Origin of the sequence: Anthropogastromicrobium aceti (assembly GCF_020687335.1) — a bacterium.
GTDB lineage: Bacteria > Bacillota > Clostridia > Lachnospirales > Lachnospiraceae > Anthropogastromicrobium > Anthropogastromicrobium aceti.
Genome location: NZ_JAJEQN010000010.1, coordinates 1 through 57671 on the forward strand (window position 1 = coordinate 1; position 57671 = coordinate 57671).

The following is a 57671-nucleotide window of genomic DNA, read 5'->3' on the forward strand; positions in this document are numbered from 1 at the left end:
CTTTCAAATCACTCATCATTATTTTTCCAGTTTATTTTTCATCCGCAGCTTTGCTGTTTCCAAACTCCAGATTGGAAGTTCCTTGGAGAACCTGGAACATTCAACTTTTTTGTTCCTTTTGTTCTCTCTGTACCCCTCTCTTTTGTTCTAGCTGTACTATAGCACGTATTGTTAGCAATGTCAAGAGTTGAGTGCTAATTTTTTGTGAAGATTTTGTGAACTAAGCCACAGGGACAGTAAAAAAGCCATTTTACCTGTCCCCAATGGTTCATTCAATTCCTTTTACAGTATAATCCTGATCCTCAACGGCCTTTTTGAGTACATCGTCTGCTACATCACTGCTTAATGTCACAACTGCTGTGCCTGCCTCGTAGCTGACTTCTGCGCTTTCTACACCATCAATTGCCTCAAGTACTTTCTTTACACGCTTCTCGCAGTGTCCACACATCATTCCTTCGATTTTCATTGTCTTTGTCATAGTTTTTTCTTCCTTTCCCTGCCCATCTATTGCACCTGAAAATTCATCTGGTGTTTCTTTCTTTTCGATCAGGCAGCCTTCAATTATATGTTTTTTTCTTTTTCTGTCATGACTTGCGTCATGCAGACGGCAGAAATTAAGCCGCAGTGCATTTGATACAACGCAAAAGCTTGAAAGACTCATTGCTGCTGCACCAAACATCGGATTTAATAGCAGTCCCCAGTGCGCATACACACCTGCTGCAAGCGGGATTCCGATGATATTGTATATAAATGCCCAGAAGAGGTTCTCGTGAATATTGCGAAGTGATGCACGGCTTAAGCGAACTGCTGCTGCCACATCAGTTAAGTTACTCTTCATCAGCACAACATCGGCTGCATCAATTGCGACATCTGCACCTGCTCCTATTGCAATTCCTATATCGGCGCGTGTCAGTGCCGGTGCATCGTTGATGCCATCACCTACCATTGCTGTCTTTCCCTTTTCTTTAAGAGCACGAATCACCTGCTCTTTTCCTTCTGGGAGAACTCCTGCGATTACCTCGTCTACACCAGCCTGTGCACCAATCGCACGGGCTGTGCGCTCATTATCGCCAGTCAGCATAACAACGCGGATACCCATATTTTGAAGCTCACGGATGGCTTTCGGGCTATCCTCCTTGATCGTATCAGCTACAGCAATGATTCCCAAAAACTTCTTATCCCTCGCGAATAAAAGAGGTGTCTTTCCACTCTCAGCAAGCAAAGCAGCCCTTTGTCTGTCAGCCTTTGATATGGTTACTCTACCAGAGATAAACGATACACTTCCGCCAAGCAGATGAGAACCTTCTATCGTTCCCTCGAGTCCATTTCCCACAAGAGCAGTAAAATTATCTGCCTGCAATGAAGCAGTATCAAGACCCTTACTTTTTCCTTCCTCAACAATTGCCTTTGCAAGCGGATGCTCACTCTTTGCCTCTAATGCAAACGCAAGGCGAAGCAGCTCATCTTGTGAAATGCCATCTGCCGGAACAATATCAGTTACCTTCGGTGTTCCATTTGTAATGGTTCCTGTCTTATCAAGCGCAACAATCTGGATCTTCCCGGTTTCCTCAAGTGATACTGCTGTCTTGAACAAGATTCCGTTTTTCGCACCGAGTCCGTTTCCAACCATGATCGCAACAGGAGTCGCAAGGCCAAGCGCACATGGACAGCTAATTACTAATACAGAAATGCCTCTTGCCAGCGCATATGCAAAGTCCTTTCCAAGAAGCAGCCAGACAAGAAGAGTCACAAGTGAAATGCTGATAACAACTGGTACAAATACACCTGAAACCTTGTCTGCCACTTTTGCGATTGGTGCCTTTGTTGCTGCCGCATCGCTGACCATCTTGATGATCTGAGAGAGCGTCGTATCATCACCTACACGTGATGCCTCACAGCGAAGATAACCAGACTGGTTAATTGTCGCTGCTGATACAAGATCGCCAGGTGCTTTATCTACAGGAATACTTTCTCCTGTCAATGCAGCCTCATTGACAGCACTATTTCCCTCAGTGACAATGCCATCCACTGGAATGCTTTCTCCCGGACGAACTGCAAAAATATCACCTTTTTTTACCTGTTCAATCGGCACAACGTTTTCTTTTCCATCTATGATCAGTGTAGCCTGCTTTGGTGCAAGCTTCATCAGACTCTTTAGGGCATCTGTTGTCTTTCCCTTTGAGCGCGCTTCAAGCATCTTTCCGACTGTGATCAGTGTAAGAATCATGGCAGCTGATTCAAAATAGAACTCGTCCATGTAGCGCATTACACCTTCCATATCTCCATGAAGCTGCGCATCTGTCATCAAAAACAGTGCAATGACACTCCATACAAATGATGCCATTGAACCAAGTGCAACAAGTGTATCCATGTTTGGTGCACGATGCCATAAGCTCTTAAAGCCGCTGATAAAAAACTTCTGATTAATGACCATAACGATTGCTGCTAAAATCATCTGCAAAAGTCCCATCGCAACATGATTTCCTTCAAACCATGATGGAAGCGGCCATCCCCACATCATATGCCCCATTGAAAAATACATCAAAACTGCCAGAAAACCAATTGACGCGATCAGACGTTTCTTTAATACTGGTGTTTCCTTATCCTTTAATGCATCCTCCTCTGCCGCATGATTTACCGATGCATTTCTTGTGTCAGAAGCACCCTTTAACGATGCTCCATATCCAGCCGCCTCAACCGCCGCAATAATGCTGTCTGGACTGGCGCTGCCCTCAACTCCCATTGAGTTTGTCAATAGACTGACGGAACAAGTGCTTACGCCTGGTACCTTTGAGACGGCTTTTTCAACTCTGCTGCTGCAGGCAGCACAGCTCATGCCTGTCACATTGTATTGTTCCATAAACATGCCCCTTTCTTTTGTAGTACTAGTTCTTAAATTCCCAACTAGCACTACTTCATTAATTTTTTGAGTGTCCCCATCAGCTCATCGATGACCTCATCCTTACCCTCACGGATGTCTCTTGCCACACAATGGCGGATGTGATTTTCCAAAAGCTCACGGTTAAAAGCGCTAAGCGCAGCGCTGACTGCAGCTGACTGAATCAAAATGTCGTTGCAATAAGCGTCCTGCTCTAACATCGACTGCAAACCGCGTACCTGACCTTCAATTCTGCGCAAGCGATTTTGGAGAAGCTTTTTTTGATCCTCATCTCGCTGTGTGTGCTTACAGTGGGGACAGACAGACTGTTCATTATATTCCATACACATAAAACCCTCCCTATATTTTTATATACCCCCATGGGGTACTTTGTTGGAGTAACTTTACTATATACCCCTACAGGGTATTTGTCAAGTGGTTTTTGTGATGCCATGGGGATTAACATTTTTGGCGCCACCATTTTATCTTAGTAACAAAAAAAGTTATCCCCACTTGTATGGGGACAACTTCAAAAATGATGGTAAAATAAATTTTAATTAGGATTACCCCCCCCTTGCGTGGGGAGTACCTAAAAAAAGCTTCACGCCTTCGGCAGATTTATGGTATGATAAAAGCAAGCGGCGCTTTCATCTCGGTCATTGAATGGCCGAGGATTCCCGCGCCAGATTCCTAAAAGAAAAAGCCTGACTCTACAACTAGAATCAGACTGCCAAATTTATATGAAAGGACTTCTACAATATTTATGGAAAAATTAATTTGCTTTCAAATTGAAAATACAAGAGAAATTGAACGTCTCGCTTCTAATATGAAGATACGAGTGATTAAGGCAGATGCTTCTATCTACAATGAAACGTTAGATAATATCGTTAATGGAAAAATTAGCTCTGTTAATAGCACTTCCTCTGCCTCTATTTCTCCTTTAATTGCCGATAACCAACTGCCCTCTGACAGCATCCTTATTTTCTGTGACCTAAGCGAAAAACACTTAAATCGTATGCTTTTCGAATTAAAAAGCCGCAAAGTCCAAATCGATTTAAAGGCAATTCTTACGCCTACTAATCGAAAGTGGACTTTGCGTCAGCTGCATGATGAGCTTAAACGTGAGCGCGCATCATTTACTTAATCACAGCATTCCCCCCTTACTCAATCACAAGTTCCATGACTACATTTTCGCTGCCTTCTGGCAGATCACGCTCTGGTGTCATCTCAAGATATGGCAGTCCATTCTTTGCCCAGTGCACACGCCTAATTCCTGGCTGACGAAATAGTGTTTTGTCGTTTTCATCATGTGGAATAGCATGATAAATCATCAAATCATCTCCTGTGTCTGGATCTTTAACAAAATTGTTGTGGCCTGGTCCATATTCACCCGGCACACTTTCTTTTGTCAAAAGCGGGTAGCTAAGCCATGTCCAGTTTTCTTCCTGCAGCAAATCTGTGCCGCTCTTTGCATGAAGCAAACCAACATCATACAGATCACCCATGCTAGTAGAAGATCCAGAAATTGTTACAAAAAGATCATCGCCGCGGCGAAGCAAATATGGACCTTCGTCTACTGGCGTCTCATAGCGATCCCAGCCATACATTGGGCGCACAACACAATGCGGCTCGCTTGTCAGCTGCCATGGCTTTTTCGGATCAACTGTTGCGATATAAACGTCAGCTGTTCCTGCCTCAAAATGTTCATCGTCTGCACCGTAGTGAATCTTACGATCAGACCACATCACATAATCTCTTCCATTATCACGAAACCATGTCATATCAAGTGAAATGCCACCCTCGGTCAGATCGGAGCCATCTATCTTAACACACTTTCTAGGTGCTTCCCATGAATTAGGATCTGCTGGATCACCATTACAGCGAAGAATAACTGATTTTACATGAATCCACTGTGCATTCTCACAGAGAGAAGTAAATAGATATAACACACCATCAATCTCATGAAGCTCTGCTGCCCATGTTCCAACAAAGTTAAGACCATTTTTCAATGGAATACGATAGATGACGGTCGGTTCAGCATCAAAGGTTCCTTCTATTGTATCTGCAATGCGAAGCTGAATGTGATGTGTGCCTGAGGACGAAAGGTAATATTTTCCATGATATTCAGTCACGCACGGATCAGACATTCCATTAAATTCAACAAGCTCATCTGGGAGAAATCTAAGCGGTATCGGAAATTTCCAACGTTTCTGCTTGATTTTTCCTGGAATTTTCCAGCTTCCTGGCTTATTCACATCTACCCTGCAAAGTGCTTCCTCGTCCCACTCAACCATCTTTTCATGTGTTGAACCATCACTGTAGACACATACTGCCTTTGGGCTGCTGCCTAATAAAGAATTGATAGATTTTCCAACAGGCCAGCTTACCTGAATGGGTTTTGTCTTTACATAGCAAATCTCGTCAAAATATTCTCTTAAAACTTGTTCCTGCTCCTTCGTAATTGCGATCACATTTCCAAGCACACAGTCTTCTGTGCCAAAACCGTCTATATGCTGTGGCAATTCCTGCTGTAAGTTAAATTGCGTTTGTGTACAACTTTCAGTTTTTTCTATTTTTTTCAAATCTTTTGTGCATGCACAAAATCTTCCTGACGCTGTCTCCCATTCCACATAATAGGATGCACGCTCTTTATCGTATCGGCAGCGTGGTCTGCGAATTTCTTCTTCGGACAGCTTCACAAAAACAGGCTCACTGTAATGAACAAGATCTGTTGATGTAAAGACCATCATGCGGCCAATATGTTTTGAATCTGGTGCATTTTGATTGCGTCTAACAGCCAGCACATAAAATATACCATCTTCTCCGCAGCAGATCCAAGGATCCACTAACGTCTTTGTAACTCCGACAAACTCATCTTCCTCAAAAGATGCCTTTGCAAATAAGATGCCTGTATTATTTCGAAGTGGTGTAAAATTCTTTCCATCCTCGCTGAGTGCCAGATGCATCGCCTGCTCCCAGTCACAATTATATCCAACATGTCCAGGGTAATTAAAATCCGGGTAGCACCCTTCTCCTTTTTTCGTATATGCAAGTAAATATGCCATCTTGTCTCCCTCTCTCAAATGTTGTTTTTGTCATTATCCCTTAATTCCGGAAGAAACCTGTCCGGCAACGAAATATTTTTGTCCAAAGATGTAAAGAACAAGCATTGGAAGCATTGATACAGCTGCCGCAGTGAATGCCAAACTATACTCAGAAGTACGATCTCCTATAAAAATAGCCAGACCATTTGACAATGTACGCATCGTGGATGCATTTGCCACAATCAATGGCCAAAGCAGGTCATTCCAGCAGTTATTAATTCCAAGAAGAAGCATTGTGATCATTGTTGGCTTTACAAGAGGCAGCATAATCTTCCAGAAAATGCCAAACTCTCCAAGTCCGTCAATACGTGCCGCATCCTCAAGCTCCTTAGGAAGCTCCTGAAATGCTGCTCTGCACAGGAATATCCAATATGCTGATGCAACCTTTGGAATAATCAGACCCCAGTAGGTATTGAGCCACTTTAAATAATAAACTTCCAAATACAACGGAACCATGATTACCTGAAATGGAATCATCATCGTTGCCAAAAACAGAAGAAATAATAAATTTTTCCCCTTAAAATTAAAACGTGCAAATGCATATCCAGCTAATGCATTGATAAACATAGAAGGGATTGTACAGCCCACTGCATAGATGACTGTATTTTTTGTCAATGTCAGAAAATCAATTCTTGTCATGACTGTTTTCCAGTTTTCAAGCAAATGGTTTGCCTGTGGAAAAAACTTCGGCGGATATTGCATAACCTCTGCATCACTCTTGAATGAGCCAAGACACATCCAAACAAGCGGTGCCAACAGCAAAAATGCAAATACACACAGGACAACAAAGACTGGAAAATATTTAATGCCGTTTTTTATCTGTAAATCAAGCGGCTTTTTATTTGTAATTAATTCCTGATTTTTCATCTTTTCTACCATGCCTTTCCAAGTTTTATTATCTTAGTCATCTGATGTCTTGTTCATAATGGTATACATGATAACAGTAATAATCATGATAAAACCAAACAAAACCTCACTCATCGCTGTTGCATATCCAGTCTTATCCAATGACTTGAACGCTGTATCATAGATATAAACAACAAGTGTGGTGGTAGAACGGCTTGGACCTCCGCCCGTCAATGTGTACACGATATCGAACATCTGCAAAGAGCCAATAATACGTGTCATAAGCAAAAACCAGAAGGATGGCATAATGCCTGGCAGAGTAACATGGAAAAACTGGCTTAGTTTTCCTGCTCCGTCAATTGCGGATGCTTCATATAGGGACTCTGGGATATTCTGAATTGCTGCCACAAGAATAATCGTTGAAATACCAAAAGTCTTCCAGATCGCAACAAATACTACTACAAAAATAGCAGAACTCGCATTATTAAGCAAATTGATATCAGAAAATCCAAGAAGCTTTAACCAATATGTGAAAATACCAATATTTGAATGAAGAACAAGCTGCCATGTAACACCTACTGTTACTGCCGATGCAATAACTGGAAGAAAATAGATACTTCTAAAAATCTTATTCTTACGTGTATTCTTTGCCAAAAGCGCAGACAGCACAACACCTATTATCATCTGCAGCGGAATCTCTGCTACGGTATATTTTAATGTAATGCCAACGCTCTGCCAGAAACGTCTGTCACCGACAATCTTTTTATAATTATCGAATCCAATAAACTCGGCAGCTGATAAATCAACACCCATCTTCTGAGTACTGATATAAAATGATGCAATCAATGGAATAATGCAAAATGCAATTATTAAAATCGCTGCCGGTGCTATAAACAGATATGCTGTTCTCTCACGCCTTTTCTCAATAGATATGTTTTTCTTTTTTCCAGTTGCGGTCATGATACTGCTCTCCCTTCTAACTCTGATGCAACGCTCCCCGATTTTGATAAAAAGTGGGGATACCGGATCATTCCGGCATCCCCACGCCTCCTGTCACCCAATCGTACCGTTTATATCGGATCAATCATAATAGTCAGCAATATAATCCTCTAAATCTGCCTGATAATCAGCAAAGAAATCCTGAACATCATCATAAGTCGGATCAGTTGGTCCATTAAATACCCAATCTTCTACATAGTCGCCCTGGCAGCTTGCTGCATCGCTATAGAACAGCGTTCCAGGTGCTGTGAACATCTGAACTTGAGCAGTCTCACTTGGTGTCAAATCAACAAGAACATCAACTGCCTGATACTCCTTGCTGTTAACAGTTGGCAGATATGCATTTAAGTAGCACATTGAAATAGACCACTCGGCATTTGGTGTTACATTGCTGTAATCAACATCCTGTGTTGTCTCACATGCTTCAAGACCGGTTCCTGTCATCCACCAGTTAATAAACTCCTCTGCTGCCTTTGCTGTCTCATCAGTAGCAGATGTAGTGATCATAAAGCTTGACATATCGCCAAGTGCATATTCCTTCTGATCTTCTCCAGTAACAGTCGGTAAGCTTGCGATACCATAATTTACACCTGATGCATCAAGTGTGCCCTTAAGCCATCCACCGTTTGTCATAAGACCAATCTGACCTGCTGCCATCATAGAGTCGATATCGGTCTCCTGTGGGTTATATCCATTGTCGTACAGATTCTTCATCCAGATCATGGCATCTGCAAATGCCTGATTGTCAAGAAGATTTGCCTCGAAACCGTCCTCTTCATTTCCAGTAATCATGTAATCTGTTCCAAAACGCTGTATTACAGACTGATTCTGACCATTGTAGCAATAGAATAAACCAGAGCCATAAATCGGGTTGTCGGCGGTAGAAAGTGCACTGATCTTCTCTGCTGCCTCTGTCCACTGATCAAATGTTGTTGGAACTTCTTCAATTCCTGCCTGCTCAAACAGATCCTTGTTGTAGTACATCATATATGTGCTGATCTGGAATGGTATTGCATAAAGTGTATCGTCATTGTAGCACATGCTCAGATATGCCGGTGAGAAATCTTCTTCTTTTAATCCTGTATTCTCCCAGATATCATCCATGGAACGAAGGTAACTCTTGTAACGTGTAATTTCGTTTGTACTCAGTAAAACGAGATCTGCTGCCTCTCCAGTTGGAAGGCTGGTCTGAAGCATATCACCGAAGGATGTTGTACGTGTCATCTCTACGTGTACAGTATCGCTCTCTTCATTAAACTTGTTTACAAGTGCTTCCAGTGTATCACCATCGCCGCCTGTCCAGCTGTTCCAAAATACCACGTTCGTTTTTCCATCATCAGCTGCTGCATTGGCAACGGTTGCCATTCCAGATGTCATAACCATACTCAGTGCAAGAGCAAAAGAAACCTGCTTTCTCATAAATAAAATCCTCCTTAATAATACTCTGACCTTAAAAGGGCAGACTTGTAGTGTTTTGTGCGTTTTGCACATCTTTTTTAAAATGTTCACGTGATCATTTGTCTATGGTTCCAATTATAATCATTTTTTACAATTTGTCAACTGGTTTTCTAGGATTTTTACGTTTTTTTTAATAATATTCCCCTGTGTCTCGAAGAAAATTCTATGCAATAAAAAGAAGGGCCATTAAGACCCCTCTAATCTCTTAAAGTGATGTGCCCTCTTCAAGATCATACGGCACCTCTATATTCATAGGAATTTCTTTTTCTTCAATTAAATCAATAACAGCATTTGCCACACTCGTTCCTATCTGATCAACATGATTATCTACTGCAGCAATGGCCTCTTCATTCCAAAAGCGATACATCAATCGGTCATATGTCATAAGACCATAATCTTTTGGCGCACGGTATCCATTCTTTTTTAAAAATTTCTGCATTGGTATGGCAAACATTTCTCCTGTACACAAAAATACTGGCTTTTCCCCTGTATTCTTTTTTAAAAACTCAAGTGCCTGCTCATTCGTATCATTTCCATACAAAATATGATAGTCACAGCCTTGCTTTTTTGCCTCTTCCTGAAAGCCAGAGGCTCTCTGGTAATGAGGAATATTAATTCGACCATCTTCTCCATACAAAGGAGGAACAACAAATACCTGCTTATTATATCCATGCGCCTTTAAAAAACGCACAACATCCTTTACAGACTTATTTTCATTTACACCTACTGTATAACTTTCAGGAAGGAGCTGATAGCCAAGGATCACATACTTCATATTCAGCTTATCAAGCCAGTCTTTAAACTCACCGCCTCTGTTAACACAGTTTAAAATCATACCGTCAACGCAATAGCCTTTCATCATCTCTATAAGACGCTTTTCTTCCTGACAATCACTATCATGTGTACAGGTGCAGACCATATAGCCGCGTGCTCTCGCCTGGCGTGTTATAGCATCGACAATCTCCGAAAAGTACAGATTTTTTATATCAGAAATCACAATACCAATCATTTTACTTTTTCCATTTACAAGACTTCGTGCGATAAGATTTGGAACGTATCCCATTTCCTGTGCCTTTTTTAAGATTTTCTCTCGCGTCTCTGGCTTCACATTCTCATTTCCGCTCAGTGCACGATTTACTGTAATTCGGGATACGCCGCATGCTTCTGCAACGTCCTTTGCTGTTACTGCCATTTTTCTAGTCCTTTTCTTTCCCTTAGAATTTTTAGCTTAGGCTTTTCCAGTAAGCAGCCTCTCTAACTCTTCCGGCGTATCTACAACACATTTTGCGCCATGCTCAAGCAAAAATTCTCTGCCTCGAAATCCCCAGTTTACAAAAATTCCATCCATACCTGCTTCTTTTGCCGTATCTACATCTACATCGGAATCGCCAATATAAACTGCCTCTGCCGCCGTCTTTTTCAATGTCTTTAGAACTTCAAAAACGCTGTCCGGGCAAGGTTTTCTTCTGATACCGTCTCGCTCACCAACGACAAAATCAAATACTTTCGGAAAGTACTGACTGCAAAGCTCCTGCACGGCAAAGTCTGCCTTATTTGAAACAACTGCCGTCTGGATGCCGCATTTACGTAGATCCTCTAACAGCTTTATAATTCCATCATAAGGCTTTGTGTGGTCTGCGCAATGTATGCCATAGTGAACCTTAAAACTCTCCAGCGTCTTTTTGGTCGCTTCCTTTGATGTTCCCTTAGGCACAGCTCGCTCAATGAGTTTTCCAATGCCGTTTCCAACAAAACAACGCACCTCTTCAAGTGTCCGCTCCGGATACCCATTTGCAGCAAGCGCTGCATTTGTGCTCTCCTTTAAATCCTCCAATGTATCAAGAATTGTTCCATCTAAATCAAATATGGCAAGTCTATAGCTCATCCTATGATTCTTCCTTTCCGTAAGATTAATGTAATTACACGCGCTTTTTCTTCCAAAGCCCCGTGCGGTATACCACATACAAAATCACAGATGACAGTGCATTGCTGACAACGACGCTATACCAGATGCTTCGAACTCCCATATGAAGCCAATGCTCGCATACATAAAGTGTTGCGAATCGAAATACCCACAGCCTCGTTGCATCAACTGCCATCGTAACTTCCGTATGACCGCTTCCCTGAAAGAGACCGCTTGTGGAATTATAAACACCATTTGTAAAGCACCATAACGCCATGATGCTAAGAAAATCTGCAGCCATAGCTATTACTTCTTCATCTGTTGAAAACAACCCTACTATCGCCTCTGATAAAAATGGACGCGATAGAATCAGTCCTCCAACAAACAAAAAAATAACACTCACACGTCTTGCGATCTTATAGCCTTTTTCAGCGCGGTCAATCTGATTAGCTCCAATGTTTTGACCAACAATTGTCGCAACTGCTGAGCCAATACCATTTGATGGCAGCGTGATAAGACCATTTACCTTGTTGCCAATTCCGTATGCTGCCATTGCTCCAGTACCATACACATAGACATTTCTGCTCATTAAAAGAAAGCCAAGCTGCATTGTACTTCCGCCGATTGCAGTCGGAAGACCAACTGTGAGAATACTCTTCATTTTGCTTTTTTCAAAGCGAAAGCCCTTTAAACGAATCCTTACACCTGTTGTATCTCTCTTTAAGATGACAAGTGAAATCATTGCTGGAACTGCCTTAGCAATAACTGTCGCAAGCGCTGCTCCTGCTGCTCCCCAGTGTATCACAATCATTAAAAGTGGGTCAAGTACAACATTAAGTAAAATTCCTGTCAGATTTAAAAACATAGGTGATACTGTATCACCTTGCGCCTGCCTAATCGCTGCAAAAATATTGACCATGTATAAAAACGGCATATCTAAAATAACAAGCCTAAGATACACATTTGCAACTTTTGCTGTCGGCTCATCTGCTCCAAGCCAGTTTACCACAGTAGGGGTAAAAATTGCAATAACTCCGGCGCAGATGATGGAAAATATCATTGCGCAGACAAAGATCTGACTTGCCATGGAGGCTGCCTCTTCTTTTTTTGATGCTCCGATAAGCTGTGCAATCAAAACAGCACCTGCCACCGTAAGTCCCGATCCAAAGTTTACCACAATTTGCTGTAGCGGCGAAACAAGATTAATTGCTGCTAATTCATTTGTTCCAAGCTGTCCGAGCCAATAAGTATCGGTCAGATTATACATAGTCTGTAAAAAACTATTGATCACAACAGGTACTGCCAGTGCGAGAATTGCCTTTCCAATACTGCCATGCAGGATCAGCTTAATATTTTTTTCGGTTACTTTTGCCTTTGCCATAACAGCCAGCCCTTCCTAAGTTCTATTCTTCAAACCCTCTTTTAATCAAAAACGGCGCTGTTATCCGAAGACAACAGCGCACCTTTTATTTGTTTTTAACCCTTTACAGCACCTACGTTAACACCCTTTACGAAGTATTTCTGCAGGAACGGATACAGAATCATGAATGGTAAAATTGCAATGATAATTGCCGCACTCTTTACGGTATTCTCAGTTGCACCGCCGTTTGCCTGCGGAAGATCACTACCCATCATGATACTTCTTAACTTCATCTGGAAGTTATAGAGAGTAGAATCAGTAATGTACAGCTTGTAGTTGGTGTAATCATTCCAGTAAGCAACTGCAAACATCAGACCGATGGAAGCAAGTGCTGCCTTGGAAAGCGGAAGTACAACCTTGATAAATGTTGCCATTGGCGTACATCCATCAAGTGTTGCTGCCTCAAACAAGCTCTGCGGAATACCCTCGAAGAAGTTTCTCATCAAAACAAGGTTATAAATATTGATTGCTGGAAGAAGTACAACGCCGAGCAGGTTATTTGTTAAACCCAAGTTTTTCATAACCAAGTAAGTCGGGATCATACCACCGTTGAAGATCATGGTAAACAGCAGGAAGTTTGCAAAGAATGTTCTTCCCGGCATATCCCACTGAATTAAAACATATGCACCAAGTGTAGAAAGTGCCAGACCAAGGAAGGTACCTGCCAGTGTTGTTCCAACGGAGATCAGAAGTGGACGATACAGAGTCGGATTTGACAGTACACTCTCATATCCAGCCAGACCAAACTGCTTCGGCCACAATCTCATACCATAAGCAGAACTTAAGTCGAAGGAATCGACTAATACCTTATAAATCGGAATCAACATGATAATGGAGATCAGAATAAAAATGATTCCATTAATTACATTAAAAAGTCTAATCTTTGGATGATCTTTCATTTGTTCTCCACCTCCTTAAACAATACCGCGTCCGTTACGAACCTTCTTACTGATATAGTTACAGATCAGTACGAGTACGCAGCCGACAAGTGACTTGAATAAACCTACCGCTGTAGTATAACCGTAATTCGGGATACCGCCGCTGTTGAAGGTCTGGTTGTAAACGTATGTCTGAATAACCTCTGCCTTTTCCATAACAGCATCATTCTGTAATACGAATACAGACTCGAACAAGTTAAGAACCTTTGCCAAGTTCAGGATGATAACAGTGATGATCGTGTTTGCCAGTGCCGGCATGGTGATGTACCACATCTTCTTCCAGCGTCCTGCACCATCAATACCAGCAGCCTCATAAATTTCCTGGCTGATACCAACAAGTGTTGCCATGATGATAATGGTCTGCCATCCTGTATCCTTCCATACGTTAATAACAAAGAATGCCGGTGTCCACCACTTTAAGCTTCCAAGGAAATAAATCTCGCTTCCTTTTTCAACCACACCGATTGAAGCAAGGAAAGAGTTTACAAGACCCTGACTTGATGGAGAAAGAATCAAGCCAAAAACAGATGCTGTAACAACCCAAGATAAGAAATGCGGCAGATAAATAATTGTCTGTGCAACCTTCTTAAAATGAACGTTTATAATCTCGTTTAATAACAGTGAAACAACTACTGCCGCAAATGTATTCAAAAGCAGCTTAGAGATACTTAAAAACAGCGTATTTTTAAATGCACGCCAGAACATTGGCTTTGAAAACAAAGTCTCAAAGTTTTTGAATCCCGTCCATACAGGATCTTTAATCAGCTTGTACTCGGTGAATGAATAAACAATACCGAACATTGGCAGATAGTAGAATACTACTACAAAGATAAATACAGGAAGGAACATCAAATAGAACCATCTGTACTTATACATCTGCTCTTTGAGTGGCTTCTTGTGTGATACAACAGTCCCGTCTGGGAGCGTTATAGTGTTCTTTTTTGCCATCGTTTTCTCCTTTTTTATTATATTTGTAAACTTAGATGCTTCGGATTTTTCCTGCATCAAAAATGATGTCAGAAATCTCACTGTATGTGCGCTTCTTCCATCTATCTGAAAGACGAAAAAAACTGCTGAGAGTCAAATTTATTGATATGCCTCCCAGCAGCTATCCGTCTGTCATACAAATCAATTGTCCTGCATACGCTTTTAACTTAGTGCATACAAGTCAGGTTTGGGACTGATTAGTTGTTCAGAGAATCAACAATCTTCTGAGACCAGTTATTTCCACCCTGCTGATCAAAGTATGCCATACCATCCTCAACGCTCATGCCCTGAGTAACAACCTTAGCGATTACTTCATTCTTAAGTGTGGTCAGATCACCGTTATACTCTGCCATCTCATCAGTGGAAACAACCAGCTGAGCCATCTTGCTGTGCTCCTGGAAAGTCTCTGCAGAAACCTTTGCCTCTTCTGCTACTGCATCTGCCTTTGGATCGTTCTCAAGCGGAGCAACTGCAAGCATCGGGTCGATGTGGTTCTTTGTATAAACAGTTCCCTCTTTCTCTCTGTTCTCTAACATATGGAACTGGCCTTCCTCGTATGTAACACCGCAAACTTCCTCAGCTGCTGTTGACCAGTGAACACCCTCTACACCATATGTCCATAAGAACTGCATATCGCCGCCATCTAACATGCTCTCGATAAAGTATTTATATACACCCTCTGGATTTGAGCAAGCCTCAGTAATACACCAAGCCGGTGCAACACGCTCTGTATAAGCGCCAAGCTCCTCGATCGGCGGGATTGCTACAAGCTCACTGTCAAGACCATTTGCCTCAAGATTTGTCTTTAAGTTGGTTGCCCATGTTCCTGCCCAGTATGTGAATACACCAAACTTATCCTCATAGAACTTGGTACGGCAGTCAGATGTTGCATTAGTCAGAGACTCCTTATCAATGTAGCCAGCCTCGTATGCACTCTTTAATCTCTCTAAAGCATCCTTCATGGAATCCTCTGTAAAGCCATCTACCCATACGCCTTCATCATTCTTGTAGAAGCTCGGGTAAGCATCCTGATAGAACTCCGGCAGATAGTTTGTATATGGAGCCTCAGTTCCGATCAGACCAGCAGAAGATACACCATATGTATCGCCGTCAACACCATTTCCATCTGGATCGCCAGTGGTAAATGCCTCAAGCATTGCCAGATACTCATCATAAGTAGTCGGAACCTCTAAGCCACAGTTATCTAACCATGCCTTCTTTACATAAGTGATGCAACCGTTTCCTCTTGCAGGAGAAATTCCGTACAGAGAACCATCAATCTTTAAACCATCGATAACGCTCTGGTCGGTAATACGATCCTTGAGCTCGGAGTTGTCATATGCTTCTGTCATATCCCAAAGAACGCCCTCTGCTGCGTAGCTAGCGTAGTATGTAGAACCTAACAGAACAACATCCGGCCAATCGCCGCCTGCGATGGTCTGACCTAATACATCATAGTACTGTGAATGGTCTGGCTGAATAATCTGAAGGTCAATACCGGTAAGCTCTTCCCATCTTGCCTCGAACTCTGCCTGTCCGTTCTCCTGTGTGAAAACGGTACCGTCAAACATTACTGTGATCTTCTCCGGCTTTTCTACCTCATCTGCCATAACAGCTGGTGCAATGCCCATAGAAGCCATTACCATTGCAGCACTTGATGCCAGTGCCATCAATTTTCTCTTCTCCATTTAGAAATCCTCCTTCAGATATACATCTGTTGTGTATCACAACATCTTTGTTTATCATTTTACTACGCAAACGATAAAATTACAAGTAGTTTTTGAATTTTTACTAATAAACGTTTTATTCCCTAATAAGTTTCCGTCACTTTTGATTCTTTTCTTTGTTTTTTCTGTGTTCTTAAATTGACACTTTCTCATTAATTCGTTATACTGAACAAAAAGAAGGAGGATTTTTGTTATTTATGAATACAATTACAAGCACCACATTTCCTGAAGCAGCAGGCATATCTGCCTCCTGCATCATTGACGCCTTACGCGAAATCGATATACGAGAAGTTTCTATGCACAGCTTTCTATTATGCAAAGATGACTGTCTTGTTGCAGAAGGCTACTATGCGCCAGTAAAGAAAAATGACCTTCATCGGATGTTTTCTGTCACAAAAAGCTTTACAAGCATCGCAATTGGACTTTTACAGGAGGAAGGCCGCCTGTCTCTTGACGATTCTATTGTAAAATTTTTCCCAGAATACGTCCCGAACGCTTCCGAGGCACATCCATGGCTTCTTGCCACCACAATCCGTGACATGCTCTCCATGCGCTCCTGCCATGCTTCAACTACTTACGATAAATTCAGCTCAAAAACAGACTGGGTTAAAAGCTTTTTTACCGTAGCTCCTACACATAAGCCTGGAACTGTATTTCACTATGATACATCTTCCTCACATACACTGTGCGCTCTTGTAGAAAAACTGACAGGCATGAAAATGCTTGACTACCTTCGAAACAAAGTTTTAAACGAAATTGGTTTTTCAAAAGAGGCCTATTGTCTTACAGATGGTTTTGGCGTTAGTATGGGCGGTTCAGGTCTGATGGCAACCTCACGCGATTTTATGCTCTTTGCACTTTTGATCTTAAATAATGGAAAGTTGAATGGAAAACAGTATATTTCAGCTGATTATATTAAAGAATCGACCTCATTTCAGACAGCAACATGTGTCACAGGTCCCGTTCCATCTGAAAGCCAGGGCTATGGATTACAGTTTTGGATTGGCGAGCATGGCTCAATTGTTTGCTACGGAATGGGCGGTCAGCTTGCTATTCTTTTGCCAGAATATAACACGGCAATCGTGACAACTGCTGACACGCAAGGCTATCAGGGCGGCAACCAGGTCATCTATGATGCAATCTTTCGCCATATCTTGCCAGAGCTTGAAAAGAAAAAGGCACCATGGACACCATCTGACGAAGAAAAACTTGCTTTTGAGCAATTTATGAGTAAGCTTGCAATGCGTCCGCTTAACCATAATAAATCTGCTTCTGAGTCATGGAACAACAAATTTGAAAATGTCAATGACATAAATACAAGTTTTTTGACCAATTTTAGGCCAATTATGTCAAGTTTTGAATGGACATATGTAATCAAAAAGGCTTCTGACGCTGCAAAGACACTTGATAAAAACATAATCAATGAAACAATTTGGGATGAGATTTCATTTGAGATGAGTGATCCACTGACGCCATCTGCGATGGGGAAAGTGGCATTAAAGTGCCATGTTTCCCCGTACAATACAGATTCCACAGTGACTTTTGAATTTGGCTTTGGTGTTTTAAAGGAAGGTACGCTTAATATGACTACTCATATGGGAAACCGTGCCGATGAGCCTGTGCCTGTTTCTATGCATTACGCAGCAAGCGCAGAATGGCTTAGCGAAAACATGCTTTATATCCGCGTTCACCTGCTTGATACCTCTGTCGGCTCTATCCATATTCAGGCTGTATTTGGTGAATCTGATGTTACTATTTTCCTTCGCAAACAAGAAGAAACGCTGTTTGGAGAGTTTTCAGGTCATCTGTATGGCACTAGACAATAATATCTATCTTTTAAGATGAATTTAAGCAAAAATAATCCATTTACAATGAGCTTTTACCATGTTAAAAAAAAGGCAGACTATAAATTAGGGAGGGAATACATATGAAACCTTCATCAAATACTGCCGACATGACAAAGGGCAGCCCAGTCAGACTAATTCTGACTTTCTCTGTCCCACTGATCATCGGCAATATCTTCCAGCAATTCTATAACATGGTGGACTCGATTGTCGTAGGAAATTTTGTAGGTGCCAATGCGCTTGGCGCTGTCGGTGCTTGCGGCTCACTAAACTGGTTGTTCTTCTCACTTTCATCTGGTCTTGGCATTGGAATTGGTGTCATTGTCTCGCAATTTTACGGTGCGAAGCGATTTGATAAGGTCAGTGAGACGATTGCAAACTCGTTCTATGTACTAATCTCGTCGGCGCTTGTTGTCAGCATTTTGTGCTACTTGATTGCGCCGGCTGTTTTAAGGCTTTTGAAGACACCAGATGACATCATTAACGACTCGATCACCTATATGAGAACGACCTGCCTAGGAATCGTTGCAATTTCTCTATATAACGGTGTCTCCTCAATCCTTCGAGCACTTGGTGATTCAAAGACACCTCTGTACTTTCTGATCCTATCAAGCATTTGCAATGTGCTTTTGGATCTCTTGTTTGTCATTAGCTTTGGCTGGGGCGTGTTTGGTGTCGCATTTGCGACGATCCTCTCTCAGGCACTATCAGCCGTAGTAAGTCTCTTCTATGCATTCAAGAAAATATCTTATTTTCATCTGACAAAGAAGCAGCTAAAGCCTGATTTTTTGATCATCAAAAACTCTTATCGACTCGGTGTTCCTATTGCCTTGCAAAGCAGCATGATCGCTGTCTCTTGCGTATTCTTGCAGTCGATTGTCAACAGCTTTGGTTCTACGGTTGTCTCTGCCTACACAATCACAAACCGAATTGAGCAATTGATCAACCAGCCTTATAACTCAATCGGCACTGCTCTTACCACCTATGCTGGTCAAAACATTGGTGCTGGGGATACTGAGCGAGTAAAGCTTGGATTCAAAAAATCAATTGGCATTATTGCTGTGTTTAGCGCAATTATGATTCCAGTTACCTTTATTTTTGGAAAAAATATCGCCGGTCTCTTTGTTAAAGAAACCGACGTCATTAATCTTGGTGCTTCTGCTTTGAAAATCACCAGTGTATGCTATTTCTTTCTTGGTATGATCTACATTCCAAGGGGCATTTTAAATGGATGTGGCGATGCTGGATTTGCGATGATCAATGGTCTAGCTGAGGTTTTCTGCCGTCTGGTATATGCCTCTGTTCTGACAAAAATTCCAAAGATTGGCTTCTGGGGCATCTGGATGACAACGGGACTTACTTGGCTGACTGTCTCGATCGTCTGCCTAATTCGATACGCATCTGGAAAATGGAAACAGAAAGCGATTCGAACAATTAAAACTCTGAATACCTACGAATTGCTCCGTTACTTCGTTTACCCTTTGAGGTCAGGCACGGATAAACTTAGTTTTCATGAACTGACCCCAATCCTGTGACATGCCGCAATGTGCACATTTTCACCTTCCCCTGAAAGTGTCTGCACCTGCGGCATTTCTGCTTTGCATCTTTCTGTGCAGTACACACATCTAGTATGAAATGGGCATCCTGACGGTGGATCGGATGGGCTTGGAATCTCACCAAAAAGCACACCTGCATTGACATCAAACAGTGCCTTTGTGTACGGATGTGCAGGATTCTTTAGAATTTCCTCGGTTGTGCCAAGCTCAACCAAATGACCTAAATACATCACGCCAATTCGGTCTGACAGATACGATACCACGCCTAAATCATGTGAGATAAAAAGAGAGGTCAGCTGATATTTTTCTTGAAGCTCACGCATCAAATTCAAAATCTGCGCCTGAACAGAGACATCAAGCGCTGACACTGGCTCATCTGCGACAAGAAATGCCGGATTCATCAAAAATGCAAGCGCAATGCTGACACGCTGGCGCTGTCCGCCGGAAAGTTCCTTTGGATAACGGTTTGCATACTCTGCATCAAGCCCAACTTCTTTTAATATTTCCTCTACCTTTGCCTTTCGCTCTTCTTTTTTCATATCTTTTCTATGAATCTTAAGCGGTTCTTCTAACAGCCAGCCAATTTTCTTTCTCGGATTAAGTGAAGAATATGGATCCTGAAAGACCATCTGAATCTCTTTTCGAAGCGGATGAAACTGCCTCTCATTCATTGAGGCGATATCCTGTCCGCGAAATAAAATAGAACCTTCATCTGGTGTAAAAAGATGAACAAGCATATTTCCGATAGTTGATTTTCCACAGCCAGACTCTCCGACAAGACCAAGTGTCTCACCCTCGTAAAGCGTCAAATTAAAATTTGATACGGCAAAAACGTCTTTTCTCTTGCCGTCATGATATGTTTTTGTCACATCTTTTAGCTCAATTAGTGGCTGTCTTTGTTTTATTTGTTCAGTCATGAGTATTGCCCCTTCCTGAGTCAAAGCTTTTATTCCAACATGCTACAGCGCGTCCCCCATCCTGCACTAGCGGCGGCACTTCTTTTTGGCACTTATTCGTACAGTACTCACATCTTTCTGCAAAGCCACAGCCTGTATTACTTCTTGCATATAATCCCGGCACACTGCCTGGTATAGCCTTTAATGGCTTTCCACGCTTTGTAATATCAGGAATAGCATCTACAAGACCTTTTGTGTATGGATGAAGCGGATTAGTTAAAATTTCATCTACCGGACCGTTCTCAACAATACGTCCCGCATACATAATGTAAACGCGGCTGCACAGACGGCTTACAACACCAAGATCATGAGAAATTAAAAGAATAGCTGTATTAGTCTTTTTATTCATCTGGCGCATCAAATCCATAATCTGCGTCTGAATCGTAACATCGAGTGCAGTTGTTGGCTCATCGGCAATCAAAAGAGCCGGATTATTTATAAATGCCATTGCAATCATAACTCGCTGGCGCTGTCCGCCAGACAACTGGTGAGGATAGCAGTCATACAGATCTTCCACATCTGGAAGACCAACACTTTTTAGCTGTTCTAAGACAAGACTCTTTGCCTCTTTTTTACTTATACCCTTTTGGTGAGTTAAAAGACTTTCGCGCACCTGTTTTCCTATCTTAATCAGTGGGTTAAGAGCTGTCATAGGCTCCTGAAAAATCATGGAGATACGCCTTCCGCGAATTGACGTCCACTCCTTTTTTGTCAGTTCATTTAAATCCTCCGGCCCATTTTCGCCATTTAAATACATGTGACCCATAATGCGTGTATTCGGCGGCTGAAGTCCTATCATAGAAAGCGCCGTGATGGATTTTCCACAGCCCGACTCTCCTATCAGTGCAACCATCTCTCCTGCATCAATGTGCATATTGAAATCTGTCACCGCCGGATACCACTTTTTTTCATGTTCAAAATCCAATGAAAAATGTTCTGCCCGAAATTCAATCATTGCTCAGTCACCTCCTGGATTCCGTCTCCAATCAAATTAAAGCTCATGACAAGCAATGTAATCACAATCGCTGGCATGGCAATGTTCCATGGTGCCATAAGAAGCGTCTGCTGGGCATCTGAAAGCATCAGTCCAAGACTTGGCTTTGGCGGTGCTACACCAAGTCCTAAGTAGCTTAATCCTGCCTCTGACATGACTGCTGACGCAAATGTTAATGATGCAGTTGCCGTCAACTCTGAGAATAAATTTGGCAAAATGTGCAAAAACATGATTCGCGGTGCAGATGCTCCTCTGACACGCTCTGCTTTTACAAAATCTGATTCACGAAGCTTTAAAAATCCGCTTCGCGCCATGCGCACAAAACGCGGAATGGACATGATTGACAATGCCAGAATCGTATTGCTTAAACCGCGTCCAAATATACACATCAGCATTAATGCAAGCAAAATTCCTGGAAATGCCATCTGTGCGTCCACGATTTTCATAATCACTTCATCAACATATCCGCCAAAATATCCAGAACAGGCACCAAGAAGCGTTCCCACAAGTCCTCCTGCTGCTACAACGACAACACCAATGCCAAATGATACCTGTATACCCTTCATTATGCGGCTCAGCACATCTCGACCAAACTGATCTGTTCCCATAAGATGTGATATGCTAGGAAGCGACAGCTTTGGTGCAAGATACATTTCTTCTGGATCATATGGCAGCCAAAATAAGCTGACGACAAGCATCCCAAGCATAATAAACGCCAGAATTGCTCCTGTAAGAAAGCTTTTATTTTTTAAATATTGTTTCATATCGTTACTCTTATTCCTTTTCTGTTACAGTTTGCCGTACTCTATTTTTACGACACAAAAGTCAAAAGGTCAGAAATTCTCTTGACTCGCAAAAAACATGAGTAAGCATCTCTTACTTCAAGCGAATCCTTGGATCGACAATCGAATAGATCAAATCGACAATAAAATTGCACACCACAACAATAAGTGCCAAATAAAAGGTCAGTCCCTGCAGCAGCGGCAAATCTCTGCTTGAAATTGAGACAGATATCAGCCTTCCGATTCCCGGCATTGAAAAAACATTTTCAACGATGATGCTTCCGCCCAAGATATCTGCTGCTGTCATACCAAAAATTGTAATTACAGGAATTAGGGAATTTCTAAGCACATGACGGTACATCACCTTATTTTTTCCCAAACCTTTACTGTAGGCAGTACGCACATAATCCTGCTTTCTTTGCCCGTTAACTGACACCTTAACATAGCGAATCACTATTGCACTTGTACCAAGCGCTAATGAGCATGACGGCAATATCAGACTTTTAAACCATCCTGACGGGCTTTCTGAAAATGAGACAAAACCAATAGATGGAAGCCATTTTAAACCAACTGTAAAAATACTGATTAAAAAGATTGCCATACAGAAAGACGGGATAGAAATGCTGACTTGTGAGAGCATAGAAAGCGGAAGACTATACCACTTATCTGAGTGGTCTGCCAGCCACACACCAGCCAAAACACCAATTATCAATGTCAAAATAAGCGTGACAATTGCAAGGCTTCCAGTTACTTCAAGCGCATCTGATATAAGCTGTGCAACCGGCTGCTGATAACGATATGAAATGCCAAGATCGCCGCGAAACAGTCCTGCAATCCAATCTATATAACGCACAAGTGCAGGCTTATCTAATCCCATGCTCTTATTCAGTGCCTCAATCTGCATAGGATCTGCATCTACTCCAAGAATGATATAGGCAGGATTTCCCGGCAAAATTTGAAAAACACTGAATGTAATAAAAGACACTAGCAGCAGCGTTACCAAAAGGCCCGCTGCTTTCCGTATATAATAATTCATATGTCTGACTCCAAAACAGCCCGCCGAAAAAACTTTCGCCGGGCTGCCTTTCTTATATAGATTTATTCCTCGTAGTAAAGCTTGCTTAAATCAATGAAGCTTACCGGGTAGAAAGTGTAGCCCTTTAAATCGCTTCTTGTAACAGCAATGGCATTCGGATCACAGATCCATACAGCAGCAGCGTCGTCTGTCAGCATCTTCTGACACTCCTTAAATAACTCAACGCGCTCCTCATCTGAAGCTGTCTTTGCTTCTTCGATCAGCTTATCGTAATCCGGATTATTGTATTTCATGAAATTCTTTGCATAATCGCTTACATAACGACCTAAAATATCGTTTGGATCAAGCTTTCCTGTCAAACCAACAACTGTTGTCTGATAATCTGCATTTGTGTATACCTGCTCAAGCCACTGACCCCACTCAACTGGCTCAATAGTTGCGTTGACATTGATCTGCTTTAACTGCTGTGCGATTACCTGCGCAGTATCAACATGCTTCTGATAATTAGACGGAACTGTGATTGTAATATCAAAGCCATCCTCATATCCTGCCTCTGCCAGCAATTCCTTTGCCTTTTCTACATCATATGTGTAGACATCTTCAAGCTCATCATTGTAAAAATAGGACATTACCGGGCTGAAGTTACTATACAGCTCTGTAGCATATCCGGCAAATACACCGTCAATGATCTGATCCTTATTAACTGCATACTCAAATGCCTGACGTACACGCACATCATCAAATGGCGTGGCTGAGTTATTTAATGCAAACAGCTGAACCATGTTCTGCGGAGAGCTGTTTACAGTAAAGTCACCTGTTAAATAATCAGCGCTGTCTGCATAAACAATTCCAGCATCAAGCTGTCCTGACTGCAAAGCTGTCAAAACGGCACTGTCATCACCCATGATATAAATCTGTGCCTCATCAATCTTTGGCATTCTGGATTCATCATAATAATCTTCATTTTTCTCCAGAACAACCATCTGTCCCGGAACATATTTTTCAAACACAAATGGGCCGGTTCCTACCGGAGCACTTGACTGATCCTCATATCCTTTTGGAAGTACTGCTACTCTTGTATACTGTAAAAATGCAGCATCAGCCTCAGCAAGTGTCATTGTAACTGTGTAATCATCAACGGCTTCTACAGAAGTCAGGTTTTTAAATTTAGAAGAAAGAGCTTCCTCTCCGCCTAAACCGGAAAGAGATTCATAGGTATATACGACGTCCTCAGCCGAAAATGCCTTTCCATTGTGGAAGGTTACGTCGTCTCTTAAATGAAAGGTATAGGTCAATCCATCATCGGAAATATCCCAGCTCTCGGCTAATCCCGGAATCAATGCTCCTGTCTCATCAAACAGTACAAGTCCCTCGAATACATTGTGAAATACGGCCTCTGTGTCGCTTGCTGCTGAAAGCCATGGATCTAAGTTATCCGGCTCAGACTCCATATTAATGCGCACAACTGTCTTATCTGTCTCCTCTGCCGATACGCCAAACGGCATTGCTGTCACTGCCATGCTCATGGTCAATGCTAATGCTGCTGTCTTACCTGTCTTTTTCATTTTTCAATTTCCTCTCTGCGCCGCTTATACAAAAGTCTGCCACGGCGGCGCCGCAGACTCTGGTCAGCGGCTCTATGCTCGCTGCCACAATTTCATTGTAGAAGATTTTTTCTGATTTGTACAGAGGGTTTTCTCAATTTTCTGTTCTAAAAAGGATACAACATTGCAGTTTGCAAAATACAACATAGATTAGCGGTGAGACGAGTTGCTTTTACGAGGCAGAACGTTGTAGCGAGACTTTCAAAGCAATGTATAATGATAAGTAGCGTAACAGGTGCTCGCGAAAAAGTGATGCCGACAAAACAATCGTCGAACCGTTTTCGTAAAATGCTCTGTGAACTGCAATTTTTATTTGATTTCCTTTTTACCTTGTAGTATAATAGGTTTATCTGCTGTGACACAGCTAATCCAATTTTTGAGGTGACTTATGATTGTATCTACCAGAGGACGTTATGCCCTGCGTGTTATGATTGATATCGCAGAGCATCCAAATGAACCATATATTCCATTAAAATCAATTGCTGCCAGACAGGGAATTTCTGAAAAATATCTGGAAAGCATTTTAAAAATTCTTGTCCAAGAACATCTTCTTGAGGGCATGCGCGGCAAGGGCGGCGGCTATCGTCTGACTATGTCTCCCAGTGAATACACAATCGGAAGAATCCTGCGCCTTACAGAAACAAGTCTTGAACCTGTCGGCTGTATTGAATCTGGCTCAACCTCCTGCCCTAAGGCATCTGAATGCCGCACAATTGGTATGTGGATGAAACTAGGTGAAATCGTAAATGACTATCTTGACAGTATTACATTAGCAGACCTGCTTGCTCAGTGATGGGCAGGCAGGTCTTTTATTTCTTCCTTACGGTGCTTTTGCGAAGCTTTGCATATGTACCTTAAAATATTACACTTTCTCTAACCGTATCTGATCAATGCGAAGGCGTGAATTTAGGCTGTGCACACTTATTTCATGCTGACCTTTCTCTAGTTCGCACTCCCAGACTGGTGCCCACTTCCATACATGCTCTGATGCATATTTCCATAGTGGGCGTCCGCCATACAGTTCTTTTTCTGGTACAATGACGCCATCTACTCCTACAGTATAGTGTGAACAGTCATCTCCCCACTGCCATGTATGTACCCAGATGCGGTAATGACCGCCCTGTGCCTTAACTATATAGTGAAGGCTTGGCGCTTCTTGTTCACTCCATGATAAGCCTTCCTTTTCGATATACATAGCAAGACCACTTTCGTTATATGCCGGACTGTCACAATAATTCCAAGAAGTGCCATCTGCACTGTCATTTGTAGATGCAAATGCAGTTTGTGCCATTGCAGATGCCGCGTCAATTTCGATAATGCCATTTGCCTCTGTGACTGTGCTTGCTGCTTTTGCCAAGATCTGCGGCGGCGTAATCGTATCGCTGTTTTCTTCTGGACGAATTATTATATCATCATCTTCTAGCGAATCTTTTCCTGCTGCAAGCGGAAGATATAAAACAGGGCGCGGCTCTGGTGTTACATTGCCGTACCAGTGCTCACAATATGCATCAAGATCAATATTTTTAGGAAGCATTTCGCATTCTGGATTTGACAGGACAATTCCAAGATTGCTTCTTTTATAAGCTCCATCCACAAGTTTTGCCGGACTTGTAAGCTGACAAGACAGCTGTTTTCCTGCCTCGCTCTTTTCATCGTATAAAACGGCGCGTGTGAATGAAACATATGGATCAATTGCTGTGAAGGTGAGACTGTGAAGTCCTGCTGCCAGTCCAGTAAAACAGCCTGTCAGCTTATCCACATTGTTTAGTATGTTATGTTTCCAATTCGCACGGTGCTCATCTGTTGACTGCGACTCAAACACATTCATTTCACCATTGTCTACAGATATGCCAATACGAATACGTCCCACAGAGCAAAGCGTTGGGAAACGATGAAGCTCTAATACAAAATCACCACCTTGTGTCAGATAGAACGGGCAGGACCACTGTGCACCAGGTATCTCTGCCTCCAAAAGACTTCCCTGTGAACGGCCTAGATTAGAAATTAGCTTCCATCCGGCTGCATCCAAGCTTGATACTGCTGTACCATTTTCTGCCTCAATAACACATCTGCCGCTGTCTTCAATCGCAACATACAAAGCTACTGCCTTAGTCAGCTTTGCATCTTCTGCATCCTTTTGTACACGAGCCTTTACATCATCGGTCTTATCGGTTACTGGAATTGTACAAACCTTTTGTGTACCGCTAAATACTACGATTTCACCGTGGCGAACAAGTGATGACTTTGCATCATTAGATGCATTTTCAGAGTGAAGTGCTTCTGAGGATTTAGTCTGTGGTATTACGCTAAAAACGAAGCGAGTTTCTTTTGTAAGTGTTCCTTCTGTTGGAAGTGCACCGACAATCTCAAGCCACTCTGGCTTTTCAATCTTATATGACAGTGCGCCGTTTTCTGCATTTGCAAGTTCAATCCATTTCGCGTTACCGTGTGTGCTGTCTGTGAAGGTGAGCTCACTTTGGTTATTCCAGCAGGTGACAATCAACTTATCTGCTGCTGCATGTAATGGCACACGGCATGATGGATACATAGATGTGCGCGGCGGTGGGAAATCCTCTGGTGTTAATATGCCATTCCACTTTCCATTACTCATAACGTGATTGTAGTAGTAGAGAAGCTTTCTGCGCGCCAGATCAAATGCATGGCTCTTATCGGTATAACGCTTTGCATCACTGTTTTTGCCCTGTCTTATGCAAAGACGGCTGCGATCTGCATAATAATACATGCCATTTGTAAAATAAGCTGCCTGCACCTTCATCAATATCATCTGGAAAAAGGCATCCTTCTCCTGCTCCGGCAAGTTCTCATAAATCTTCTCCAGCTCACTGCAAATATATTCATAACGATGCATGCGTGCTGCTGCCTCATCTCCAAATGATGTCTGTGAAAAGCAGTCATCATCCATATGCTCAAGCTTTCTTGCATTTGTGAGCTGATCAAATTCTAATAGGAGCGCTGCTGCTGCTTTTCCTGGCTGTCCTGTAAACATGCTGTCTAACCATCTTGTCAAAAAAATAGTTTCGTCAAAGGTTTCAAGATCGCGATTGGCATCTCCATCTGCTTCCCATGCAAGCTTTGCGTAGAAGGAAAGCTGCTGCTCTAGTGGCTTAATTGCGCCGAAATTTGTAACCCACACCTTCTGAATGCCTTCTTTGTATGCCTTTAACAGCTCATTTCTAGTGTGAGACATTGGAATTGAGCAGATAAACAGATAGGAAGCTCCCGGCGGTGCCCAGTAAGAATTATGATAATAAATACCATTTCCGCTCTTTCTTGCCTTTTCCTTCTCGCCTGGATAGCGGCGCACATAACCATAGTTGTCATTTGTCCAGATCAGTGTCAGATCTTCCGGCACCTTTAAGCCATTATCATAAAGCTCAAGCACTTCTTTGTACGGCACAAAGGTCTTCATAGGCTCGGTGTCTAATGTTTCAGAAAGAATCTCCTGTTGTGCTGCCATAACAGATTCAAGCAACTCAATTTTAGCTTTTAGTAGTTTCTCTCCTGTCAGACCTTCAAGTGATTTTGTCTCAAAACCTGAGTCGTGGATTCCTCTCATACCAACTGTGTAGCTTACTTCAAAATCACGGTTTTGCTCTACGCTCTCGCGCCAATACTCCTTTAAGATTTCACGGTTTCTGCCTGGAATAGAAAAATCATATTCCACATCGGTATAGCCCTTCTTTGCAAGCCACGGCTTCCACTCGCGATTATTGCTTCTCATCAGCATATCACAGTGAGACGTTCCGACAACTATGCCCATGCGGTTTGCAAGCGCACCGTTTTCCTGTTTTAGATTAAAGGAATTGACATGCATTGCCGGCCAGATATAATTGAGCTTTAAGCGAAGCAGCAGTTCAAAAATCTTTTCATATGTCTTTACACCGATGGTCGTTTCACCCATATAGCGCCATACCCAGTGCTCTAACTCTTCCTCGTCGTTGATAAAAATTCCTCTGTACTCAACAGACGGATAATCCACCTTGCAATAACCATTTTCAATTACAGCTTCACTTCTACGGCGCACCGGCACATCGGCAAAGAAATACCATGGTGATACACCAAGCCATTCACAGAAATCATAAATGCCATAAATTGTACCGCGGCGGTCTGTTCCTGCAATTAAAAGCTCTCCGTCCTTTTCCTGAATCAAAAATGCTTCCTTACGGTACGTGCCATCCTCTGCCCGAAGTTTTGAAATATCTGCCTTTTCATCTAACTCTGGCAGATTGCCCACTGTTCCGACAATGATACGAATAATGCCTCCTGCTGTCACGCTGCAGTCAAGTGTACGAATTAAATCGCGCCGCAGATTCACAAGTGCAATCTTGACTGCTTCGCTCTCACTAGAGCTAAATACCAGTTCAACCTTGCTGTATTCTCTGATTACCATTGTTTTTCCTCCGTTTTTATGACAATTCAAAGTTTTACAAAGATGTAAAACTTTGAATTGTTACTCACCTTTCTATCGTCATCTTACAATAGCGTTCATAAAAACGCAAGCTCATATTGACAGCAAAAAGGTGATATTTTAAAATATCAGTATGGTACAAATTTAAGTCACAAAATCAGAAAGGATCACATTATGATTACTATTAACGCTGGACAATCTACTTCTTTTCCACGCATTGCTGATGCTATTGAGGCTGCTAAAGCCTATGCTCCTATGCCTGTCACAATACACATTGCACCGGGACGCTATCACGAAAAGCTGACAGTCTCACAGCCTCACGTTACACTTATGGGCGACGATGCTTCAAATACGATTCTTACATATGATGACTATGCAAAAGAAATCATGCCAGACGGAATAAAGCGAGGTACCTTTCGCACCTACACTTTATTTTTAGATGCGCCAGATATTACTCTTTGCAATCTCACTGTAGAAAATGCTGCTGGCGCTGGAAAGGAAGTTGGTCAGGCGATTGCTCTATATGCTGAGGGAGAAGGAATACGTGTGGAAAACTGCCGTCTTATTGGAAGTCAGGACACTCTCTTTACAGGGCCGCTTCCTGAAAAAGAAAAGGAACCTGGCGGCTTTCGCGGTCCGAAGGAATTTGCCCCGCGCATCAACGGAAGACAATATTATAAAAATACTTATATATGCGGTGGTGTCGATTTTATTTTTGGAAGCGCCACTGCTTACTTTGAAAATTGTACACTTGAATCACTTCCTGAAGGCGGTGGCTATGTGACGGCCGGTTCATCGCCAAAAGGTCAAACTTATGGCTACATATTCAATCATTGCCGCTTTATTGGAAGTGAGCCTAATACATGTTACCTTGGCCGCCCATGGCGTGAGTATGCAAAAGTAGTCATTTTAAATTCTGAGATAGGTGATCATATCAAACCTGAAGGCTGGCACGACTGGGGAAAGATTGATGCTCACGATACTGTATACTTTGTAGAATACAAAAATTATGGCCCCGGTGCCGCAGGTGCGCGCCCGTCATGGACACATACACTAACTGACACAGAGGCCGAAAACTATACATATGCTTCTGTTTTTAACTGATCCCATATTCATATTTTTGTTCGTCATTTTGTGATGACTCATCATTTTTTTGACGCATATCATAATGAATATCCTGATCCATCATTTTAAGCATTGCTCTTGCGGCAGGCGGCCAAAACTGCCTGCCTATTCCATTTACAATTTCATCATGCACGCAGTCTTGCGTTAATGCCTTTCGATACGATCTATTTGAGGTCATCGCATCATATGCATCAGCAACTGCAATTATACGCGCTGCTTCTGGTATCTCTTCCCCTTTTAAGCCTCTTGGATATCCCTTTCCATCCCAGCGCTCGTGGTGATACAGCGCACCATACTGAAGTTCTGGCATTGAACTTATACGAGATAAAATCTGTGAACCGATTACTGTATGATTTTTGATATCAGAAAACTCTTTATCTGTAAGACGCCCTGGCTTTCGAAGAATAGCATCATCCACACCTATCTTACCTACATCATGAAGCAATGCCATGTAATACATGCCGTCAGCTTTCTCATCATCATATCCAAGCAGTTTTGAGATCTGTCTTGTATACTTTGCTACACGAGCAGAATGACCATTTGTATAGCTATCCTTTGCATCAACAGCACGTACAAGTGATTCTATTGTTTCAATTGACTGCTCATGGTTCTTTTTTGCTGCCTGTTCATTTTCCCGCGCTGACTTGATATTCTGCACAATAATAATAATCGCCGAAAAAACAAACATCAGGACAAATATTGCATAGATAAAACTGTAAACAGAAAAATATACATCATACTTTTTTAGTTCTACATGGCTTTCAATAAACAAGAAACCTGCGATTCTAAGCAAAAACAGGCATTCTGCAATAATCAAAATCGTAAGCAATACACCATTGATACGATTGCAGTCTTCCCTAAGCCCCACGATTGGATGGCAAACCCATTTGCAATAAATAAAATTAACAATGATCGGCATCAAAAGATCAATCAGCACTGTCATGGTAAGTGAATCATATGTAGCTGTAAATGGCATGGACAACAGATACAAACATAGATACAAAAAGCGTGCCGCACTGCCCACCGGCTCCATCATACGTCCATAAAAATACATCAGTAAAAAGGAGATGCCAAATACAAAAAAGTCTACACCATAAATAATATCATATGATATTTTTCCGGGCAGAAGCCGATAAATCAGCCCCATGCACAAAATCGTATAAATGTATGCCATGGGCGGGCATACCAAAAGAAAGCGAACGAAGCTAGGCGCACGAAGCTTTTCTTTCTTTAATGTCTTTGTCATATAAAAATATGATGGAATAAACAGTAGCTGTCCAAGCAAAAAACAAATGGATCGAATTGGCATATATATCCTTTCTGAATACAGAAAAAACTTGTTTTTCTTAGTTATGTGTGATATTGTAAACTCAGCAATGAAGCATTGACTAACAAAAAGGAGGAACTATTATGGATTTCTATTTTGCATCCCCGTGCCGCGTTTGGTGGGGCGAGATCTGGGACTGGATCTGTGGACGTCTGTAATCGGACATCTCTTGATCCATGTAACTCAAACGTATGGGTTACCATGTATCCTAACCAAAACAAAAAGGCCCGTTCCATTTGGAACAGGCTTTTTTCTATGCATGCCCGTTCCGCTGATTATTATGCCAAATTTTAGCCTAAAAATCAAGCAGAACGTCACTCATTGTCTTTTTTCTTTTTACTTGAACATTTTTCTGCGTCGATTGATATAATCCTCAAGCTCATTTACTGTCTCATCAAATCCCAATCGGCTACTGTTAATACATAAGTCATAGGCTCTTGAATCGCCCCACTTATCCTTGCAGTAGTAGTTGTGATACTGTTTTCTGTACTTGTCATGACGCTCCATTTTAAACTGTGCATCACGCTCAGACAGATCATAGACCTCCATAACACGCTTGCACTTTACTTCGCGATCACCAAGAACAAACAAAGAAATCACATTAGGGCGATCACCCAAAACAGTCTCTGCACATCTTCCAACTACGATGAAAGACTCTCCCTCATCTGCTTTTTTCTTCAGATACTCAAACTGTAAAAATGCTACATTTTCTTCTGCAGAACTTGAAAAACCATTCTGGCTTCTTGAAAACAGCAGTTTTTTTGGCTTCTCATCGTAGCGTCTTAATGTCTCGACATCTACGTTTTTCTCTGCTGCTACAGCGTCTAACAAATTGTGGTCATAAAGCTTAATGCCATATCTGTTTGCCAACTCTACTGCAATTGCATGTCCGCCGCTTCCAAATTCACGTCCTAATGTTATTATCAATTGATCACTCATTGCCATTCCTCCTGACGACAAAATTAATTTACCTTATTATATAACTTTGAAGTCAATTTGTAAATATTTTTATAAAACCTTGAATATATGATGTTGAAGCGAGCTCGCATCGGATTTATGACCTTTTGACCCTGGTATCATATTACATATATCTGGCAAATATGAACAGCATAGAAATCAAAACAACAATAATGGTTGCCGGTGCTGCATACTTACAGTACTTGCCCCATCCAATCGGATGACCATTCTTTGAAGATACGGAAATACCTACTACATTTGCGGAAGCACCGATCGGTGTCGCACTTCCTCCGATATCAGTACCCATTGCCAGTGCCCAGGAAAGTATTTCAAGATCAACACCCTGCAGCGCTGACAAGCTTCTGATAACTGGAATCATGGTTGCTGCAAACGGGATATTGTCTACGAATGCACTTGCAAGTGCTGAGATCCAAATGATAATTGCTACCATTAACTTTGTGTTGGAACCACTTACCTTACTGATAAATTCAGCAATTACTGTAAGAACGCCAGTCTGCTCCAGACCACCAACAACAACGAAAAGTCCAACAAAGAACAGCAGTGTCTTGTAATCAACCTTCTTTAACAGCTCTGCTGCATACTTATGCTCTATAATCAAAGTAATAATTGCAATAAATGTACCGATAAAAGCAACTGTCAGTCCTGTATTTGCATGTGAAACAAGAAGAACAACTGCGATCAGGAAAATAACAACGCTGCTAATAAACTCTTTCTTGTCTGTAATGGCAGAATTTGGATCTGGACAAGATGCCGGATCAACAGGCGCTGTTCCCGGTGCAACAAGCTTCTTTCTGAAGCAGAAATAAAAGTAAACTACAACCACAATAAGTGAAATTGCTGCAATGGCACCTGTGTTTGTCAAGAAATCAAAGAAGCTGTAGCCCATGGAGGTTCCGATAATGATGTTCGGCGGATCTCCGCACATTGTTGCTGAGCCACCAAGATTTGCACAGAAAATCTCTGCGATAATCATTGGTACCGGATTGCTCTTTAACAAAAGACAAAGTTCAATGGTAACTGCTGCCAAAAACAAAATAACTGTAATACTGTCAATGAACATAGCCAGTACAAATGACATGATCATAAAGGTAACAAATACAGCCGTCGGCTTGTAGTGAACAAGTCTTGCAATCTGCAGACAAAGCCAACGGAAAAATCCTGCCTTTCCCATTCCTTCAACCATGATCATCATACCTGCGATAAAAATGATCGTTGACCAGTTGATTCCAGATGAAGACTCTCCAGCCTCACTAGAAGCATGCCAGAAGTCCGCTGTGAAAATACTTCCAATATTCAGCGTCTCCATGATTGCGCTGCCGCTATGCATTGTGATACCGAATACTAAAATGATCATAAGCAGACCGCAGCCTAGTGTTACAATGTGTCTCTCTATCTTCTCAGTAATGATCAGGGCGAACATCACGAGAAAAATAAGGACAGCTAAAATCTGTGATACCATAATGTATCTCCCCACTTTCATATAATAGCAAATGGCAGCCGCAAGCGTCTGACCTTTGCGGCTACCATTATAATGCGATCTTCAAGAAATTGGAAGATCAAATTTCGTTTTTTTGAAAATTTCTTTCAATTAGCCCTTTGCATCAAGGATTTCCATCAATGTCCATGCTGTACGAATGTTATAGTTTGCGAATGCAAAAAGTCCCTTGCCTTCTGTATTCACTGCAACAGCATATGGAAGACGCTCGTCTCCGACGTGAAGTGCCTCATGCATCTGATACAAATATGCATCATTCTTTACTGTCACGCATACAAGATTTAATCCTACATGAAGTACACGCTGTAATGTCTCGTTCTTTAAAACATCCGTATTCTCAAGTGCAATTATAACTCTGTATCCCTGCCTCTTGTAAGCTTCCTTACACTCAAGGATCTCCTGGAACAGATGCTCTGTCGGCTCTTTTCCTGGATCTGCAAAAACAAGAATTGATTTTTGTCCCTGATAAAGTGAAGTCATCAAAACAGGATCGCCAACCATCTTTCCCTCTGCTGTCACCTGCTGTACTGTCGCATCACTAAGCTCTGCCTCATGACACTTTTCGGCAATCTTTGCTGGTGCCTGACGAAGCTCAAATACACGATCTTCGCTCATAACAAAGCTGCTTGCGATACAGCTAACGCCACCATCAATCTGACGCTGTGTGGTGATGATGCGGTAAGCACCTTTCGCCAAGGAAAGTTCCTTTTCTTCTCCCGGCTCAATTGCAAGATCATCATAGTTTTGCGTCTGATAAACATCATTTTCAAAACGGGCAATCGTCATATGAAGCCAGTACTCAAGCTTACGATCAGATTTATTTACTAAAGTCAGTGTTACCTGCTTCTCTGGCTCATCTATCTTTTGAACTTCCTTTTCCATAGACTCAAAGCAAATCTCACCGTTCTTTTCGCAAACACCCTCTGCCTTTCCTGTTACTGGATTTAAGCGTGCCAAAATACCAATAGCACGGCAAATCTCAACAAAGACAACTCTCTTTGAAACCTCGGTAATGATCTCACACTTTATACAGCCATCTGCCTCTGCCGGCCAGTTTCCTGTTCCATAATCCGGCACTGTATTTAAGCCATGATTTACATACTCCCATACCATCTTTGCAGTCACTGTGCCATCCTGTGGGAATACCTTTTTTTCAGATAACAGAGAAACAATACGGCTTCTGCTTCCCATAAGCTTTTCATGACCAGCACGCGGTGCAAGCAAATATTTCTGGTAAAGCTCTGTACAGAAATTGTTCTTATATGGCAATGCAACACGCAAATATGATGCAAGTACCTCTGCTGTAGTATCAAGAAAATCCTTATCACGAAGCGTATCAAGCATCAGACGCTTATCCTCATCTGTAAACTCAGTCATCTGTCTGAATTTTTCAAGCTCCTGTCTGTTTCCTCTTGCATTGACAAAATAGCGATTCCACGGATCACTGCTGTCTTTATCTTCCTTTACAAAGCCTTCCTCATAATCAGCGCGAATCTTCTCACACTCAGCAAGGCGAGCCTCATGCACACTCTTCATCTGTGCACCAGTACTCTTTGGCATAGCTTCAATCGGCGGGTTCAAATCAAAGCGCTCCTCGATTATGCCTTCCATCTTCTCTGGATCTGCTGCCTGCTCCATCTTTAATACAACAGACTGCTGCTCTCTCATATCAATTTTCTGACCAAGATATTTTCCATTGTAAACGGTGCATACATACAGATCACCCTTACCTGTCATAAAGGACACACTGCCATCAGATGCTGTTTTTTCTTTATGAAGTGGGAAAAGCTCACTATAATTGACAAGACAGAATAAAACAGAAACATTCTGCACTGGTACGCCATGATCAGTTACTGTTACAGTCAGCTTCGCACAATCTGCATAGCGCTCTGTTACATTCATCAGCGCATAAAGCGGTGTCTTGTAGGCTATTTCTGCAGAGCTTTCCAGGTCTGAAAATGCCTTTGCATGAACAAGCATTGCCTTTGATGCAGCTGCAGTAAACCAACCCTTATCAAGTACTGGTTCTGGCTCACATGCTCCAAGATAATGCCAATCGCCATCTGCCCACACCTCAACCCATGCATGGTTGTCATCACAGTGTGCCCAACGCGGAACATAACACTGTCTTGCTGGAATACCAACACTTCTCATAGCAGATACAGCAAGTGTTGATTCCTCACCACAGCGTCCACGAGCGGAATTGCACATACCAAATGGCGCCAGAGTACGATCATCAGACGGAATATAGGTTGCCTTTTCATAACACCAGTAGTTAACCTCAAGTGCGGCCTCTACCATTGTCTTTTTATCCTTCACACGATCAACAAGCTGTCTGTAAATCCACTCACGGCTCTTATCAAGATCCTCGTTATTGACACGCACGCATAATACATATGTAAAGAACAGCTCTGCCGGCACCTTTTTTGCATATGGAACATTCGCATACATATCGAGTGTTGCCTTTACATAGGATGCAATCACTTCTACATCATAAGATACAATATCACACGGATGCATATATGCGTAAAGGTACTTCATGCAGACTGCCTCGTCCTCATCTGCGCTTTTAATCCACGCATCTATCTCTCTCTTTTTGTTCGGACAGCAAGCCATCCACTCTTCATACTGCTTTTCAATTTTTTCCTTCAAAGACGGCTCTAATGCTAACAGCATTTCTTATCTACCATTCCTTTCTCATTAAATCTTTATTCTGTCAGCTCAACCTCCAGCACGGTATCTACTGCATCTGGCAGAACTGGATCTGGTCCAAGATTTGCAAACACGATATCTGGGTAATCGGTATGAACCCAGCTGTCAGAAATCGGTACCTCACTTCCATCACATAGAAGACGTATCTTCTTTATAGTACCTGGCTTAATTCCTGTAAGCGGCACTGGTCCCATCGTATTTTCAAACATGTGGTAATACAAAAGATTTCCATTTCTTGTCACACGACCATAATCTGGTTTTTCGATTCCTGCCAGTCCACAGCCATAAACACTCTTACTGTTTTTCTTCATCCATGCACCGATCTCGCTCAAAATCTGCATCGATTCAGGCGGGATGTTTCCATATGCATCTGGTCCAACATTCAAAAGCATGTTGCCGCCCTTTGATACACACTCTACCAGCTTTTTTATGATCATTGAGGATGGCTTAAAGAACTTGTCTCTAGCACAATATCCCCAGTTGTTGTTCATCGTAATACATGCTTCCCAGTTCAGCGGATCACCGTTTACATCGCGAATACCATGTGGCGGAATAATCTGCTCTGGGCTTACAAAATCTCCGTGATATGGAGTTGGGTTTCCTGTTGCCAGTGAGCCATATCCCTGTCCACTTGCTTCTAATCGGTTATCAATAATAACCTGCGGCTGAAGTTCTCTGACCATATTTACAAGCTTTGTAGCACCCCACTTTTCTCCCATCATATCGTCATAGGAGAAATCAAACCACAGCACATCAATCTGGCCATAGTTAGTACAAATCTCGCGCACCTGATTATGCATAAATGTTACATAATTATCCCAATTACGATTTTCATTCGTGTAGGCTGGGTTATTTCTCATTGGATGCTGACGATCGCCGTAGTGTGGAAAATCATCATGATACCAATCGATCAAAGAAAAATACAGACCCACCTTCAAGCCTTCTGCTCGAACTGCTTCTACGTACTCTGCAACAAGATCGCGGCCGCATTTTGTATTAGTAGACTTGAACTCTGTATACTTACTGTCAAACAGACAAAAACCATCATGATGCTTCGCTGTTAATACTACATATTTCATACCGGCTTCTTTTGCCGCTCTCGCCCATTTCTTTGGATCATAATCCTTAGGATCAAACTCATAAAAATATTTCATGTAGTCTTCCTTCGGAATTTCCTCAACACTGCGCACCCACTCGCCTCTTGCCGGAATTGAATACAGTCCCCAATGGATAAACATTCCGAATCTGGCATCTACATACCATTCCATTCTCTTGTTGTACTCTTCACGATTAAACTGGTACATATATCCTCCAATCTGCCAGAGCCTTTTGGCTCTGACATTTCTCATTGATTAGCCCTTTACTGCTCCGATCATAACACCCTTTACGAAGTATTTCTGAACAAATGGATAAATTATCATAACTGGAACTGACGCAATAACGATAACAGAGTACTGAAGAAGATCCTTCAAACCTCTCTGTCTTGCCAGTGCATCGGCATTGCCCATCATCGTCTCATCAATATCATTCATAATAAGGATCTCACGAAGGATGATCTGTAATGGCTGTAAATAATTTGCCTTCTGTAAGTACAAAATTGCATCCTGATAGGAGTTCCATCTTGCAACACCATAGTACAGAACAAGTACTGCGATAATAGGTTTTGACAGCGGAACAACAATACGAATCAAATACTTAAATGGTGTACATCCATCAATCTCGGCTGCCTCATACAGCTCATCTGGAATGGAGTTGATCATATATGTTCTTGCAATGATCATGTTGTATGTAGACATTGCGCCTGGAATAAGCATTGCCCAAATGGTATCTACAAGACCAAGTGCATTTACAAGCATGAAGCTTGGAACCATACCACCAGAGAAATACATTGTGAATACGAAGAACATTGCAACCTTATTGCGCGCGGTAAACTCTTTTCTTGAAAGAGGATATGCACAAAGAAGTGTCATTACAATGTTGATAAATGTTCCGAATACCATGTAGAACAGGGAATTACGAAAACCTGTCCAGAACTTTTTATATGTAAATACTGCCTCATATCCTCGCAGTGTAAAGTCCTTCGGCCAGAAGGATACCTTGCCGCTGATCATCGCCTGCGGATCAGAAAAGGATGCCGCAATGATATGAAGTACTGGAAGAAGCACGATCAATACAATGATCGTCATAACCACATACAGCAAAATTGTAAAAAACTTGCCTAGTGGGCTTTCCATTCTAAACTTGCTAAAACGGTCGTTTGATTTTACCTGTGTCTTACTCATTCGTTTCTCCCTCCTTTACCACAGACTCGTCTCTGTTACCGTCTTACAAATCTTGTTTACTATAACAAGAAGAATAAAGCTTACAAGAGACTGGAACAGACCGGCCGCAGTTGAGAATGAGAAATCACCTCTCGTAAGACCAACCTTGTAAACGAATGTTGAGATTACCTCTGCACGGTCTATATTCATATCATTCTGCATCAGATAAACCTTATCGAATCCGATGTTCATAATGCTTGCACAGTTAAAGATAAGCATTGTGATAATTGTTGGAACGATTGCCGGCAGATCCACGTGAATAATTCTCTGGAAACGGTTTGCACCATCTACGATAGCTGCCTCTTGAAGCTCAGGACTTACACCGGCAAGTGCTGCTATATAAATAATAGAAGAATAACCAGCACCCTGCCAGATACCACTCCATACATAAAGTGACGGGAACAGATTAACTTCACCAAAGAAGTTAATAGGACCAATACCGATTGACTGCAGTGCGCGGTTGATGATACCAGTACGCATATCCATCATACGCATCATCATACCAACCATAACAACGGTAGAAATAAAGTATGGTGCATAAGTAACCATTTGGATAAATTTCTTATACTTCTTGCTTCTCATCTCGTTTAACAGAATTGCCAGAAGAATCGGAATCGGGAATCCTGCAATTAAACTATAAATACCAAGATATAACGTATTGAAAATAATTTTTCTGCTGGATGGTGTTGTAAAGAACTGCTTAAAATACTTCAGTCCAACCCACTCACTTCCTAAGATTCCCTTTCTCGGGGAATATTTCTGGAATGCAACGATAATTCCACCCATCGGAATATAGGCAAAAACAAATGCATAGATCATCGGCAATGCAATAATTGCCCAGAACTGCCAATTATAGCTCTTTCCGAGCTTCTTTTTCTTTTTTGGTTTACTTATTTCTTTCAAGATCAGGTGACCTCCTTTTTTTGTTTTTTTTCATGACAGCACTTTTATTCTGACTTTTCATTTATATGTCACGGCCAAAAGTCATTAGAAAAAGGCAGGTGGAAGTTCCACCTGCCTCCTCCACAGTCAGATCATCTGCCACAGTATATACACACCAGCTTATTCAGCCTTAAACTGTCTGTCATATGCTGCCTGATAGATATCGATCATAGTCTGAAGACCACATGCATCCAGTTCCTTCAGATAGGTATCCCAATCATCATCAAGGCTCTTTGTTCCCGTAATAAATGCAACCTTTGCACTATTGATATAATTCTTAACCTCAACCTGAATAGTCTGCAGCTCGGTAGACTCATCAGCTGTCATCTTAAGATCTGGCAATACATCAAGATCACCATTCTCTGGATTCTGTCCGTATGGCTCCTGCTTTTCCTTTGTTGCATCATACAGAAGTTTCTCAAGACCTGCACTTGTACCAGTATCTACATCCGGATCGGTTGCAGCGCCCAGACGATACTCAGCCGGTGCATAACGGATTACAAGATCCTGCCAGTCATGATTCTGTACCTCAGAAGAATACTGAGCATCATCAGAGATCTTATACATAGCCGGCTCACCATTTAAGCCTACAGAACCATCGTTTGGCTCCCATACCCAGTCTTTTCCTTCATCAGCACCAAACTGTGCGGAGATATCACCTTTCTCAGAGAAGAAGTAATCTACCCAGCGAAGAACTGCTGCCGGATTTGAACACTTGTCTGTAATAGAAAAGCTTCCTGTCTCAAGACCACTATATTTGAAGTATGGTGTAATGCGTGTTCCATCCGGACCTTCCAGAGGAGAAATACACTGATACTGTCTGTAAACTTCATTGTTGGAATCAGAATCGATACCATCGGAGATGGTTCCAAATGGAACGAACAGAACCGGAACATCTTCCTGATTCATGATGGTACGAAGCTGCTCTGAATCCTGCGTAAAGTTTCCATCATAGATTGCACCGATATCATACAGGCTCTTGATGTAGCGAAGACCCTCTCTCCACTCCTCGGTTGTAGCTGCACTAACCATCTCTCCGTCTGGAGTTAAAGCAAGCTTTCCGTACTCACCGGAATCCAGTGTGAAGGAACCCATCAGCCATGCAACGAAATCTACATACCAACCGCTGCTTGCGCCGCCGATTGCGATCTTGTCTGGGTAGGTCTCTACGAACTTCTTACATACATCGTAGAACTCCTGAGTGGTCTGCGGAACATCAACACCCATCTCATCCAGATACTTGGTGTTTACCCACATCTTACGAGCATACTGGCAATGATAGCACTCATTCAGACCAGCAAGCTGATAGATATGTCCATCAGTTTCTCTCATCTGATCCAGATACTGACCCATCTTCTCCATGTAGTTTGGCATATTTGCCTCAATAAGATCATCCAGTGGAATAAGGATGCCTTCCTCAACGCCCCACTTTGCTGCATCTGGTGCATAGTGCATAATAACGTCCGGATAAGTATTAGTATTAAACTCCATGTTCAGCTTCTCAGCACGGTCATCACGTGCAACTGCCTCGAAGGTGAACTTAATGTTGGTCAGATCTTCCATGTACTTTGTAAAGTCGTTTGTCTGGAAGTCTTCTACGTTTGGCATATTGGTACGGAACATTGTGAACTCAAGCGGCTCCTCACTAATTGGATATGTACCTACCTCTGTAAGCTCGGATGCACCGCCGTCTTCTGCTGCAAATACAGATGCAGACGGGATTACCATTGCTGCTGCGCAGAGCATTGCTGCTGCCTTTGTGAACTTTCTCATTTGAAATTCCTCCCTTTTGATTTTTCTTCTCTTTTCTTCATACCTTCCACTGCATATATGCCATCTCTCAGGTATGTTCTTAAAAAGTGTTTTTTGTTACTTTTTACATTTTAACGTAGCTTTTGAATGACGCTGCTTTTATTATAGCCAATTGTTTCTCACTTTGCAACATATTTTTTCACATTTTTGACACATTTCTTTCACATTTTTATCACTTTTTTCGACATCACTTCCCCAAAAGCAATGTAATCTATTCCCTTTTTTGTGTATGAGTGATATACTAAGGTTAGTCTTTATTTCGACATTAAAACATATCTTATAAAGGAGATTACCTATGTTTCACTTTGGAAAAAAGAAATCATCTGTGCCAGAACTAGTCCTTTCGGCTAAAAATATCGAGCTTTACCGTGGACCGCTTAGTGATATACCACTTAGCGAAAAAACAATTCTTGCAACATGTATGGATCTGTACAAGGATCCTCAGCCTTGCTATATTCATCGTGGTGCTGCCCGTCAATATCTGGTTGCAAAGCTAACCGATATGATCACAAATGGCACGCCTGATTTTGCTTTGCTTGAAGAATATACCGGCATTGAACCTATTGATCATGCAGAGCTTACAAAAGACTGACATATTATCCTGCTGCCGGCGCTATTGTCTGCGGCAGGCATTAAGCTAGATTTATTGTATAAGCATGAACACGGCAAACATAAAAAATATAATCGCAGTCACAAGCTTAATGGCTGGAAGCCATTCAAAAGTTTTATTTGACATACTAATTACATTTTTTGTCTTTTCGATTACTAATACAATCAAAAAGCTTGGTATACACATCGCCGTTACATAAACAATAAATGCTGCATTTGTCTGAAGTTTCATTTCCTGCTGCATCTTCATCATGTAAAGAATAGCAGCTAAATATACTTGTCCCGTGCAGAAAAATTCTCCTGCTGAAATCACAATTCCTAAAACAACTGCTGCCGGAATCATCCACTTTGCGTTTATTTTAGATGCCTTTTCAATGCGCTCGTGATTCCATTTACGAAGCGCTGTAGGAAGCTGCATTCGTATTTTTCCGTACTGCTTTTGTTTCACATTGACAAAATCAATCAGATATAATATCGCAAGTATAAAAAATACTGCTGCAAAAATCCATGTAAGTACATTGCTGATACTAAAAAATATATCCTGCCCTATCGCCATGAAAAGTTTATATAATCCCATTCCCATCGCAAAATATGCTGTAAACTTTCCTGCAAGATAAGCACATCCCGTTTTTATAACAGAACGTCCTGACATTGCAATCGCTGCAAGCAGCATCAAAAGCATAGAAGCACCACATGGATTGACTCCGTTAATAAAGCCAGTGATTGCAAGACCAATATAGGTTTGTGTGGATTCAGATTTTTCTTCTTTTGCCTCATCAGATGACAATAGCGCATCCAAATCGAAGTTAGTTAACCCACCTGACTTCCATACCTGCTCAAGATTTTTTGTGATCTCGTCTGCACCACTTAGATAGCCATCTTTATAGAATACAATCGGCACCTGCTGCTTGTCTGATGGTACATTGTAAAGTGAAAACAGCTTTTGCACAAGAACAACTCCGTCCCCCTCGGCTATGTTAAATTCGTGAACGGTAAGTGTTCCAGCTTGGGCGGTTTGTTCTTCAGATTTCATTTCTTTTAAAAGTGCTTTCACCTCACTGCAATCGGTACACGATACAGTTGAAAAGTAAAGTAACACTGCATCGGTGCTTGTATCCTGCGATACTGCATCGCGAAGCTGACCTTTCCAATCAACCGATGAATCAGCTGTGGACTCTTCTTGTGAGCCTTCTAGTAACTTGGCTTTTTCATTCTGCAACACGTTTTCTAAGTTTTCTTCACTTGTCTGCTTTAAGGTCGTAACAATCTTTTCCTTAATCTCGTCTAAACTACTTAAGCAAACTGTAGCCACTCCATCATCTGAAAGAAAGAATAGTGCTGGAAGGATTGTCGAATCTTCCTCTAGTTCAAGCTCCTGTAATCGTTTTTGAAAATGCTTTCGTTCTTCTACCCGAAATGTATTGTAGACGGATATCTCATACGGATACTCAGATTTTAAAGGTTTGATTGTTTCCGACACAATCTCAAAGAAATCATCCTCTGGATGGCAGGCACCACAGACATTGTACTGGTAATACTCAAGCTGTATTGTCTGCACAGAATCCCCAGCTGTGCTTTCCGAGGCCATGCTGACCGCCCTGCCATGCCCAAAAATACCTAATGTAATAACAATTGTAAGCACAATCACGCTTGCTATCAACTTCCGAACTGAACTACTTTTCATAAAAAACCGCTCCTTATTTTCTCTCTATCATATCATTTTCAGAAGGCGATAGCAAGTGAACTTCTAAATCCTATTTAATAGAGCGGTCCATACTGCTTGCATGCCGCATAATCAGCTGCCTGAACATCTGTAGTTCCAAAGCTTGCCCATGAATGCGGACGGAAGACTTTCTCCTTATCTACATTATGCATTGTTACTGGAATGCGAAGCATACTTGCCAGCGTAATCAAATCTGCACCAACATGTCCGTATACTGTAACTCCGTGGTTTGCACCCCAGTTTGCCATTACGCTGTAAACATCGGTAAATGCACCCTCACCTGTAAGTCTCGGGCAGAACCATGTAGTAGGCCATGTCGGATCGGTACGCTTATCAATTGGATTGTGAATCTCATCCGGCAGATCTGCTGTCCAACCCTCTGCAATCTGGAGCACTGGTCCAACTCCGTCAATAATATTAAAACGAAGCATCGTTACAGGCATTTCAGCGTGGCAGCGGAAATGGCTTGAATAGCCGCCGCCGCGGAAGTATTCATAATCTGCTCTGCACCAGTCAGTTGCTTCAAGACAATTCTTGATATCCTCTTCCTTCATCTCCCAGAATGGCTTCATTAAATGATTTCCATTCTCGTCAACACATGCGCCAGATCCATCAAGTGCTGTCGCACCAGAATTGATCAGATGGATAAATCCATTTGAAGCTACACCGTCTGGCTTATGTCCAGTTACGCGCTCACACGCCTCTGGACTCCAGTATGTACGCACATCATGGAAGCACGGTGCTGAACCAGAAATCAGATTTCCAAGAAGCATTGCAATTCCATTGCATGTATCATTTTCTGTTGCAAACGGAGTCGGTGCCTTTGGTCCATTCCAGTCAAATGTGGAAGCTAAAATTGCCTCTGTAAAGTCGGCATTTGGCAGCCAGTCTGTCCACTGTCTCTGTCCCTGGAAACCACCGGCAACTGCATTTCGTCCCAGTGCCTCTTCATGCCATCCAAGCTCATCAAGACGCGGATTTCCATAAAGAATATCACGCATAATAAGAGTCATCTTTACAATAAATTCCCAGTCCTTATCAGGAGCAATTACCTTTGATTTTGTAATAACATCTGGGAAATTTTTACCTGCATTCTTATCAAAACCTTCTCTGCAGTTTTCCTTTACCCATGCAAGTGCTCTCTCATACTCTTCGTGATCATAAATTCCGATAGTGATACGGCGAAGAATCTCAACCTCATCAACCCACTCTGCACGAATACCAAAATATTTCTGAAGTACATCTGCATCACAGAAGCTTCCTGCAATTCCCATAGTTACTGCACCGATATTAACATATGCTTTATTGCGCATCCAGCCTGCTGCAACTGCGCCTCGTGCGAAACGAAGAATTTTTTCTGCTACATCAGCAGGAATAGAAGTATCATTTGCATCCTGAACATCATGTCCATAGATGGAAAATGCCGGCAGACCACGCTGTGCATGTGCTGCCAAAACTGCTGCCAAATAAACAGCACCCGGACGCTCTGTTCCATTGAATCCCCATACAGCCTTAATTGTGGTTGGATCCATATCAAATGTCTCTGTTCCATAGCACCAGCATGGTGTTACTGATAATGTTGCCGTTACGTTCTGCGTGGAAAACTGCTCTGCAACGCGAGCTGCCTCTGCACCGCCACCGATCGTTGTGCAACCAATCACACACTGAACCGGAGTTCCATCCGGATATTTTACATTCTCAGAGATCAGCTTCGCTGCATTCTCTGCCATTGCCATAGTCTGAGCTTCAAGACTTTCACGTACACCGCCCCAGCGTCCATCAATAACCGGGCGGATTCCAATCTTTGGATATAACATAAGTATCCTCTCTTTCTATTTATATAGATCTCTATTTTGTTCGATAAAATTTTAAATCATCGTAACTGCGCTTATTTATCTGTTGGTTCCCCTTCATCTTGGCGTTCAAACTTTTTATAGCCTGGATGCTTTCCTGTGATATGATAATAGGAACGCAGATTGATCAACTTATCGATATTCTTACGATCAATATCGTAGCTTCCGCCAAGCAAAATTGCATTAAGCGTAATCTTTGCCCACAATTCAAGGCTTTCCATTCTATAATAAGCAGTAATGACATCACTTCCAACGGCTAATGCACCATGATTTTCAAGAAGCATTACATCATGCTCGTTTAAATATGGCTCGATTGCGTCCGGCACTTCTGTTGTACTCGGTGTTCCATATGGTGTAAGCGGAACAGCTCCAATTGCAGCTACATCCTCGATCATGTTATACATATCCATCGGTCTGTGTGCAACTGCAAAACCAGTTGCTGTCGGTGGATGTGCATGTACTACTGCCCTTACATCGTCACGTTTTTCGTAGCATCTCATATGCATCTTAATCTCACTTGACGGACGCAGTCCCTCTGCTCCCTCTAAAATGTTTCCTGATGCATCGATACGAAGCAACTTATCTGGTGTGATAAAGCTCTTGCTCATTCCAGTTGGTGTTGCAAGAAATGTTCCATCATCCAAACGTACACTTACATTTCCATCGTTTGCTGCAACCCATCCCAACTGCCACATTTTGTGACACACATCACAAATTTGGTCTTTAATCTCGTCGATCTGCATTTTCATCCCTCCTGTTTTCATTGATATCACTTCCCGTCAGATATATCTGCCGAGAGTCTTTATAAACTTTCTACCCTGATTATACATTTCATTTTAATTTATGTCATTGTTTATCATGATTATCTATTGGATTATATTGATATTTTGTTGTTTTTGCTGTATAATCAAGTTGTTTTTTTCAATTTTTTCCTCGAGTTTGTTTTACCAAACCCATATTTTCTTGTTTATGTTGATAAGTGCACAAAAACAATAGCACATGTGCACATTTATTTATGAAAGGATTTATATGAAATTTTTAGCTCTGCACGAGAATGCAGCCAGAGGCACCTCTGACTTTCCAATTGAATTGTACTATGTTGATAGAAGTCATCCCCGATATGAAATGCCCTTTCACTGGCACCTTGAATATGAGATGATGCTTGTGTTAAGTGGAAGTTTCTCTTTATCAGTTGATGGAAAAACTAAGACCTTGCACAAAGGTGATACTGCCATCATTTCTGCCGGAGCCGTACACGGCGGTGTTCCTGACAATTGCATCTATGAGTGTCTCGTATTTGACACCAGCCGCTTTATGGAAAGCAGCAGCGCACTGCTTCACAGAAAGTACTGCGACTTTTTTGACACTGATACGCTTATTTATCCTTTTTTTGAAAAAGGTACTCACTGCAATAAACTGATCTGCCAGATGTTTGATGTAATGGATAAGCGTCAAACCGGCTACGAATTTTTTACAGTCGGACTGATGTGGCAGCTATTTGGTCAGATTCTGTATGATCGCTCCTATACTGTCACTGATATGTCTGAGCGCAGAAATGCAAAGAGTACCGAACAAATTAAAACGGTACTCAATTATATCAGAAAAAATTATGCCTCACGCCTGACGCTTGCTGATCTTGCTGATGTTTTAAATCTTTCTCAAGAACATTTTTGTCGGCTGTTTCACTCAATTACAGGAAAATCTCCTATTGATTATTTAAATTATTACAGAATTGAATGTGCCTGTGAGCTTTTATCTTCTTCCCAAAAAAGTATCACAGAAGTCGCCTACTCATGTGGCTTTAATGATCTAAGTTACTTTAACCGCATCTTTAAACGATATAAAAAGGTGACACCCGGTCATTACCAAAAGACTATGCTCGCCAAAAAAACAGAATAAAAATAACCCCATGAGCAAGATAATCACGCTTTGACTCATGGGGTTGTAACTAACTACACTTATTTAAGGTTGTACACACATCCTTCAAACAGCTTTAAACCTGTCTGTGTATTAGAAATTGTAAAGTAAAATGGATGATCCATGTTCATCTCAACTATATCATCCTCTGGTAAAAGTGCCATTGCTTCCATAAGCATCATAGTTACTGCTGCTGCCTCAGTTCCGTTTTCATCATTTTTAATTGCTGTTTTATGATAGATTGATCCGGCTACCATCTCTTCATCTGTAAGTCTGTCATAAATACAGCCATCGAAAATTGCCTCTAGTCCAAGTTCTTTTAATATATCTTTTAATTCTTTTCCATATTCCATCTCAAACTTTGGCATTGAAAGAGAAACCTCGCGACTATCCCACTCTTGCTTATCTGCCTCAAGCCCAAGCTGATAGAGATAATCTTTTTCGCTCCATTTATCAGTAGTTATGCTGTCCTTTGGCAGATAAACCGTCATCTCACAGCCACCATGGTAAGGCAGACGAATCATCTGATACTCATCATTTTCTGCATATTCAAAATGATCCTGCTGATGCATCATATCCACAGATGTATCACCCTCTTTTCCATGGAAGATCTGTTTGTCTGTTAACTCTTTTTCAAATGCATTTACCCATGCAGCCTTAAAATAAACAGCATTTAAAAGTGTCATTCGAATACTCGGATCCATTGGTTCATCAAGAATTGATGGAATCAGCCCGTGCGTCTTCTCATTGACCCAATCATTGATTTCATTCATTGTTTCTGCTGACGATAAATCACAGCGCTTTAGTGATGCCTGATATGTATTTGAAAGTATATCCGCCAGATCGTCAAATGAAGATGACATCTTCATTTTCTCGTCCACATACATAGCATTTGCTGTTTCTAAAATTGACTTTGGAATGCTGTAATCATCACTTTCTACACTCACTACTTCCTCTGATGAATCTGATGACGCTTCATTTTCATCTTCTTCATCTTCCTGATTTTCCTTATTTGTTCCAAGAAGCGCTGCCAGTTCTTCCTGCGCTGCTAAAATCTCACTCTCACTCATATTGTTTAAGTCCAGAAATTCTTTTAACTGCTCAATCTGTCCACCGTTTTCAGAGCAGTGACTAAGAAGCGTCAGTGCTGTTGCAATACTATAGGAAGAAATAAATACATTTTTATTCTCTGCCGTAAGCTTTTCCATTAACATTGATCCGATGCGGTTATCTGCCTGCACAATCGTATCGACATAATTTTGCTTTCCCTGATCCACAGGATATTCCTCATCCTCAAGCGTTGGAATTTCGATCAAATCATCATGAGAGCCTGCCGTTGTTTCTTCCACAGTCTCATTGCCCCATACAGGTGCGGCTGCCTGCATCACCTGTGAGCATGCCATCATCATTCCCATTGCAGCTGTCAGTCTCATTAAATTCTTTCTTCTCATATCATTATCCTGCCTTTCCTAATATGATGTACTCCTTTGATACCAGATTACTTTCACAAAATTTTATTTAAGACTTTTATGTCTTCACTCTTTAAGACGGAAAATTAGATGTAAGGTTACACATTCTGAAAAAAATTTTATCAATTAATCCACAACTGTGACTATGCCCATGCCGCAGATCGTATCTGCTGCTGCCTGCACGACTTTTCGCAGCGTATCAGCCTGCAAAGTATAGGAAACATTATTTTGTTCAAATGAAGCGAAAAAATAACTAGAACCTTCTTTTTTATAAAAGAATACATCTATCCCACCAATACTCGTAGCTGGCAATTCATTATGTGATGTCTCATCTTCACTGATCTGACTTTTTGTTTCTTTTCCCAATGTGATCGTTGAAACCGAAAGTGTATTTTTATCTTCAGGTTCCGCGTAAGCCTCTGCCTCCGCCAGTGTTTCACTTCCCTCGAGCGCTAAGATTTCCTTTTCATATTCGCTTTCTGTATACGCAGCCATCATCAGCGCACCATCTGTTTGATCTTTTTTTGCCGTGATCTTTCTTCCCATAACTGTTCCTGCGGTGAAAATACAAATACCTGCGGCTGCCGTAAGTGCTGTCCTCAAAAAAATCACTTTTCCTTTTGTTTTTTTCTGTTTATCTTCTTTTAACTGTTCTAATCCAGCTTCCTCTATAAGATCATCATCCACAAAGCGCAAGCTGTCTAACAAATCCTTTCCGGTCATATCCAAATGCCCTCACTTTCCAGATATTTTTTTAACCGCCCACGTATTCTATGCAGCCTCACCTTTGCACTGCTCTCACTTATCTGCATCTGCTGCGCCAGATCTTTTATGCTCACACCATACCAATAGCGTTTCATAAATAAAAGTCTATCCTGCTTTGACTGTGTCCTCAAAAAAGCTGTTATATTCTGTCCGATCTGTTCCCCCTGCACCTTATCTTCATCGCGTGAATCTGGAATGCACTGCTGCATTTCATGTGTAAGCTCAACTACCAAAGCACTTCGCTTTTGCGCATTTTTATGATCTAGCACATCAAAACATAAAAAGCGGCATATCTTTGCAAGATACGCAAATAAAAACTGCGGTCTTGTCGGCGGTATAGAATTCCAGGTTCGAAGATAAGTATCATTGACACATTCCTGTGCATCTTCTCTGTTTTCCAAAATACCAAATGAGAGTCTGCCAAGCTTTTCCCCATAATGCGTCTGTGTCTCCTCTATTGCTTTTGGATCTCGTTTCCAATACAGCTCTATAATTTCATCATCCTTTGTCTGCAATCGCTTACCCCCTAACTGATATCTTCCTAATATATAAGAAGGATTTTTTTGTGCCGCGTTACATTATAAAGAAATAAAATGCACCCGTCATTTGACAGATGCATTTTTCTTTTCTTACGCTTCTACGCTGACAAGCTCAATTGTAAAGTTTAATTCCTTGCCTGCCATCTCATGGTTTGCATCAAAAGTAATAGTCTTATCATCTTTTGCAACAACCTTAACTGGGAATGGCTGACCAAACTGATTAGACAGATATACCTGCTGACCTGCCTCAAGTTCCTCTGAACCTGGGAGCTGCGCAATCTCAAGTGTAAAGATCGCAGCCGGATCCGGCATGCCGTATGCTTCCTCTGGCATCAGATGGATCTCAACAGACTCGCCAACTTCCATGTTTGCCACAGCCTGATCAAAACCCCTAATCATCTGACCAACACCACAGATAAACTCAAGCGGCTCACCGCGATCATAAGAGGAATCGAACTGTGTTCCGTCATTAAATGTTCCCTTATAATGAGTGCGGCACTTCTTTCCTACATTCTTGCCTTCCATGATTGGCTCTGGTGTTCCACAGCCGCCGTGGCATCCGCCGCAGCCGCCCTCGCAGCCAGACTCTTCACTCTCCTCACCATGACAGCAATGACCGCCTTCTTCATGATGATGATCGCAAGTTCCCTCACTGGTGCACTCAAGTGTTCCATTTACGTAGCTTTCGGCAGCCTCATTTACATCACCAGAAACGCCGGCACATACCTTGATTCCAGCCTCAGAAAGTGCTTCCTGCGCACCGCCTCCAATGCCGCCGCAGATTACAACATCAACTCCTGCATCAGCAAGAAAACCTGCCAGCGCACTATGTCCTGCTCCATTTGAGCCAACTACCTCGCTTGAAATGATCGCGCCATTCTCCACTTCAAAAATCTTAAAATTCTCTGTTTTTCCAAAATGCTGGAAAACAGATCCGTTGTCATACGTTACTGCAATTTTCATTTTCAAATTCCTTCCCTGCAATTTTGAACCCTACTGTTTCTATTAAATCGCATATTGTATTGATTATACCCTGAGACTATCAGCTGCGTCAACCATTTCTTTTTTTGGATTTGCAACCCATTGCTATCAGGGGTTGTTTTTTGCTATAATGACAGTGCTGATTTTATTAAGAAATTCTTAGGCTTTTTGAAAAGTCTGCGATAAATGAAAGGAACATTATGAATGTTGTAATTGCAATTGACTCCTTTAAAGGAAGTCTCAGTTCATTAGAAGCCGGCGAGAGCGCTGCTAATGGCATAAAAAAGGTCTACCCTGATGCCACTACAGTGATTCGTCCACTCGCTGACGGAGGCGAGGGCACGGTTGATGCACTTGTCGCTGGCTGCGGCGGTAAAATGACAACTGTTTCTGTCACAGGACCACTAGGCGAGACTGTTTCATGCCAATATGGTATTGTCTCTGCTACTAAAACTGCCATAATTGAAATGGCTGTGGCTGCTGGTATTACACTTGTCCCACCGCAAAAGAAAAATCCGCTTCACACCACAACTTATGGTGTCGGTGAAATTATTGCTGATGCAGTTAAACGCGGCTGCCGGCACTTTTTGATTGGCATTGGAGGAAGCGCCACAAATGATGGCGGCATCGGTATGCTTCAGGCACTAGGCTTTGGAATGCTTGATGAGAATGGTAATCAGGTTGAATTTGGTGCTAAAGGACTTCGCCAGCTTAAATCAATCACAACTAGCCATGTGCTGCCAGAGCTTTCAAAATGTACATTCCGTGTTGCCTGCGATGTCACAAATCCACTTTGCGGCTCTACTGGCTGCAGTGCTGTTTTTGGACCGCAAAAGGGAGCTGACTCTGAAATGATCAATATGATGGATCGCTGGCTAAAAGACTATGCATTACTCTCACGCAAATATTTTCCAGATGTAAATGAAAGTCTCTCCGGTGCAGGTGCTGCCGGAGGACTTGGCTTTGCTTTTTTAACATTTTTACATGCCACGCTTGAATCTGGTATTAAGATTGTTCTTGAGGAAACAAAGCTTCGCGACTATATTCAAAAGGCCGACATGGTTGTAACAGGAGAAGGCCGCCTTGATGGGCAGACTGTCATGGGAAAGGCGCCTATCGGTGTCGCAAAAATTGCAAAGGAATATGGTAAGCCTGTAATTGCCTTTTCCGGCTGTGTCACAAAAGATGCCATCGCCTGCAATGAGCACGGGATTGATGCATTCTTTCCAGTACTTCGAAGCGTTTCTACACTTGATGAAGCGATGTGCCGCACAAATGCAATGCAAAATATAGAGGATACTGCTGAGCAGGTATTTCGCCTGATACGAACATTCTCCCATTAAACATATTGCTTTCAAGATTGCTGTATGCTGCAAATTATTCTGTATCAAAAGCCAAAAAAGAAGGATCTGTCGAATTGGCAAATCCTTCTTTTTTATTTCACATCTTTTATGTATTTATGCTAATGGCTTTCCTGTCAGCATCTCATAAGCCTGCAGATACTTCTCAATTGTCTTATCAACAATCTCCTGCGGCAGTGTCCAATCGTTGTCCGGGTTTGCCTTTAACCAATCACGAGCAAACTGCTTGTCAAAGGATGGCTGACCATGTCCTGGCTCATAGCCATCTGCCGGCCAGAAACGTGAGCTGTCCGGTGTAAGCATCTCATCACCGATAACGATATTTCCATTCTCATCCAGACCAAACTCAAACTTGGTATCTGCAATAATAATGCCCTTGCTCAGTGCGTAGTCTGCACACTTCTTATACAGTGCGATAGTGTAATCACGAAGCTTCTGTGCATACTCCTCTCCTTTTCCTGGGAAATACTTCTCCAGATGAGCAATGCTCTGCTCATAAGAGATATTCTCATCATGATCACCGATCTCAGCCTTTGTAGATGGTGTATAAATTGGCTCAGGCAGCTTATCAGACTCCTTTAAGCCCTCTGGCAGCTCAATTCCGCATACCTTTCCAGTCTTCTGGTAGCTTGCCCAGCCACTTCCAGTGATATATCCGCGCACAATACACTCCAGAGGAAGCATCTGCAATTTGCGGCACATCATACTGTTTCCATCAAACTTCTCCTGCTGGAAAAACTCCGGCATATCCTTTACATCCGTAGAGATCATGTGATTTGGAAGAATATCTTTTGTCATGTCAAACCAGAATCTGGACATCTGAGTAAGGACAGTTCCCTTCTTAGTTACCACGTTGTTCAGAATGACATCGAAACAGCTGATACGGTCAGTTGCTACCATGATCAGGCTGTCGCCATTATCATAGATTTCGCGTACCTTGCCTTCTTTGATTGGCTTTAACTCTCTCATTGTAAATACCTCATCCTTATATAATATTGTATTATGGGCGGATTTTTTGCTTCTTTACAGATATTATTCTGGAAGCTGCTTCCGCAACACATCTACACTACCACTACTTCTGCTATGTTGTCAATAGTTAATGTGTTTTAAACATTATATTACTTGACAATGGTATGATTTCATACTATTCTTTTTAAGTACGATTTCATACCTTTATTTTTAATTAACGGAGGAATTTTATATGAGTGTTCAATCTTCTGCTTCTCTCAAACGTCTCAACCATTTGCAGTGTGAGATGAGCGTTGTTTACCATGAAATGTCACTATCTGTCGGCCAATCTGACAGCGTCATTCAAATTTTATATACGATATGTGACAGTGGTGGGGAAAGTTGCCTACTTCACGATATCTGTAATCTGACCGGTCTGCCAAAGCAGACAATCAATTCTGCGATTCGAAAGCTTGAGCAGGAACATATTTTATATTTGGAATCAACCGGTTCTCGAAATAAACGCGTCATTTTGACAGAAAAAGGAAAACAATTGGCCGCAAAGACGGCTGGAAAAGTCATCGCTGCTGAAAATCGAATTTTTGAGGAGTGGGGATCTGAGGAAGCAGAAAAATTCCTCGCCTTAAATGAGCGATATTTAAAATGTCTGCGCGCAGAGCTAAAACGCTTAAAAGAAGAAACTATGTAAGGAGACTGTAAGTCATGAAAATCCAATTATCGGATCATTTTACTTATGGAAGACTGTTTCGCTTTACGCTTCCTTCCATTGTTATGATGGTTTTTACGTCAATCTATGGTGTCGTTGACGGTTTTTTCGTTTCAAATTTCGCTGGAAAAACTGCATTTGCTTCGATCAATCTGATCATGCCTTTTATCATTATCATTGGAAGCCTTGGCTTCATGGTCGGAACCGGTGGCACGGCTCTTGTCTCCCGCATTCTCGGTGAGGGCGATGAGAAAAAGGCAAACAAATATTTTTCAATGTTAATTTATCTGACGATCATAATGGGTATCGTTTTATCGGTTATCGGTGTTGTTTTCATGCGCCCGGTTTCAATTCTTCTTGGCGCAACCGATGCGATGATTGAGGACTGTGTTTTATATGGAAGAATTGTCATTAGCTTTACTGCCGCATACATGCTTCAGAATGTATTTCAAAGCTTCCTTGTTGCTGCTGAAAAGCCAAATCTTGGACTGATTGCCACTCTTGCTGCTGGTTTTACCAATATGATCTTGGATGCTGTTTTTGTCGGTGTCTTCAGATGGGGAATCACAGGTGCTGCACTTGCGACTGGAATTAGTCAGTGTATCGGCGGTTTGCTTCCTCTGATCTATTTTATTCGTCCAAACAACAGCAAACTGAGACTAACAAAAGCATCCTTCGAGCTTCGCCCAATTTTGCAGGCCTGTGCCAACGGTTCCTCGGAGCTTATGAGTAATGTCTCTGCCTCAGTCGTCGGTATTGTCTACAATTTCCAGCTGTTAAAATACCTCGGAGAAAATGGTGTTTCTGCCTATGGTGTTTTGATGTATGTTCAGTTTATTTTCGTAGCAATTTTCTTTGGCTATGCAATCGGTTGTGCCCCTGTCATCGGCTTCCACTACGGAGCTGGAAACCACAGTGAACTGCAAAATCTCTTAAAAAAGAGTGTAAAAATTATGATGAGTCTAGGTGTCATCTTAACTGTCCTTGCTCTTTTATTGGCACATCCTCTGGCAAAGATTTTTGTCGGCTACGATGCAGAGCTGCTTGCAATTACAGAGCACGCCTTTAAGTTGTTCTCATTTTGCTTTTTACTGTCAGGCTTTAATATTTTCTCCTCATCATTTTTCACGGCTCTTAACAACGGTGGAATCTCAGCCGCGATTTCTTTCCTTCGTACACTGATTTTCCAGACACTGTCTGTTCTGATTCTTCCGATCTTTCTCGGAGTGGACGGCCTCTGGGGTGCAAATGTAGCCGCTGAAATTTTTGCGTTTGTAATTTCACTTGCATTTCTTGTTGCAAATAGGAAGAAATATCATTACTAATATTTGCAAAAAACAGAATCAAAAAGCCACTGGGGACAGGTTTATAACTCTGACGAGCCACAAAAACCTGTCCCCAATGTTTTTTTATTCTTCGCTTTCAGCAGTATTCTCTGCCTCACTTGTTTCCTTTAAATTCTTTTCATCAGTCTTTGAAGATACTTCTTCACTGCTTGCCTTCTCGCTGCTTTCCTTTTCGCTGCTTCCTTCTTCGCTGGACTCCTCCTCGATCTGGGATGGATCGTAGATATTCACACCAATCACAACTGCGCTTGTTCCATTTCCAGAGTCAAGCTTTCCGATCTGGAAGCTGTTCATTGTATAATCACCATACTGATCTGTCTCATTGTACCAGAATGCACCCGTTGTGTGGTAAACAGTTCCTTTGCCGCCATCCTGATCATTTTCCTGATACTTATCTTCATCGCCAAATGCCTCACGCGCTGCAGCAACCGCCTTATCAAACAGATCATCTAACTGCTCTGCTGTATAGGTATCCTCAAAGTAAACAGTCAGTGTTGTCAAACCACCCTCTGCATTATATACAGGCTGCATACCAACGGAAATATAATTAAGAAGCTTAACAGAGTAATTGATGTCACCCATCGTCTCGCCCTCTGTAAATGCTGTCGTAGTGCCAATCGGCATTGCGATCTCCTTTTCAAGATCCTGATAACTGCTTAACCATCCCAGATCCTTGTACTGGAAAGTACCATCAGATGCCTGGAAATCAGTAATCTTAAACTCCTCTAGTGTATCAGCTGCTGCCGTTGTCTTTATCTTATTCGCATTTGCATAAGAGCCATATCCCATTCCACTTCCATAATAGCATCCTGCTGCAGACAGCATCATCATACTGATACCTCCTGCGAGTAATGTCTTCTTTAATAAATGTCTCATAAATAATTCCATGCCTTTCACTCATTGACCTAATTAGCTTATCGTTTGCTGTCAATGTACATTATATCCATTATATCAAATCAGACTGAGAAATCAATAAAAAAATTCAAATTTCCTATTGACAAATCTATTGCGATCTGCTATTATAACACATGTTGTAGCGCTATCGCCAAACGGTAAGGCACTGGACTCTGACTCCAGCATTTTCCAGGTTCGAATCCTGGTAGCGCTGTTAAATTTAAGGACATCGCGTATGCGGTGTCCTTTTTGTTATAAAATTTTATAACACCTATTATACTCATTGTCAATGTCAATTGCCTCATTTTTCGCAAAATGAGGCAATTAAACAATTAATGAGGCAATTAAAAATGCCAACGGCACTGA

45 protein-coding genes and 1 tRNA gene are annotated in these 57671 nt (G+C 41.9%); 11 read left to right on the top strand and 35 right to left on the bottom strand.

What is annotated here, in order from left to right; translation table 11 throughout:
- Positions 1-268: 268 nt before the first annotated feature.
- Together LKD48_RS05385 and LKD48_RS05390 are read right to left on the bottom strand one after the other, a co-directional pair.
- On the bottom strand, positions 269-2860 hold the full coding sequence (locus LKD48_RS05385; protein ID WP_308731443.1) for a heavy metal translocating P-type ATPase: 2592 nt from the start codon (positions 2858-2860) through the stop codon (positions 269-271).
- A gap of 50 nt (positions 2861-2910) precedes the next feature.
- Entirely contained in the window at positions 2911-3222 is a 312-nt protein-coding gene (locus LKD48_RS05390) for a metal-sensing transcriptional repressor (RefSeq protein WP_227102152.1), read from the bottom strand.
- Between the two features lie 419 nt (positions 3223-3641).
- Here LKD48_RS05390 and LKD48_RS05395 point away from each other — a divergent pair, with 419 nt between their 5' ends.
- The gene (locus LKD48_RS05395) at positions 3642-4022 is read left to right on the top strand and encodes a DUF3783 domain-containing protein (protein WP_262538374.1); all 381 of its coding nucleotides are present in this window, start codon (positions 3642-3644) and stop codon (positions 4020-4022) included.
- Positions 4023-4038: 16 nt separating this feature from the next.
- On the opposite strand, the gene LKD48_RS05400 is transcribed toward LKD48_RS05395, so the two are convergent.
- The 10 genes from LKD48_RS05400 to LKD48_RS05445 all read right to left on the bottom strand — a co-directional run bounded on the left by LKD48_RS05400 (position 4039) and on the right by LKD48_RS05445 (position 16221).
- The gene (locus LKD48_RS05400) at positions 4039-5943 is read right to left on the bottom strand and encodes a family 43 glycosylhydrolase (RefSeq protein ID WP_308731444.1); all 1905 of its coding nucleotides are present in this window, start codon (positions 5941-5943) and stop codon (positions 4039-4041) included.
- Between the two features lie 33 nt (positions 5944-5976).
- Complete coding sequence (locus tag LKD48_RS05405; protein ID WP_308731445.1) at positions 5977-6861, bottom strand: carbohydrate ABC transporter permease; 885 nt, start codon at positions 6859-6861, stop codon at positions 5977-5979.
- Between the two features lie 21 nt (positions 6862-6882).
- Positions 6883-7788, bottom strand: a complete 906-nt coding sequence (locus tag LKD48_RS05410) for a carbohydrate ABC transporter permease (RefSeq protein ID WP_227102148.1) — start codon at positions 7786-7788, stop codon at positions 6883-6885.
- Positions 7789-7908: 120 nt separating this feature from the next.
- A complete protein-coding gene (locus tag LKD48_RS05415; RefSeq protein WP_227102147.1) occupies positions 7909-9246 on the bottom strand; it encodes an ABC transporter substrate-binding protein in 1338 nt (445 codons plus the stop codon).
- Positions 9247-9490: 244 nt separating this feature from the next.
- On the bottom strand, positions 9491-10477 hold the full coding sequence (locus LKD48_RS05420; protein WP_308731446.1) for a LacI family DNA-binding transcriptional regulator: 987 nt from the start codon (positions 10475-10477) through the stop codon (positions 9491-9493).
- A 36-nt stretch (positions 10478-10513) separates the two neighbouring features.
- Positions 10514-11170, bottom strand: coding sequence for an HAD family hydrolase (locus LKD48_RS05425; protein ID WP_308731447.1), 657 nt, complete (start codon positions 11168-11170; stop codon positions 10514-10516).
- Between the two features lie 34 nt (positions 11171-11204).
- Complete coding sequence (locus tag LKD48_RS05430; RefSeq protein WP_308731448.1) at positions 11205-12569, bottom strand: MATE family efflux transporter; 1365 nt, start codon at positions 12567-12569, stop codon at positions 11205-11207.
- Between the two features lie 95 nt (positions 12570-12664).
- Positions 12665-13507: a carbohydrate ABC transporter permease gene (locus LKD48_RS05435; RefSeq protein WP_118613154.1), complete on the bottom strand. Its 843-nt coding sequence runs from the start codon at positions 13505-13507 to the stop codon at positions 12665-12667.
- Between the two features lie 15 nt (positions 13508-13522).
- Positions 13523-14494, bottom strand: a complete 972-nt coding sequence (locus tag LKD48_RS05440) for an ABC transporter permease (protein WP_118613153.1) — start codon at positions 14492-14494, stop codon at positions 13523-13525.
- 236 nt (positions 14495-14730) lie between these two features.
- Complete coding sequence (locus tag LKD48_RS05445) at positions 14731-16221, bottom strand: extracellular solute-binding protein (RefSeq protein ID WP_308731449.1); 1491 nt, start codon at positions 16219-16221, stop codon at positions 14731-14733.
- Positions 16222-16457: 236 nt separating this feature from the next.
- On the opposite strand from LKD48_RS05445, the gene LKD48_RS05450 reads away from it, so the two are divergent.
- Positions 16458-18086, top strand: a complete 1629-nt coding sequence (locus LKD48_RS05450; protein WP_308731450.1) for a serine hydrolase domain-containing protein — start codon at positions 16458-16460, stop codon at positions 18084-18086.
- 101 nt (positions 18087-18187) lie between these two features.
- Entirely contained in the window at positions 18188-19639 is a 1452-nt protein-coding gene (locus LKD48_RS05455) for an MATE family efflux transporter (RefSeq protein ID WP_308731451.1), read from the top strand.
- Here the strand turns inward: LKD48_RS05455 and LKD48_RS05460 are convergent.
- From LKD48_RS05460 to LKD48_RS05480, 5 genes are all read right to left on the bottom strand, one after another.
- On the bottom strand, positions 19615-20577 hold the full coding sequence (locus LKD48_RS05460; RefSeq protein ID WP_308731452.1) for an ABC transporter ATP-binding protein: 963 nt from the start codon (positions 20575-20577) through the stop codon (positions 19615-19617). The two genes, LKD48_RS05455 and LKD48_RS05460, sit on opposite strands and share 25 nt — an antisense overlap.
- On the bottom strand, positions 20570-21571 hold the full coding sequence (locus tag LKD48_RS05465; protein WP_308731453.1) for an ABC transporter ATP-binding protein: 1002 nt from the start codon (positions 21569-21571) through the stop codon (positions 20570-20572). Before LKD48_RS05465 ends, LKD48_RS05460 begins: the two co-directional genes overlap by 8 nt.
- Positions 21568-22374: an ABC transporter permease gene (locus LKD48_RS05470; protein WP_066559991.1), complete on the bottom strand. Its 807-nt coding sequence runs from the start codon at positions 22372-22374 to the stop codon at positions 21568-21570. The genes LKD48_RS05465 and LKD48_RS05470 overlap by 4 nt, the downstream gene beginning before the upstream one ends.
- A gap of 112 nt (positions 22375-22486) precedes the next feature.
- On the bottom strand, positions 22487-23428 hold the full coding sequence (locus tag LKD48_RS05475; RefSeq protein WP_066559993.1) for an ABC transporter permease: 942 nt from the start codon (positions 23426-23428) through the stop codon (positions 22487-22489).
- A gap of 62 nt (positions 23429-23490) precedes the next feature.
- A complete protein-coding gene (locus LKD48_RS05480) occupies positions 23491-24993 on the bottom strand; it encodes an ABC transporter substrate-binding protein (protein WP_308731454.1) in 1503 nt (500 codons plus the stop codon).
- Positions 24994-25420: 427 nt separating this feature from the next.
- Between LKD48_RS05480 and LKD48_RS05485 the strand changes: the two genes are divergently transcribed.
- Positions 25421-25825, top strand: a complete 405-nt coding sequence (locus LKD48_RS05485) for an RrF2 family transcriptional regulator (protein ID WP_118613144.1) — start codon at positions 25421-25423, stop codon at positions 25823-25825.
- A 69-nt stretch (positions 25826-25894) separates the two neighbouring features.
- Here the strand turns inward: LKD48_RS05485 and LKD48_RS05490 are convergent, their stop codons facing one another.
- Positions 25895-29443 carry a glycosyl hydrolase 115 family protein gene (locus tag LKD48_RS05490; RefSeq protein WP_308731455.1) on the bottom strand — a complete coding sequence of 1183 codons (3549 nt, stop codon included), beginning with the start codon at positions 29441-29443 and terminating at the stop codon, positions 25895-25897.
- Between the two features lie 192 nt (positions 29444-29635).
- On the opposite strand from LKD48_RS05490, the gene LKD48_RS05495 reads away from it, so the two are divergent.
- On the top strand, positions 29636-30565 hold the full coding sequence (locus LKD48_RS05495; protein ID WP_308731456.1) for a pectinesterase family protein: 930 nt from the start codon (positions 29636-29638) through the stop codon (positions 30563-30565).
- On the opposite strand, the gene LKD48_RS05500 is transcribed toward LKD48_RS05495, so the two are convergent.
- The 8 genes from LKD48_RS05500 to LKD48_RS05535 all read right to left on the bottom strand — a co-directional run bounded on the left by LKD48_RS05500 (position 30558) and on the right by LKD48_RS05535 (position 42134).
- A complete protein-coding gene (locus LKD48_RS05500) occupies positions 30558-31895 on the bottom strand; it encodes an HD-GYP domain-containing protein (RefSeq protein WP_308731457.1) in 1338 nt (445 codons plus the stop codon). The two genes, LKD48_RS05495 and LKD48_RS05500, sit on opposite strands and share 8 nt — an antisense overlap.
- Positions 31896-32249: 354 nt before the next feature.
- Positions 32250-32852 carry a cytidylate kinase-like family protein gene (locus LKD48_RS05505; protein ID WP_308731458.1) on the bottom strand — a complete coding sequence of 201 codons (603 nt, stop codon included), beginning with the start codon at positions 32850-32852 and terminating at the stop codon, positions 32250-32252.
- A gap of 142 nt (positions 32853-32994) precedes the next feature.
- Positions 32995-34350 carry an ArsB/NhaD family transporter gene (locus LKD48_RS05510; protein ID WP_331466803.1) on the bottom strand — a complete coding sequence of 452 codons (1356 nt, stop codon included), beginning with the start codon at positions 34348-34350 and terminating at the stop codon, positions 32995-32997.
- Between the two features lie 129 nt (positions 34351-34479).
- A complete protein-coding gene (locus LKD48_RS05515) occupies positions 34480-37062 on the bottom strand; it encodes a transglutaminase domain-containing protein (RefSeq protein ID WP_308731459.1) in 2583 nt (860 codons plus the stop codon).
- 32 nt (positions 37063-37094) lie between these two features.
- On the bottom strand, positions 37095-38402 hold the full coding sequence (locus LKD48_RS05520) for an alpha-L-fucosidase (RefSeq protein ID WP_118613167.1): 1308 nt from the start codon (positions 38400-38402) through the stop codon (positions 37095-37097).
- Positions 38403-38450: 48 nt separating this feature from the next.
- On the bottom strand, positions 38451-39380 hold the full coding sequence (locus tag LKD48_RS05525; RefSeq protein WP_066560019.1) for a carbohydrate ABC transporter permease: 930 nt from the start codon (positions 39378-39380) through the stop codon (positions 38451-38453).
- Between the two features lie 15 nt (positions 39381-39395).
- Entirely contained in the window at positions 39396-40322 is a 927-nt protein-coding gene (locus LKD48_RS05530) for an ABC transporter permease (RefSeq protein ID WP_308731460.1), read from the bottom strand.
- 159 nt (positions 40323-40481) lie between these two features.
- Positions 40482-42134: an extracellular solute-binding protein gene (locus tag LKD48_RS05535; protein ID WP_308731461.1), complete on the bottom strand. Its 1653-nt coding sequence runs from the start codon at positions 42132-42134 to the stop codon at positions 40482-40484.
- Positions 42135-42468: 334 nt separating this feature from the next.
- On the opposite strand from LKD48_RS05535, the gene LKD48_RS05540 reads away from it, so the two are divergent.
- The gene (locus LKD48_RS05540) at positions 42469-42765 is read left to right on the top strand and encodes a hypothetical protein (protein ID WP_308731462.1); all 297 of its coding nucleotides are present in this window, start codon (positions 42469-42471) and stop codon (positions 42763-42765) included.
- A gap of 51 nt (positions 42766-42816) precedes the next feature.
- On the opposite strand, the gene LKD48_RS05545 is transcribed toward LKD48_RS05540, so the two are convergent.
- The 3 genes from LKD48_RS05545 to LKD48_RS05555 all read right to left on the bottom strand — a co-directional run bounded on the left by LKD48_RS05545 (position 42817) and on the right by LKD48_RS05555 (position 47107).
- A complete protein-coding gene (locus LKD48_RS05545; RefSeq protein ID WP_308731463.1) occupies positions 42817-44466 on the bottom strand; it encodes a cytochrome c biogenesis protein in 1650 nt (549 codons plus the stop codon).
- 74 nt (positions 44467-44540) lie between these two features.
- The gene (locus tag LKD48_RS05550) at positions 44541-46322 is read right to left on the bottom strand and encodes an L-fucose isomerase (RefSeq protein WP_308731464.1); all 1782 of its coding nucleotides are present in this window, start codon (positions 46320-46322) and stop codon (positions 44541-44543) included.
- A 71-nt stretch (positions 46323-46393) separates the two neighbouring features.
- Positions 46394-47107: a class II aldolase/adducin family protein gene (locus tag LKD48_RS05555; RefSeq protein ID WP_308731494.1), complete on the bottom strand. Its 714-nt coding sequence runs from the start codon at positions 47105-47107 to the stop codon at positions 46394-46396.
- A 280-nt stretch (positions 47108-47387) separates the two neighbouring features.
- On the opposite strand from LKD48_RS05555, the gene LKD48_RS05560 reads away from it, so the two are divergent.
- Complete coding sequence (locus LKD48_RS05560; RefSeq protein WP_308731465.1) at positions 47388-48257, top strand: AraC family transcriptional regulator; 870 nt, start codon at positions 47388-47390, stop codon at positions 48255-48257.
- 59 nt (positions 48258-48316) lie between these two features.
- Here the strand turns inward: LKD48_RS05560 and LKD48_RS05565 are convergent, their stop codons facing one another.
- The 4 genes from LKD48_RS05565 to LKD48_RS05580 all read right to left on the bottom strand — a co-directional run bounded on the left by LKD48_RS05565 (position 48317) and on the right by LKD48_RS05580 (position 52011).
- The gene (locus LKD48_RS05565) at positions 48317-49726 is read right to left on the bottom strand and encodes a serpin family protein (RefSeq protein WP_308731466.1); all 1410 of its coding nucleotides are present in this window, start codon (positions 49724-49726) and stop codon (positions 48317-48319) included.
- 144 nt (positions 49727-49870) lie between these two features.
- Positions 49871-50467 (bottom strand): DUF4367 domain-containing protein, encoded by a 597-nt coding sequence (locus LKD48_RS05570; protein ID WP_308731467.1) that lies wholly within the window; start codon positions 50465-50467, stop codon positions 49871-49873.
- Positions 50464-51024 (bottom strand): RNA polymerase sigma factor, encoded by a 561-nt coding sequence (locus LKD48_RS05575; RefSeq protein WP_308731468.1) that lies wholly within the window; start codon positions 51022-51024, stop codon positions 50464-50466. Before LKD48_RS05575 ends, LKD48_RS05570 begins: the two co-directional genes overlap by 4 nt.
- A gap of 114 nt (positions 51025-51138) precedes the next feature.
- Positions 51139-52011, bottom strand: coding sequence for a NifB/NifX family molybdenum-iron cluster-binding protein (locus tag LKD48_RS05580; protein WP_118613128.1), 873 nt, complete (start codon positions 52009-52011; stop codon positions 51139-51141).
- A 218-nt stretch (positions 52012-52229) separates the two neighbouring features.
- Here LKD48_RS05580 and LKD48_RS05585 point away from each other — a divergent pair, with 218 nt between their 5' ends.
- On the top strand, positions 52230-53372 hold the full coding sequence (locus LKD48_RS05585) for a glycerate kinase family protein (protein WP_118613127.1): 1143 nt from the start codon (positions 52230-52232) through the stop codon (positions 53370-53372).
- Positions 53373-53486: 114 nt separating this feature from the next.
- Here the strand turns inward: LKD48_RS05585 and LKD48_RS05590 are convergent, their stop codons facing one another.
- Positions 53487-54359, bottom strand: coding sequence for a phosphoribosylaminoimidazolesuccinocarboxamide synthase (locus LKD48_RS05590; RefSeq protein ID WP_066560064.1), 873 nt, complete (start codon positions 54357-54359; stop codon positions 53487-53489).
- A gap of 232 nt (positions 54360-54591) precedes the next feature.
- Between LKD48_RS05590 and LKD48_RS05595 the strand changes: the two genes are divergently transcribed.
- Both LKD48_RS05595 and LKD48_RS05600 read left to right on the top strand, forming a co-directional pair.
- Positions 54592-55047 carry a MarR family winged helix-turn-helix transcriptional regulator gene (locus LKD48_RS05595; RefSeq protein WP_118613126.1) on the top strand — a complete coding sequence of 152 codons (456 nt, stop codon included), beginning with the start codon at positions 54592-54594 and terminating at the stop codon, positions 55045-55047.
- Between the two features lie 14 nt (positions 55048-55061).
- Positions 55062-56390 carry an MATE family efflux transporter gene (locus LKD48_RS05600; RefSeq protein ID WP_118613125.1) on the top strand — a complete coding sequence of 443 codons (1329 nt, stop codon included), beginning with the start codon at positions 55062-55064 and terminating at the stop codon, positions 56388-56390.
- Between the two features lie 84 nt (positions 56391-56474).
- Here the strand turns inward: LKD48_RS05600 and LKD48_RS05605 are convergent, their stop codons facing one another.
- Positions 56475-57287 carry a hypothetical protein gene (locus LKD48_RS05605; protein ID WP_308731469.1) on the bottom strand — a complete coding sequence of 271 codons (813 nt, stop codon included), beginning with the start codon at positions 57285-57287 and terminating at the stop codon, positions 56475-56477.
- A 159-nt stretch (positions 57288-57446) separates the two neighbouring features.
- Here LKD48_RS05605 and LKD48_RS05610 point away from each other — a divergent pair.
- A tRNA-Gln gene (locus tag LKD48_RS05610) sits at positions 57447-57519 on the top strand.
- The last annotated feature ends 152 nt before the right edge of the window (positions 57520-57671 follow it).

Coding starts and splice junctions, on each gene's coding strand:
- LKD48_RS05385 (WP_308731443.1), bottom strand. CDS start 2,860: ATGGAACAATACAATGTGACAGGCATGAGCTGTGCTGCCTGCAGCAGC.
- LKD48_RS05390 (WP_227102152.1), bottom strand. CDS start 3,222: ATGGAATATAATGAACAGTCTGTCTGTCCCCACTGTAAGCACACACAG.
- LKD48_RS05395 (WP_262538374.1), top strand. CDS start 3,642: ATGGAAAAATTAATTTGCTTTCAAATTGAAAATACAAGAGAAATTGAA.
- LKD48_RS05400 (WP_308731444.1), bottom strand. CDS start 5,943: ATGGCATATTTACTTGCATATACGAAAAAAGGAGAAGGGTGCTACCCG.
- LKD48_RS05405 (WP_308731445.1), bottom strand. CDS start 6,861: ATGGTAGAAAAGATGAAAAATCAGGAATTAATTACAAATAAAAAGCCG.
- LKD48_RS05410 (WP_227102148.1), bottom strand. CDS start 7,788: ATGACCGCAACTGGAAAAAAGAAAAACATATCTATTGAGAAAAGGCGT.
- LKD48_RS05415 (WP_227102147.1), bottom strand. CDS start 9,246: ATGAGAAAGCAGGTTTCTTTTGCTCTTGCACTGAGTATGGTTATGACA.
- LKD48_RS05420 (WP_308731446.1), bottom strand. CDS start 10,477: ATGGCAGTAACAGCAAAGGACGTTGCAGAAGCATGCGGCGTATCCCGA.
- LKD48_RS05425 (WP_308731447.1), bottom strand. CDS start 11,170: ATGAGCTATAGACTTGCCATATTTGATTTAGATGGAACAATTCTTGAT.
- LKD48_RS05430 (WP_308731448.1), bottom strand. CDS start 12,569: ATGGCAAAGGCAAAAGTAACCGAAAAAAATATTAAGCTGATCCTGCAT.
- LKD48_RS05435 (WP_118613154.1), bottom strand. CDS start 13,507: ATGAAAGATCATCCAAAGATTAGACTTTTTAATGTAATTAATGGAATC.
- LKD48_RS05440 (WP_118613153.1), bottom strand. CDS start 14,494: ATGGCAAAAAAGAACACTATAACGCTCCCAGACGGGACTGTTGTATCA.
- LKD48_RS05445 (WP_308731449.1), bottom strand. CDS start 16,221: ATGGAGAAGAGAAAATTGATGGCACTGGCATCAAGTGCTGCAATGGTA.
- LKD48_RS05450 (WP_308731450.1), top strand. CDS start 16,458: ATGAATACAATTACAAGCACCACATTTCCTGAAGCAGCAGGCATATCT.
- LKD48_RS05455 (WP_308731451.1), top strand. CDS start 18,188: ATGAAACCTTCATCAAATACTGCCGACATGACAAAGGGCAGCCCAGTC.
- LKD48_RS05460 (WP_308731452.1), bottom strand. CDS start 20,577: ATGACTGAACAAATAAAACAAAGACAGCCACTAATTGAGCTAAAAGAT.
- LKD48_RS05465 (WP_308731453.1), bottom strand. CDS start 21,571: ATGATTGAATTTCGGGCAGAACATTTTTCATTGGATTTTGAACATGAA.
- LKD48_RS05470 (WP_066559991.1), bottom strand. CDS start 22,374: ATGAAACAATATTTAAAAAATAAAAGCTTTCTTACAGGAGCAATTCTG.
- LKD48_RS05475 (WP_066559993.1), bottom strand. CDS start 23,428: ATGAATTATTATATACGGAAAGCAGCGGGCCTTTTGGTAACGCTGCTG.
- LKD48_RS05480 (WP_308731454.1), bottom strand. CDS start 24,993: ATGAAAAAGACAGGTAAGACAGCAGCATTAGCATTGACCATGAGCATG.
- LKD48_RS05485 (WP_118613144.1), top strand. CDS start 25,421: ATGATTGTATCTACCAGAGGACGTTATGCCCTGCGTGTTATGATTGAT.
- LKD48_RS05490 (WP_308731455.1), bottom strand. CDS start 29,443: ATGGTAATCAGAGAATACAGCAAGGTTGAACTGGTATTTAGCTCTAGT.
- LKD48_RS05495 (WP_308731456.1), top strand. CDS start 29,636: ATGATTACTATTAACGCTGGACAATCTACTTCTTTTCCACGCATTGCT.
- LKD48_RS05500 (WP_308731457.1), bottom strand. CDS start 31,895: ATGCCAATTCGATCCATTTGTTTTTTGCTTGGACAGCTACTGTTTATT.
- LKD48_RS05505 (WP_308731458.1), bottom strand. CDS start 32,852: ATGAGTGATCAATTGATAATAACATTAGGACGTGAATTTGGAAGCGGC.
- LKD48_RS05510 (WP_331466803.1), bottom strand. CDS start 34,350: ATGGTATCACAGATTTTAGCTGTCCTTATTTTTCTCGTGATGTTCGCC.
- LKD48_RS05515 (WP_308731459.1), bottom strand. CDS start 37,062: ATGCTGTTAGCATTAGAGCCGTCTTTGAAGGAAAAAATTGAAAAGCAG.
- LKD48_RS05520 (WP_118613167.1), bottom strand. CDS start 38,402: ATGTACCAGTTTAATCGTGAAGAGTACAACAAGAGAATGGAATGGTAT.
- LKD48_RS05525 (WP_066560019.1), bottom strand. CDS start 39,380: ATGAGTAAGACACAGGTAAAATCAAACGACCGTTTTAGCAAGTTTAGA.
- LKD48_RS05535 (WP_308731461.1), bottom strand. CDS start 42,134: ATGAGAAAGTTCACAAAGGCAGCAGCAATGCTCTGCGCAGCAGCAATG.
- LKD48_RS05540 (WP_308731462.1), top strand. CDS start 42,469: ATGTTTCACTTTGGAAAAAAGAAATCATCTGTGCCAGAACTAGTCCTT.
- LKD48_RS05545 (WP_308731463.1), bottom strand. CDS start 44,466: ATGAAAAGTAGTTCAGTTCGGAAGTTGATAGCAAGCGTGATTGTGCTT.
- LKD48_RS05550 (WP_308731464.1), bottom strand. CDS start 46,322: ATGTTATATCCAAAGATTGGAATCCGCCCGGTTATTGATGGACGCTGG.
- LKD48_RS05555 (WP_308731494.1), bottom strand. CDS start 47,107: ATGAAAATGCAGATCGACGAGATTAAAGACCAAATTTGTGATGTGTGT.
- LKD48_RS05560 (WP_308731465.1), top strand. CDS start 47,388: ATGAAATTTTTAGCTCTGCACGAGAATGCAGCCAGAGGCACCTCTGAC.
- LKD48_RS05565 (WP_308731466.1), bottom strand. CDS start 49,726: ATGAGAAGAAAGAATTTAATGAGACTGACAGCTGCAATGGGAATGATG.
- LKD48_RS05570 (WP_308731467.1), bottom strand. CDS start 50,467: ATGACCGGAAAGGATTTGTTAGACAGCTTGCGCTTTGTGGATGATGAT.
- LKD48_RS05580 (WP_118613128.1), bottom strand. CDS start 52,011: ATGAAAATTGCAGTAACGTATGACAACGGATCTGTTTTCCAGCATTTT.
- LKD48_RS05585 (WP_118613127.1), top strand. CDS start 52,230: ATGAATGTTGTAATTGCAATTGACTCCTTTAAAGGAAGTCTCAGTTCA.
- LKD48_RS05590 (WP_066560064.1), bottom strand. CDS start 54,359: ATGAGAGAGTTAAAGCCAATCAAAGAAGGCAAGGTACGCGAAATCTAT.
- LKD48_RS05595 (WP_118613126.1), top strand. CDS start 54,592: ATGAGTGTTCAATCTTCTGCTTCTCTCAAACGTCTCAACCATTTGCAG.
- LKD48_RS05600 (WP_118613125.1), top strand. CDS start 55,062: ATGAAAATCCAATTATCGGATCATTTTACTTATGGAAGACTGTTTCGC.
- LKD48_RS05605 (WP_308731469.1), bottom strand. CDS start 57,287: ATGAGACATTTATTAAAGAAGACATTACTCGCAGGAGGTATCAGTATG.